Source organism: Ochrobactrum sp. C6C9, from assembly GCF_022627935.1.
In the GTDB taxonomy this organism is placed as follows: domain Bacteria; phylum Pseudomonadota; class Alphaproteobacteria; order Rhizobiales; family Rhizobiaceae; genus Brucella; species Brucella teleogrylli.
Genome location: NZ_JABXGB010000016.1, coordinates 1 through 57,671, shown reverse-complemented (window position 1 = coordinate 57,671; position 57,671 = coordinate 1). Strand labels below are relative to the sequence as shown.

Genomic DNA, 57,671 nt, shown 5'->3' with positions numbered 1-57,671 from the left:
GCGCATGCATTGGCGACAATGGGCGCGCGAAACGTGCAGGTTTTCGATTTGGATGCCGCCCGAACCGAAGCGCTGATTGCGCAACTGGCGCCGAGGCATGAGGCTTGCCGGTTTGTATCAGGCGGGGATATCGCCGCCGCGCTGGAAGTTACCGATGGGCTGGCCCATGCCACGCCGACCGGAATGGCCAAGCACCCCGGCGTGCCTTTGGATACGGGTCTGCTGACGCCACGGCATTGGGTGGCGGATATTGTTTATTTCCCGCTTCAGACGCAGCTTCTGGTCGAAGCGGCAAAGCGCGGATGCAGCATCGTCAACGGCGGCGGCATGGCCGTTTTTCAGGCGGTCGGCGCGTTTGAATTGTTCACGGGTCTGACACCCAATGTCGATCGCATGATCGAGCATTTCGGCACTCTCGGCGAGGGCGGCGGTATCTAACGAAACGGCCCGCATGAAGCGGGCCGTTTTTGTTTGCGTAGCGCTTACTCCGCTGGCTCCAGCTGCGGCATCGCATCGGTGATGGCGGGGGTGCCAGCCAATGCGGCGGCAAGCTTGTCCTGATCCAGCTCGTTTTCCCAGCGCGCAACAACGATGGTGGCGACTGCATTGCCAACGAGATTGGTCAGGGCGCGGCATTCCGACATGAAACGGTCGATGCCGAGGATGAGCGCCATACCGGCCACAGGCACAGCCGGGACGACCGACAAGGTCGCGGCCAGCGTGATGAAGCCCGCGCCGGTTATGCCAGCGGCACCCTTGGAGCTGAGCATGGCCACCAGCAGGAGCAGAATCTGGTCGCTCAACGACAGCGGAATATCTGTCGCCTGCGCGATGAAGAGGGCAGCAAGCGTCATATAGATATTGGTGCCATCGAGATTGAACGAATAGCCGGTGGGAATGACGAGGCCGACAACCGAGCGTTTGCAACCTGCCTTTTCCATCTTGTTCATCAGGGCAGGCAGAGCCGCTTCCGATGAGGAGGTGCCCAGCACGAGCAGCAACTCTTCCTTGATGTAACGGATCAGAGCGAGAATGGAGAAGCCGTTATAGCGCGCCACCGCACCCAGAACGACGAGCACAAAAAGCAGCGAGGTGAGGTAGAAGGTGCCGATCAGCATGGCGAGATTGGCGATGGAACCAATGCCATATTTGCCGATGGTGAAGGCCATCGCGCCGAAAGCGCCGATGGGTGCGGCTTTCATTAGGATCGACACCAGCTTGAAAACCGGTGCGGTCAGCACATGCAGGAAGTCGGTGACCGGCTTGCCGCGGTCGCCCACAAGCGCAAGCGAAATACCGAACAGGACCGAGAAGAACAGCACCTGCAGAATGTCACCTTCCGCAAAAGCTCCGACAATCGTCGTCGGGATGATGTTGCTGAGGAAGCCAGTAATGCTCTGCTCATGCGCCTTGGTGGCGTAGTCGGCCACGGCCTTTGGGTCGAGAGAGGCTGGGTCGATATGCATGCCAGCGCCCGGCTGCACGACATTGGCCACGACGAGACCGATAATCAGCGCCAGCGTGGAGAAGGTGAGGAAGTAGATCATCGCCTTGCCAGCAACGCGCCCCACCTTCTTCATGTCGGTCATGCCAGCAATGCCGGTCGCGACCGTCAGGAAGATGACGGGCGCGATGATCATCTTCACCAGCTTGATGAAGGCGTCGCCCAGCGGCTTCAGCTGCGTGCCAAGTTCGGGATAGAAATGGCCGAGCGTGATACCGGCGGCAATCGCCACCAGTACCTGAAAATAGAGATGCTTATAAAGCGGGATGCGGCCGCGCGGCTCATCCGCCGTGCCAGTCGGAACTGCAATCATTGTGTCCTCCATTTGGCTCAGTCTGGATCGCGTCCAGCCTCCCGAGCCTTTCAGTCCTGGATTTCAGCGGCGCTCAACCGCTGTTGGAGGTTCTAATTGCAATGTCCGTGCCAAGTTTGTGAGCGCGTACTTATCCGATTGAAAACTATGGATATTATACCATGGGCAGGGGTAGCGTTACTCAGTATTGTGCGAATTTTTACACATTCTTCTTTTCAATTTGTGCGAAATATCGCACATTGATTTGATGAACAAGTTGGTGTCCCCAATCATTGATGAAGCGGATCTGCGAGCCGCCAATCGCCGGGCCTGGGCTCTGTTTGCGCTCATCTGCGCCGTGTTCTTCGCGCTGGCATTCTGGCTGGTTGGCAACACGGCGCATGAGCGCGCCGTCGAGGACTTGAGCGAGCAGACGCGCATTGATGCCAATCTGAATACAGCGCTGCTGCGCGCTGTTCTCGACAAGCAACGCGCCTTGTCGCTTGTGCTTTCAAAGGATCGGGAGCTGGCGTCGGCACTTCTGGACAAGACGGTGGCGACGATAGACCCCGCAAACCGAAAGCTGGAGACGCTCGCGGATGGCACGCAGGCGGCGGTGATCTATCTGGTGGGGATGGACGGGATCGCGATTGCGGCCAGCAACTGGCGCGAGCGGGACAGCTTTGTCGGCAATGATTACAAGTTCCGGCCCTATTTTCGGGATGCCCTGACCAATGGCGGCGACGAATATTTTGCGCTCGGCAATGTGAGTTTCCGCCCCGGCCTTTATATCTCGCGGCGCGTCGATGGGTCTTCGGGCCCGCTCGGCGTCATCGTCGTCAAACTGGAATTCGACGATCTGGAGCAGGACTGGCGCAATGCGGGCCGTCCGACTTTCGTGACCGACGAACGCAACATCGCGCTGATAACCAGCCTTCCGTCCTGGCGCTTCATGACCATAGGCCGCATCGGTTTGGAACAGTCTCAATCTATTCGTGACAGTCTGCAATTCGGCGATGTGCCGCTGCAACCCTTGCCGCTGTCTATGAAGGCGGTGGGCGAGGGCGATGTGCTTTTGATGAATGCGCAAATGCCCGGCGAGGGGCGCAGCACGCAGTTTCTGGCTATTCATTCCACGGTGCCGTCCACGCCCTGGCAGATGTACAGCATGGCGCCGACAAAGCCGCAGATTCCAGGCGCGGTGCGCGAGGCGCGGCTGATTGCCTTCATCATTCTGGCGGCCATTGCGACCATCGCCGGGATGTTGTTGCGCAGGCGGCAGAAGGTGGTGGCGCGCATCGCAGCGGCAGCGCGCACGCAACAGGAACTGGAGCAACGCGTAGAAGAACGCACCCGCGATCTCAGTCTTGCGCGAGACCGGCTGGAAGCTGAAATCAGCGACCACCATCGCACGGAATCCATGTTGCAGGGCGTGCAGCAGGATCTCGTCCACGCTAACCGTCTCGCCATTATGGGGCAAGTGGCGGCGGGTGTTGCGCATGAGATCAATCAGCCGGTCGCGACGATAAGGGCCTATGCGGACAATGCGAAGACGTTCATCGAACGAAAGCGGCTGGAGGCCGCAACCGAGAATCTCGATGAAATCGCCGCGCTGACCGATCGTATCGGCACTATCACCGGCGACCTGAAGGCCCTTGCCCGCAAGGGACGTTCACCTTCGGAGCCGACACCGCTCAGTCAGGTCATATCGGGCGCGCTTGTGCTGCTGCGCAGCCGTTTTTCCGGTCGGATGGATCAACTGGATATCGAATTGCCGCCGCCCGATCTGCGCGTTGTCGGACATTCGCTTCGGCTGGAACAGGTGCTCATCAATCTGTTCCAGAACGCGCTGGAGGCGGTGGAACTCAAAGGCAATGACGGACGCATCGAAGTGCGCGCAACAGAACAGCGCGAGACGGTGCTGGTCACCGTGTCCGATAACGGACCGGGCATGCCGCAGCATATTCGCGACAACCTGTTTTCGCCCTTCAATACATCGAAGGAAAAGGGCCTCGGCCTTGGTCTGGTGATCGTCAAGGAAATCGTCACCGATTATGGCGGAACCATATCTGCGGAAAGCAGTGCCGACGGCACAGTCTTCCGCGTCGAATTGAGAAAAGCATGATGAACCCTCCTCACTCCGTTATCCTGGTCGATGATGACAGGGCATTGCGCCGCGCCACCCGGCAGACACTGGAGCTTGCCGGTTTTTCCGTCGCCGATTATGGCAGTGCCGTGGACGCGCTGGCCGATGTGACGGCGGATTTTGACGGCGTGATCGTATCCGACGTGCGGATGCCGCAGATTGATGGGCTGCAATTTTTTACGCGGATCAAGGGCATCGATCCCGATCTGCCGGTGATCCTCATCACCGGTCATGGTGATATTCCGATGGCGGTTCAGGCCATTCAGGATGGCGCCTATGATTTTATAGCCAAGCCTTTTGCTGCGGACCGGCTGGTGCACAGCATTCGACGCGCCGGTGAAAAGCGCCAGCTTGTGCTTGAAAACCGCGCCTTGCGCGCCGCTGCAATCGACGCCGAAGGCGATCTGCCGCTGATCGGCCAGACGTCCGTGATGGAAAACCTGCGCCGCACACTGCGCGATATTGCGGATACAGACGTGGATGTGCTGGTGGCGGGCGAAACCGGCAGCGGCAAGGAGGTCGTGGCACAACTGCTGCACAATTGGAGCCGCCGTCGCAAAGGCAATTTCGTTGCGCTCAATTGCGGCGCGCTGCCGGAAACTGTGATTGAAAGCGAATTGTTCGGCCATGAGGCGGGTGCCTTCACCGGCGCGCAGAAAAAGCGGCTGGGACGCATCGAACATGCAAGCGGCGGCACGCTGTTTCTCGACGAGATTGAAAGCATGCCAGCCGCAACGCAGGTAAAACTGCTGCGCGTGCTGGAAATGCGGGAGATTACCCCGCTCGGTACCAATGAAATCCGCCCGGTCGATTTGCGCGTGGTGGCTGCCGCGAAGATCGATCTCGGCGATCCGGCGCAGCGCGGCGATTTTCGTGAAGACCTTTACTATCGGCTCAATGTTGTGACGCTATCGATACCGCCGCTGCGGGAGCGCCGCGAGGACATTCCGCTGCTTTTTGCGCATTTTTTGACGCGCGCGGCAAAGCGCTTCAATCGCGATGTACCGGTGGTTGACGCCGCCACGCATCGCCATCTGATGAGCCATGTCTGGCCGGGCAATGTGCGTGAACTGGCGCATTTTGCTGACCGGGTGGCGCTTGGCGTCTCATCTTCCAATGGCGTGGGCCGTTCCGTGGCGGATGATCAGGAACCTTTGCCGAAACGTCTGGAGCGTTATGAAGAAACGCTGATCCGCGAAACGCTTGCCGCTCATAGCGGCAATGTGCAGGAAACGATCAAGGCGCTCGGCATTCCGCGCAAGACCTTTTACGACAAGATGCAACGTCACGGCATTACCCGCGCTGATTATCGAGCCAATGACTGACGTCAGAGCGCGTTTCGATCCGATTGTATCAGATCGGCACTCTAACTGTTTGTTTTAACACACATCTTATCCGAAAACCGTTTCACACTTTTCGGGATGTGCTCTAAAATGAAGGAGAGCGGGTTCCTCCCCAAGAACCCGCTCTCCAGATGCATCGCCCCCCGCTTCGGTGCGATGCTTGTTTTGTCGGCCTAACTATTAGCTGTCTATATTTTTCTTGCAAGCAAAACGTTACACAGTTTTGCGGGAATTGCCGCCGGTCAATTCTTGCCGGACAAGGCGCTTTCCAGAAGCTTCAGCGCGCCTTCCTTGGTAAGCTCAATCGGGTTGCCGCCAGCCGTCGGATCAACGATTGCCATCTCTGCAATCAGGTCCTTGCGAGCGCTGTCCATCTCCAGCCCTTTGATGAATTCCGGCAATGTGTCCGGCACGCCGAGGTCCTTGCGCAGTTTCATGATGGCAGCGACGAAGCCGTCGAAACCGCCCTTGATACCGAGATAATCCGCAAGGCGTTCAATCCGCTTTTCGATAGCGGCGCGGTTATGATGCAGCACATAGGGCATGAAAACGGCGTTGGTCATGCCGTGATGGGTGTCGTAGAGCGCGCCAATCGGGTGCGACAGCGAATGGATCGCGCCGAGCCCTTTCTGAAAAGCGGTTGCGCCCATCGCGGCTGCGGCCATCATATTGGCGCGGGCTTCAATGTCGTTGCCGTTGGCATAGGCCCGGGGCAGATTTTCGAACACAAGGCGGATACCTTCGAGAGCGATGCCATCCGCCATCGGGTGAAAGCCCGGCGCGCAATAAGCTTCAAGACAATGTGCCAGTGCATCCATGCCGGTGCCGGCAGTGATGAAAGGCGGCATGCCGGTGGAAAGTTCGGGATCAGCAATGACCGTGACCGGGAGCATTTTCGGGTGGAAAATGACCTTTTTCGTGTGCGTCGCTTCATTAGTCAACACGCCCGCGCGGCCCACTTCCGAGCCGGTTCCAGCGGTGGTTGGCACGGCAATCACCGGCGCGATGGCGTTGCTGTCGGCGCGGGTCCACCAGTCGCCAATATCCTCAAAATCCCAGACCGGGCGCGTCTGGCCCGCCTGAAAGGCGATCAGCTTGCCAAGGTCGAGCGCAGAACCGCCACCAAAGGCGATGACGCCATCATGTTTGCCGTCCTGAAAAACCTTGACGCCCGCATAGAGATTGCTTTCGACCGGGTTAGGCTTCACATCGGAAAAGACGCCATATTGCACACCTGCCGCATCGAGAACGGCCAGCGTGGAAGCAACCACGGGAAGTTTCGCGAGACCCGGATCTGTGACGAAAAGCGGGCGCGCGATACCTGCCGCCTTCAGAACAGCAGGCAGTTCCTTGATGCGCCCCGGCCCGAAAAGAACGGTGGTCGGGAAGTTCCATTTAGCGGTCAGTGTCGTCATATCGATTGCTTTCAAAGTAGGGCAGAACAGGGATCAGATCAGATTTTTTCACGTAGGTGGAAGGATTTAGGCCGGGTCAGATTGCCGTATCCGATGGGCGAAAGGGAAGCGCCTTTGCCGGTATCCTTAACGCCGGTCCAGACAAGGCCCGGATCGAGATAGTCGCAGCGATTCATGAAAACAGTGCCGGTTTCGATGCGGTCGCCGAGCGTTGCCGCGCGGTCAGTGTCCGTCGTCCATAGCGAAGCGGTGAGGCCATAAATGCTGTCATTCATCAAAGCGAGCGCTTCCTGATCGTTGCGTACCTTCATGATGCCGACGATGGGGCCGAAACTTTCCTCGCGCATGACGCTCATCTGGTGATCGACATGGGTGAGTACTTCCGGCGCGATATAGGGTGGGCCGGCGACGTCATTTTCAACTTTCATGTTCACATGCGCCTTGGCACCCTTGCGCAGCGCTTCGGCCTTCTGCTCGCGGATAAGATCGGCAAAACGCGCCTGCGCCATGGGGCCGAGCGTTGTACCAGCGTCCAGCGGGTTGCCGACGACATATTGGCGGGTCAGATCGATGAAACCGTCCACGAAACGATCATAGACATCTTCATGCACATAGATGCGCTCGATGCCGCAGCAGCACTGGCCCGAATTGAAGAAGGCACCGTCCACCAGATTGGCGACCGCATGATCGAGATTGACGTCCGGCAGGACATAGGCCGGGTCTTTGCCGCCAAGCTCCAGCCCCATGGTCATGAAGGTGCCTGCGGCAGCCTTTTCAATCGCCCGTCCGCCGCCGACCGACCCCGTGAAATTCACATGATCGACCGTGCCGGAAGCCAGCAGTTTTTCGGTGGAGGCATGATCCAGAACCACATTCTGGAAAACACCCTTGGGAAGCCCCGCCTTCTCAAAGGCTTGGGCGAAGCGCTCGCCCGCCAGAAGCGTCTGCGTCGCATGTTTCAGGATGACGCTATTGCCCGCCATCAGGGCTGGGATGATGGTGTTGACGGCAGTAAGATACGGATAGTTCCACGGCGCGATCACCAGCACGACGCCAAGCGGCACATGTTTGACATAGCGGCGGAAACCGTCCTTTGGCGCGGGGAGATAAGGTTCCAGCGCTTCCGCGGCAATATCGATCATATACTGACCGCGCTCCTGCACGCCGCCATTTTCGCCGCCATAGCGAGTCGGGCGACCCATCTGCCAGGCAATCTCCGGCACGATTTCGTCCTGCATGGCGGCAAGCGCTGCAAGCGCGGCACGGCAATAGCGCGCCCGCTCCGCAATGCTCAGTTCAGCCCAGGCGGCTTGTGCCGTTCGCGCCGCCGCAACGGTGGACTGAATGGCGGCTTCGCTCAAAAAAGGGCGCTCGGCATAGACCGAACCGTCGATAGGCGAGATGATTTTCGCAGTGCCGCTCATTGGGCAGGTCCTTCATAGCTCATTCTGGATATCCATGGACGGTCAGTAGCGCTCGAAACCGCGATGCAATTCCCAATCGGTGACGCGGCGGTCATATTCGATCTGCTCCCAATGGGCGGTGTGGACATAATGGCTGACCACCTCCTCACCGAGTGCTTCCTTCAGGAAAGACGAGTTCTTAAGCGCAAGCGCTGCTTCGCGCAGCGTGTAGGGAATTTCCTTCAGCTTCACCGCGCCATAGGCATCGCCGACAAAAGGTTCTTCCAGTTCAAGCTTCTCATCGATCCCTTGAAGACCAGCAGCGATCAATGCCGCAAAGGCGAGATAAGGATTGAGATCGGCCCCGCCGATGCGGCACTCGATGCGAATGCCCTTGGTGCCTGCACCACAAAGCCGGAAACCTGCGGTGCGGTTGTCCTCGCTCCACATGATCTTGGTGGGCGCGAATGTGCCCGCCTGAAAGCGCTTATAGGAATTGATGTAGGGCGCGAGGAAATAGGTGTAGTCGGTTGCATATTTCAGCTGTCCGGCCACCCATGACCGCATCAGCGGAGTCATCGTATGTGGCGCCTTCGGGTCAAAGAACAGCGATTCCTTGCCGTCAGCGCTCCAGATCGAATTGTGCACATGGCTGGAACTGCCAGCCTTGCTGTAATCATACTTCGCCATGAAGGTGATGCATTTGCCATGCTGCTCGGCAATGTCCTTCATCGCCGTTTTCATGATCACATGCCGGTCAGCCATTTCCAGCGCTTCGGCATAGCGCACATTCAGCTCTTCCTGACCCGGACCCCATTCGCCTTTCGAATTCTCAACCGGAATTCCGGCTGCGGCCAGTTGATTGCGCATGGCGCGCAGGACCGGTTCTTCCTTGGTGGTGAGGTGGATCACATAGTCCTGCACATAGGGCGAGGCCGTTTCCATGGCCTGCCAGTGCTTGTTGCGGGCGGTCTTGTAGGTCTCGTCGAAGAGATAGAATTCCAGCTCGGAGGCAAAATAAGCGCGATAGCCGCGCTCTTGCAGGCGGGTGAGCTGCTTCTTCAAAATAGCGCGCGGCGAATGGGCGAGATCGTCATGGTGATGGTCCTGCACGTCGCAAAGAACGAGGGCGGTCTTTTCCAGCCATGGCGCAAGCCGGATGGTGGAAAGATCGGGTTTCATGACGAAGTCGCCATAACCCTTGTCCCAACCGGCGGCTTCATAGCCGGGCACCGGTTCCATGTCGATATCGTCGGCGAGGAGATAGTTGCAGCCATGCGTTTCGTCATAGGCGGATTCCACGAAGAACGGCGCATAGAAACGCTTGCCGATCAGGCGTCCCTGCATATCCACGATGCAGGCCAGAATGGTGTCGATCTCTCCGGCGGAAACGGCTGTTTTCAGCGCGTCGAAAGTCAATTGTCCGGCCATTTATATGCCTGCTCCTCAAAGCATGAAAGGATAGACCGGGATCGGAGACTTTCCCGTAAGCCTCCGATCCCTCGCTGGTTCGTTATGTTCACCGTCAGCTGTAGCGATACGGCGCTCCGGCATTGCGCATGGTTTCCTGATATTTCTTCAGAATGGCCACGACCTTGGCGTTGCGCTCGCTCTGCTTGGAAATGTCGTCCCAGAACTCCTGTGCCGCATCTTCGATCTGCTTCCATTCCGATTCCGGAATGGTGGTCAGTTCCAGCTTGCCGCCGGTAGTGCGGTAATGCGCTTCGCCCCACCAGTACCAATGCTGACGGTAGTAGTGCGAGGAATCCATCGCCAGCTTGAAGAGCGCTTTCAGGTGTTCCGGTACGGCATCCCACTTTTCGGTGTTGGCGAAATAGGAACCGGCCCATGCGCCGTTGATATTGTTGGTGAGGTAGTACTTGTTGATATCCGCCCAGCCAACGGTATAGGCCTCGGTCGCGCCGCACCAGGCCACGCCGTCGAGTTCGCCGGTCTGGATGGCGACTTCAATATCTTCCCAGGGCAGCGTGACAGGCACCACGCCGAACTTGGTCAGGAAACGACCGCCTGTCGGGAAGGTGAAGACGCGAAGGCCCTGCAAATCGGCAACGCTGCGGATCGGTTTTGTGGTGACGAAGTTGCACGGGTCCCACGAACCGGCGCTGAGCCAGGTGACGCCGGGAATTTCCTTATAGGCTTCCTCCCAGATTTCGTTCAGCCCGTACCAGTTGAAGAGTGTCGGCACGTCGAGGCTATAGCGCGAAGCGAAGGGGAAATAAGCGCCGAACACCGCGACATCGACGGGCGATGCCATGGAATCGTCATCGCTTTGCGCGGCATCGATGGTGCCCGACTGCACGGCGCGGAAGAGTTCGCCCTGCGGCACCAGCTGGTCAGCGGTGTAAAGTTCAATTGTCATTTCGCCGTTCGCCGCCTTGTTGAAGGCGTCAATCGACGGCTTAATGACATGTTCGGCCAGTGCCGGGCCTGCATAGGTCTGCAATCGCCACTTGATCGGGCTTTGTGCTTTGACATAGGGCGTCGCAAGTGTGCTGGCACCCAATGCTCCAACCGTCGTCAGCCCGGCCTTCTTGAGAAAGTCACGTTTATTAAGCTTGTTATTCTCGCTCATGCCCATTCTCCCGTTTGTTTGAAGTTCACCCTTTCACATGAGCCGGGCCGGTCCATTCGGACTCTTGTCACCGGATTATTCGTATTTCCTCCATCGTTTCTCATCGCCCGGTATACCAGTTCGGCAGCCACAGCGCGATTTGCGGGAAAATCATCAAGATGATGATCGTCAGCACCATAAGGAAGAAGAACGGCACGATGGATTTGTAGATGTCGATCAGCGTGATTTCCTTGGGTGCCAGCGCTCGCATCATGAAGAGATTGTACCCGAAAGGCGGCGTGATATACGCAATCTGGCAGGTGATCGTGTACAGAATGCCAAACCAGATCGCATTGAAGCCGAGGCTCTTGACCAGCGGAATATAGAGCGGCGCCACGATCACCAGCATGGCCGTATCATCCAGAAACATGCCGAGCAGAATGAACGACAGCAGCATCAGGATGAGAATGGTCCACGGCGACAGATCGAATGTGCCAAGAAGGATCTTCTCGATTGCCTTGACGGCGCCCAAACCGTCATAAACCGACGAAAAGCACAGCGCGCCGAGAATGATCCAGAGGAACATGCAGGTGACGGTCAGGCTGTTGCGGGACGTCGTTTCCCACACCTGCTTGTTAAGACGCCCGGTGAACAGCGCCGCCAATGTGGCGAGCAAAGCGCCGACCGCCGCACTTTCCACCAGGCTGGTAATGCCCGTCAGGAACAGGCCCATCATCGCGCCGAAGACGACGAGTGGCAGCAGACCGGCGCGCAACACGGAAAAGCGTTCGCTCCAGCTGAATTTCTCCAGCTCTTCTTTTGGCAGGGCTGGTCCAAGTTCCGGGTTCAGGCGGCAGCGTATATAGATATAGATCGCGAAAAGTGCCGCCATCAACAGGCCGGGGCCGATGCCAGCCAGCCAGAGTTGCAGCACCGGCTGGCGAGCGATCATCGCATAAAGCACCAGCACGACGCTCGGCGGAATGAGAATGCCGAGCGAACTGCCCGCCTGTATGACGCCGGTGACCATGACCTTGTTGTAGCCACGCTTGAGAAGCTCCGGCAGCGCCACGGTCGCCCCAATGGCCATGCCTGCAACGCTGAGGCCGTTCATGCAGGAGATGATGACCATCAATCCGATGGTGCCGAGCGCCAGACCGCCGCGTATGCCGCCGAACCAGACATGGAACATGCGATAAAGATTGCTGGCAATGCCGGATTCCGACAGCATATAGCCCATGAACACGAAGAACGGCACGGTGATCAGCGGATACCAGTTCAGGACCGCGAAGGTCGCGTTGAACGGCATTTCAAACGAGCCTTTGCCCCAAAGGAGCAGGGCCGCCAGCGATCCGACAAAGCCGATGACGCCGAAAACCCGCTGACCGGTCATCAGCAGCGCCATCATTGTGGCGAACATGAAAAGTGTTATGAGTTCAGAGCTCATATATGATGGCCCTCCTCAATGGCCGGACCGGCAAGCGTGTCGATGGGCTGGCCGCGCAGCGATGCCCAGTCCTTGAAAAAGTTGGAAAGGCATTGCAGCAGCAGGAGCAAAATGCCGGTCGTCATGATGAGCTTGATCGGCCAGAGCGGAGGCGCCCAGGCGGTATAATTCTTCTGCCCATAGACGATGGCGTAATTCGTGGAAGAAATGCCGCCCATCACCATGACGCCGAGATAAAACACGATGAACAGAATGGTGATCAGGTCGGTCAGCGTCTTTTTGCGCGGGGGCAGACGGTCGAAAAAGAGGTCCATGCGGACATGCGCGCCCTGTTGCATCGCATAGGCGCCGCCGAGCAGATAATAGGCCGACAGCAGAAACTGCGACATTTCAAGGACCCAGTTGACGGGCACGCCGAAAGCAACCCGCGAGAAGGTGGAATAGAGAAGGCAAGCCGCCAGCACGAAAAGCAGATACATCGAAAAGCGCCCGACACGATAATTCAGCGCATCCACATATTTGACGAAAAGCCTGATCGGCTTGGGCATTTCCCTCTCCTTCAGTTCTTCGTTCCGTTCGGTTGCGCTGCGGGGCAAAGCGTCTCGCCAATCCGGCTAAATATCGGCGCCAGCCGCTCGGCCCATGCTCTTTGAGCCTTTGCATCGGCGATTTCGTTATTGCGGATTTCGATCATGGCGCAGGGCGCATTGCGCGGGCGCGCATGGCGCTCCAGCGTGTAATAGACGCGGTCGGACGGCGCATAAGGCTCGTTGACGCCGACATTGAGCGTTTGGTCCTGCTTGAGTGCGGCAATCAGCGGCGCTGCAACCCGGTCATCCGCATCGTGGATGATGCCGACATGCCATGGGCGCGATATGGCGCGATAGACCGGCGTGAACGAATGGATCGTGACCATCCATGACGGAAAGCCGCGTGCGGCGCGCGCCGCAATAAGCTGTTCGATCCGGGCATGAAACGGGCGATGCGACAGGTCGATGCGCGCGGTGCGCTCCAGCGAGTTCAGCTCGTGATTGCCGGGAATGACCGTCATTTCGCTGATTTCGGGGATCAGGTCCGGCGCATCAAGCGGGCGATTGCAATCGATCAGCAGGCGCGACAGACACGACTCTACGAGCGGCGCATCAAGCGCGGCGCTGAGATGTCGGGCAACCTCCACCGCTCCGGGATCCCAGGCGATGTGGGCACGAAGGGCATCCTCCCCCAGCCCCAGGCCGTCGAAACCGTCCGGCACATGGTTGGAGGCGTGTTCGCAAACGAAAAGCCAGGGACTTGACCCTGTTTCGTTGACGACAAAAACCGGCTCATGCGAAGCCGGGCGTTTCTTTCGCTCGTCCGCCATTTGGTTTGTTCCCCGCGCTGTAACTTATGTTACGTTTTTTAAAATTATGCGCTATTGCGGATTATTTGATACGTCGTATGATAATTTGTCAAACACAATTTTGCCCGAATTGAATTGGGCATCGGGATGGAAAATATCGTGCCGGAAAGCGCCCCGGAAAACACCAGCGTTGCCGAACGCATCAATGAACGGATCGATACGATGCCTGCCGGCGAACGGGCCGCAGCGCAGACTTTGATCGCCAATTATCCGATACTCGGATTGAAGACGGTGGCGGAATTTTCAGCGCAGGCGGGCGTCAGCTCGCCGACGATCCTGCGCTTTGTAAATCGGCTCGGTTTCCAGAATTATCCCGAGTTTCAGGCGCATCTGCAAAACGAACTTGCGGCGCAATTACAATCGCCGCACCACCGCAATGAAAATCCGGACAAAGCCCCCGATACGGCCTATCCGGCGGTAGAGCACACACAGGAAAATATCCGCGAGACATTCCGGCATCTTGGCGCCAGACAGTTGCAGCAGGCGGTGGCCGCACTGTCGAATGCCAAGGGCAATATTTATCTGATCGGGGGCCGGTTCACCGATCCCATCGCGCAATATATGACGGCGCATATGACGATCATCCGCCCGCAAGTGTTTCATCTCGGCGGTCAGGAAAGTGTCTGGCGCGACCGGTTGCTGGATATGGGAAAACGCGATGTGCTCGTCGTTTTCGACATTCGCCGCTATCAGGACAGCCTGTTGGGGCTGGCGGAAAAAGCACGGGCGCGGGGTGTCGAGGTTATTCTTGTCACCGACCAGTGGTTGTCGCCGATTGCCCGCGTTGCGCGCCATGTTCTGGCGGGTCGCACGGCGGTGCCCTCTGCCTGGGATTCGTCGGCGGCCCTGTTTGTACTGGCCGAAACGCTTATCCGCGAAATGACGCGCATGCTGGAAAAGGATAGCGCCGCGCGCATCGCAGAACTCGAAGGGCTGCGATAATTACTCCAGCCCGCATGCCCGCAGAAACAGCGCCGAGACTTCCTTTTCGATGCGCTCGAAATCCAGCGGAACGTCCTCGCCCACTTCCATCATGCTGCGCACCTGCGTTTCAAAATCGGCATAATGCTGCGTCACGGCCCAGATATGCATCTGGAACAACAGCGGATCGACCGGTTTGATGCGCCCGTCATCCACCCATGACTGGATCAGTTTGACCGCGCTGTGGGTGGCTGCGACATGCTTGTTCCAGTGGCGGCTGAGATAGGGCGCACCATTGGCGATTTCGGTGGTGAAAAGCCTCGATGCCTTGGGGTTCTTCTGGCTATAAGCGAGCTTGGCCCGGATATATTGGCGGATCACCTTGGCCGGGTCATCCTCGGCGCTGGCATCGAGGAAAATATCTTCCCACTGGTCGAGGATGAAGACGATGATGTCTTCGTAGAGCTCTTCCTTGCTGGAAATATAATAATGCAGCTGAGGCTTGGTCAGTCCGGCACGGTGCGCAATGCCTTGGGTCGATGCGCCGACCAGACCCTTTTCCGCGAATTCGTCAATCGCGGCAGTGCGGATCGCGCCGAGAATGCGCCGCCGGCGGTCGAGAACCTTGTCTCGCCCGGTCGGCTCGATATCGTCATTCTCGTCGTCGATAGCCATGTCTCTAACCGTGGTCGGGAGGGAAAGCCGCCGGGCATTCAAACAGGCGGGCGACTTTCCGTTTTCGTCGGGGGCTTACTGGCCCAGCTGCTTCTTGATGTCGAGGCCTGCGCCCTTGTTGACGAAGGCGTCGGTTGCAACCTTGCTCATGTCGAGTTCTTCGCCGCTGACGATGCCGGACTTGCGCGCCAGCTCGTAGAACGACTTGACGCGGTTCATGTCGATGGCGCCAATGCCCTTGGTCAGCGTGTCGCCGCTGTCGATGAGCTGCAGTTCCTTGAGATTGGCCAGTTCTGCGTCGAGCGTTTCCTTGCTCATATCCGCATTGTCCTTGAGGATCATCTCATAGGCCTTGCTGTGGTCGCCATACATGAAGTTGACCCAGCCTTCGATCGAAGCCGTCACAAAACGCTGCACGAGGTCGGGGTTCTTGTCGACCAGTTCCTGACGCGTCTCAATGGTGTTTGCGTAGGTATTGTAGCCCTGATCAGCGAGCAGGAACGTCTTGACCTTTGCGCCTTCCTTGGCCGCGTAAAGCGGTTCGGCGGTCGCATAGGCCTGCTGCACGGTCTTCTTGTCGCCGAGGAACTGGGCGAGGCTATAGCCATAGGGACGCAGCTGTTCGTCCTTGAAACCAAATTCCTTCACCAGCCAGGGCCAGAACGAGAACTGGCCGTCCTTGGAGATAAGGATCGTCGGTGCGTTCACCAGATCCTTGAAATCCTTGTATTCGCCGTCATGCGCCATCAGGGCCTGCGGGTCCTTCTGATAGAAGGCAGCCACAACCGTGGTCGGCACGCCATTGGCGACATTGTTGAAGGACAAAAGCAGATTGCCGGTGAGCAGGAAGTCGAGGCGGCCTGCGGCCAGCATCGGGCGGTTGTTGACCTGCGGCCCGCCCATCTCGATCTTCACGTCGAGGCCGTATTTTTCATAGGTGCCATCGGCGAGCGCCTGATAGAATCCGCCATGACCGGCCTGCGCCAGCCAGTTGGTGCCAAGCGTCACCTTGTCGAGCGCAAAGGCCATCTGCGCCGAAAGGCCAAGCGAGAAAGCGGCGACTGCCACAAAGAGTGCTTTTTTCATTGGTTTCGTTCCCCTATTATCAGTTCGAAAGTGCCATGTCGGCGGTCCAGCCGCGTGTTTTACCGGGATTGAGCAGACCATAAGGGTCGGCCAGTTTCTTGAATTCGATCTGCACACTGTCGATCTCCTTCATGCCGCCATCCTCGATGGTATAGGCATGGGGATCGTAGATGTCGCAGCCGTCAACCTGTTCCAGCTCGCCGATGAGCTTATACATCGCGTCGCGGTCCTCGAAGCGCACCAGTGGCAGGCCGAAAATCTGCACTTCGCCTTCAAGGCGCGCCATTTCATGGTGCATATATTGCGTGTCGCCATAACGCTCGATCTGGCGATTGACCAATGCCGGGTCGAAGGGGCGCGGATAGGCGACCTGAAGATAGGTCCAGCCCGGTTCCGCCTTCAGCGCCTGAAGCGTGGTGTGGTTCCAGCCGCATTCATAGGCAGGCTGAAGGCCGGCCTTGTGCAGCTCGTCCAGCGTCATGGAGAACGACACCTGACCGTTGAACTCTGTGGCGAGCTCTGCGAACCGCTCGCGTTCTTCCGGCGCGATCATGGCGAAAACGGCATCCTTGTCGGATGGGAAAAGGTCGCCGAACTTGGTGTAGAAGCGCGCGAAGCGGCGATCCACGGTGGTCAGGAGATAGCAATCCAGGTTTTCTTCCAGCGCCTTGAGGCAGAAGTTCAGCGTTGCTTCATAGCTGTCGAAGAGCGCTGCGGTATGGATCCAGTCGGTCGCCTTGGTCAGCCCGATTTCCAGCTCCAGAATTATGCCGTTGGTGCCATAGGCATGCTGGACCTTGTGGATGTCGCGGCCCGTCAGCTCGATGATTTTCGGCTCCGGCTCGACGGTCAGAACCTTGACCGAATAGACATTGCCGTCATCGCGCAACATGCCATGTCGCAGTGATCCGATACCGCCCGAACCGCCTGAGAAGAAGCCGCCAATGGTGGCGATGCGACGGGTGGAAGGATACATCAACAGTTCTTGTCCGGTTTCGCGCACGGCGTCGTCAAGACGCGAAATGCGCGCGCCGCCTTCGACGCGCACCTTGCCCGGCTCGACGGCTATGATGCGGTCGATCTTGGTCATGTCGAGGATGATGCCGCCTTCAAGCGGAACGCACTGGCCGTAATTGCCCGTACCGCCGCCGCGAACCGTGATTGGTATGCGCAGTTTCGCGGCTGCCGCCGCCACACGGCGCACTTCGTCCTGATCCTTCGGAATGACGACGAGGTCGCCGACATAATGGCCGATATCTTCGGTCAGGATCGGGCTGTACCAGAAGTAATCGCGGGAACGCAGTTCGACCTGCTTGGGGTCGTCATAGATGCGGATGCCGTCGATTTCGGCGCGGAATGCGGCCCAGTCATAGATGCGCTGCGGGGCGACAGAATTCATGGGTTTCTCCCGTAAACATGGTCCGAGGCAACGCCGTCGCGCCAGACACGGCGGAGGGCTTGCGGACGGCTGATGAGATCATTGAGGTCTTCGGCATCGTGCCAGATGAAATTGGCGGCACCGCCTGCGGACAGCGCCTGCACGCGCTCGCTCCTGATCAGGCGCGCGGGCAGGGTGGTGATGCTGTCGAGCCATTCTTCCGGCTCCAGATGGCAGACAGGTGCCGCAAGGCGCAGGATCGCGAGCGGATCATAGTCGCCATAGGGGTAAAAGGCATCGCGTACATTGTCGGAGCCAAGCATGGTTTCCACACCGGCCAGACGCGCTTCTTTCAGCGGGGCCACACCACGAAGACGCGGCGATTTTCCGCCGATCCGGTCTTGCAGATAGAGATTGGTGGTGGGTAGCGAGACAAGCGCGACACCTGCTTGCGCGGCGGCATCCAGAATACGCGTGAGTTCATCCACTGTTCGCAGCGAAAGCGAGCAGGCATGGCCGCACAAAACGCGGCCCGCCATATGATGCCGTGCGCTCGCATTGACAATCAGCGAAAATCCGTCCGCTTCAACATCCAGACCTTCATCAACATGAAAGTCGAGATCGAGATCGTTTTCGACAGCGAGACGGAACATTTCCTCTATCTTGGCTGCAAGATCGGCATTGCGATAGAAAAACGCGCCAAACACACCGCCATCGGCCTTCACGTGGGTCGCAATGTCACTGCCTGCTTCCAGAACCAGATCGCCGTGAACAAGGGCCGCAAGTTGAAGATCAATGCGGTCTTTCCATTCCTGTCGCAATTCGTTGAGAACAGGCCAGGCGGTCGGAACTTCCGGGCTGGTCCAATCCACATGGCTGCGAATAGCGCCGACGCCCTGCGCAAAAGCCGCCTCAAGGCCGCGCGTGGCGCGGGTGCGGATGTCTTCGGCGTTCCAGTTCTGGCGGTCGGTGTTCATCAGGTCGATGGCATCGAACAGGCACTCGACCTTCGTGTCGCCATTCTGCGCGATGCGCTGGATGGTGAACGTCTTGTCGAGATGCACATGCACATCGGCCAAAAGCGGCGTGACGCACCCGCCGCCTGTCGCTTGCGACGACGTGATCGCGGCAATGCGTCCATGCTCGACGGTGATGTCGTGGCGGCCCGGACGGCCCGCGATGGCGACGCCATTCAACATATCAGCGGTCCCGGCGAATTTCGCTTTCGTGCCAGCGTCCTAGGACAAGGCGCGACAGCCAGCTGGTGATCAGGAAGATCACGATACCCAGCAGCGAAACGAGGAAAAGCGCCGCAAACATGCGCGGGATTTCATTACGGAAGCTCGATTCCAGAATACGCGAGGCAAGGCCGGTGCTCTGGCCTGCGGTGCCTGCGACGAATTCAGCCACCACGGCGCCGATCAGCGACAGGCCACCGGCGATTTTCAGGGCCGCCATGAAATAGGGCAGCGCGCTCGGGGCCAGCAGATAGCGCAGGCGCTGCCACGGCGAGGCGCGATAAAGCTTGAACAGATCGCGCAGATTGTGGTCGGCGCTGCGCAGTCCGATCACCGTATTGGACAGAATCGGGAAGAAAGCGACAATCCACGCGCAGATAAGCAGGGCCGAGAAAGTATCGCGCACATAGATCAGGATCAGCGGCGCGATGGCGATGACCGGCGTCACCTGAAGGATGACGGCGAAGGGGAAGAACGCCATTTCGATCGGACGCGAAAGCGCAAACACCATGCCGAGCAAAACGCCGCCAATGATGGCGCAGGCCAGCGAGATGAGCGTCAGCTTGACGGTGAACCACATGGAGGCCATCAGCGACGGGCCGTCCTTGAACAGCGTTTCGGCAATCAGTGACGGGGCCGGGATCAGGTAATGTGGCACTTCATAGAAGCGCACCAGACCTTCCCAGATGCCGAGCGCGATAATGATCGCCAGCGTCGGCATGAGAATGCGCAGCGTGCGTTCGCGTCGTGCGAGACGATCCTGTTCGGAATTGAGGACTGGCAGTTCGTTTTGCATCTGGTTCATTTGCATGTCCTCAGTGATCGATATCTTCAGAGGAAAGCGTCGCGGTCAGCGTATCGGAAACCTTGGCGCAATATTTCGCGTAAGAATCCGTGGTGCGGTAGTTTTCGGCCCGCGGATAAGTGCCGATGATGGGAATGTCCGCGACGACACGACCCGGACGCGCCGCCATCACGATCACGCGGTTGGAGAGATAGACCGACTCATAGACGCTGTGGGTGACGAAGATCACGGTCAGTCCGTGTTCCTGCCACAGCCGCAACACGTCATTATTGAGCTTGAAGCGCGTCATCTCGTCGAGCGCTGCAAAAGGCTCGTCCATCAAAAGCAGGCGCGGGCGAGTCACCAATGCGCGCGCAATGGAAACGCGCATTTTCATGCCTCCCGAAAGCTCCCGCGGAAAGGCATTGGCAAAACGCGACAGGCCAACCTGCGTCAGCACTTCTTCAATGCGGGGCTTGGCTTCCTTGCGCGAAACGCCGGAAAGCCGCAGCGGCAGATAGACATTGTCATAGACGCTGGCCCAGGGCATCAGCGTCGGCTCCTGAAACACAAAGCCGATAGCCTGTGCGCCGGAAGGACCCTTGCCGGGCGCATGACCATTGACGCGAATTTCGCCAGCCGAGACCGATTCCAGTCCGGCGATCATGCGCAGCGCCGTGCTCTTGCCGCAGCCCGAAGGCCCAAGAAAGCTGACGAACTGGCCTTGCTCGATCTTGAGCGACATGTCGTTCACGGCCATGACGCCGGTGCCGTACTGCTTGTAGACGCCGTTGATGTCGATCAGTGGTGACTGGTTCTGCGAGTTGGGGGCCACGCTCATCGTCCTTACCAAGCGGGATTTTTGTCGAGCCAGGAGAGCGGCGCGCGCTCAATCTCGCCCAGCGCTTCAATCAGCCGGTCGGCAGCAAAATCGATGGTCTTGCGACCCTTTTCAGCGGTGGCAATCGATGCGTTGCCGGCTGCGCCATAGGCATTGATATCCTGCATCTGCCATGCGGGCTTGGCGCCGCCGCCAAGGCTGATGTGCTTGTATTCGTCGGCGAAAACTTCGGTCAGCGTGCGGAAATCCTGCGCCTTTTCCATCACCACCAGATCGGGATGCATTTCCAGCATCACCGATGTTTCCATGTCGCCAGCATGAATGCCATGCTTCAGGTCATGCTCGCTGTAAACGCCATCGGGCATGCCCAGGCCGAACCAGTTGAGGCAGAAGACCATCATATTGTGCTGCACGCGCAATTCGCGGGCGACAATGTCCATCACCGGAATATTGCCGCCATGGCTGTTGAACAGCACCATCTTGCGCACGCCGCTTGCCGCCACGCAGGTGCCTATCTCGCACCACATGCGGATGACAGTTTCGACTGAAAAGGTCAGCGTGCCGGGATAGCGCTTGTGTTCATTGCTCTTGGCAATGGCCTGTGTCGGCAGGAACAGAACCTTACTCGTGTCCGGCAAGCGTTTGATCAGTTCCGCCACCATGCCATCCGCGACGGCGGCATCCACGCACATCGGTAGATGCGGTCCGTGCTGCTCGATTGCGCCAACAGGCAACACCGCCACGAGCTTGTCGCGCTCAAGGCGCGAAAACGCCTCGCTCGTGTAATCGGACCAATATCGTTTCAAGGTGGCGCTCCAAATTTTGTCTTGAAGCAGCAACCTTACTAAACAATCTGACCGATTGGTCAAACTAAATGTTTAAAAATTGCGAGCCGCGTGCAATTAAGATGTGAATCCGTGGTAGATGCGCCACGCGACAGACCAGCACATGACTATGATGCGCGGAAATTTCCGGAGGTCCTATGGACGAGAGATGCATTATTATTGGCGCGGGCCATGCGGGCTCGCAGGCCGCAATCAGCCTTCGTCAGGAAGGCTATGCCGGAGACATCGTGCTCATCAACGATGAGACGGATATTCCCTATCATAAGCCGCCGCTTTCCAAATCCTATCTCAAGGCACCGGAGCATGGCGGCCTGGTGCTGCGTCCGGAAAGCGCCTATCGCGACAATAATATCGAGATGTTGTTCGGGCATCGGGTCGAAGGCGTATCGCTGACCGACCGCACGGTGACCCTTGATGACGGTCGCGTGCTGCACTGGTCTGATCTGGTCTTTGCAACCGGTGCCCGCGCGCGCGTTCCCGACATGCCGGGCGTCGATCTTGACGGTGTCGTCACGCTGCGCCGGATGGAAGATGCGCGCCGCATTGCTGGCCTCATGCCCACCATCAGCAATGTCGTGATCATCGGCGGCGGCTTCATCGGGCTTGAAATGGCACATAGCGCGATGGCGCTCGGCAAGAATACCGTGCTGATCGAGGCCGCGCCGCGTGTTCTTGGCCGCTCGGTCGCGACACAAATCTCTGCACATGTCGAAACGCGCAGCCGCGCCGCGGGAATTACGCTGCACACCGGGCTTGGTGTGATGGCAATCGAAGGCGAAAACGGTCGCGTGACCGGTGTAAAGGCAGCAGATGGGGCCGTGTTCCCGGCGGATATGGTTGTTATCGGCACCGGCGCGCTGCCCAATGTCGAACTCGCTGCCGCAGCCGGACTCGTCACCGACAATGGCATTGTCGTGGATGAAAAGATGCGCACATCAGCGGATCATGTCTACGCCATCGGCGATTGCGTGAGCTACGACCATTTTCATGCCGGTCGCCGCGTGCGGCTGGAATCGGTGCAGAACGCGACCGATCAGGCCAAGCATGTGGCCCGCAGCATTGTCGGGCGCGCCACGCCGTTCCGCGAAGTGGCGTGGTTCTGGTCTGATCAGGGCGACATGAAGCTCCAGACGGCAGGCCTGTCATTTGAAGCAGATCGTCATATTCTGTCAGGCAATCCCGATGATAATGCCTTTTCGATCTTCCATTTTGCCGGTGACAGGCTGGTGGCGGTTGATTCCATCAATCGCCCGGCCGACCACATGATCGCCCGCCGCCTGCTGGCGGCCGGGATCACCCCCACGGAAGCCGACATTGCCGCGGGTGCGCCGCGCCTGAAGGAACTTCTGGCCAGCGCCCCCAAATCATAAGGATCGTTCGATGAGCACTTTGCAACATTTGCTGCCTGCCGACATGGCGGCACCCTTCGCCGCCTATAGTCATGGCGTGAAGGTGCAAGCCGGTGCCGAACTGGTGTTCTGCTCCGGCCAGCTCGGTATCGCGCCGGATGGAAGCGTGCCCGAAGATGCGGCCGCGCAAGCCGAGCTTTGCTTCGAGAATATCCGTCGCATTTTGCGCGATGGCGGCATGGATCTTTCCAATGTCGTGCGCATCAACGCCTATGTGACGGATCGCGCCTATATGCGCCCCTATATGGACGTGCGCGACAGGCTGTTTCCGCAGCCAGCGCCCGCCTCGACGCTGATGATCGTTTCCGGCTTTACCCGCGAGGAATTCAAGGTCGAAATCGAAGTCGTCGCCGCAAGTTGATCTCTCGCGCGCATCTTATCCGAAAACCGCTTCGCGCTTTTCGGGATGCGCTTTCGAACTTTACGCGTGACAAGAAGGCGTATCGCCTTTGCATGAAATGGGTGGTAGGTGTGCGAGACTCCTACACTCCCTTCAGGCCTATTCATGTCACAATTTCAGTCTTCCGCTGCGATGCGGAAATCTTCGCCACGCTCGTCCCAACGCATGGCGGAAATCGCGCTTGCCATTGGTGGCTTCGGCATCGGCACCGGCGAGTTCGCCATCATGGCACTGCTCCCGGATATTGCCCGCGACCTCAACGTCACGATCCCGCAGGGCGGACATCTCATCAGTTCTTATGCACTGGGCGTGCTGATCGGCGCGCCGGTGCTGGCCGTCATCGGCGCGAAGCTCGACCGCCGCAAGCTCCTGTTCCTGCTGATGGGCCTGTTTGCCTTTGGCAATCTCGCCAGCGCTTTCATGCAGGATTATTCCAGCCTTTATATAATGCGTTTTATCGCAGGCTTCCCACATGGCGCTTATTTCGGCGTCGCATCGCTGGTTGCCGCATCGCTGGCCGAGCCGGGCAAGCGCGCGCAGGCGGTTGGGCGTGTCATGATGGGCCTGACGATTGCCACGCTGTGCGGCACGCCGCTGGCCACATGGCTGGGGCAGGTGGCGGGTTGGCGCGCCATGTTCGGCGCGGTCGGCCTGATCGCCATTCTGACCATGGTGATGGTGACGCTTTATGTGCCAAAGCTGCCCGCCGCAGAAGGCGCATCGCCGCTGCGTGAGCTGGGTGCGCTGCGCCGCAAACAGGTGCTGCTAACGCTTGCCATTGGCGCCATCGGCACGGGCGGGCTGTTTTCCGTCTTTTCCTATGTCGCCGCCACCGTGACGGAAGTTTCACATATCGATATGAAATGGATGCCGCTGGTCTTTGTCATGTTCGGTCTCGGCATGGTGCTGGGCAACATCGTCGGCTCCCGGCTGACTGACCGTTCCGTCATGGGAACCGTTGGGATCGTGCTGCTTTATGACATGGCGGTGATGCTGGCATTCCCGCTGCTGATGCAGCATCCGCTCACCGCTTTCCTCAATGTGCTTCTGGTCGGCGGCGGTTTTGCGCTGGTGCCTGCACTGCAAACCCGCCTGATGGATGTCGCAGCCGATGCCCAGACGCTCGCTGCGGCGCTCAACCATTCAGCGCTCAATCTCGCCAATGCACTCGGTGCATGGCTCGGCGGACTGGCAATTGCATGGGGCTATGGCTGGACATCGACCGGTACGGTCGGCGCGCTTTTGGCTCTGGCCGGTCTGGTTGTGTTCGGAATTTCGATGCTGCTGGATCGGGGAACTGCGACGACGCCTGCCTCACAGGAAAGCTGAACAGGTCGGCGCAAACGAAAACACCCGTCGCGGGAGGAGCGACGGGTGCTTATGGGGAAGACCGGACAATGGGGGGAGGAGGATGTCCGGTCTTTGGATCGCCAGGGAAAAATGGGAGGAGGAAACCCCGGCGATAACTCGTTTGAGCCATTGAATGCTCTGGAAACTATAAGGACCGCGCGGTTTGGAGGACGCGATCCTGAAAGAAGGCTGATGCCTTCGGATGGCGCTTTTCCCGCTGATTAGCGAGCAGCAGCCTTGCGTGCGACGAACGGAATTTCCGAAGGCAGGATGCCGAGGTCGTTCAGTTCACGTGGGCTCAGGCGGCTCAGTTCGTTTACGGTTGTACGGTAACGGCGCCAGTTGTTGTACGAGCGGATCAGGTTCATTTCTCTCACCTAGTAAAATCTATCTCTCTGTGTTGCAGACAGCATATAGGCTGGTGCGATCTGAAAAAGGAGAGCCAGATTTGCATAGCTGATGTGCAATTAAGCTTGGAGATTGCATGTTTTTTACGCAGATCGGTCATTATGTTATCACAATTGCCGTTCTCCATGGCCAAATCACCAAATTTGAGGCCGTAAAGAGCCTCCATCGCTATCATTTTCCGCATAGCTAGTGAAAATCTCCGATTTATACATGCATGTCGGCTGATCCTTGGGCGGCGGGCGCAATGGCTCAAGTTTTGTCGCAAAACTTCTGGAAATTGTCGGTTGAAGACTACAATTCTACATGACTCCCAAAGCGGATTAAGCTAAGGGATTTGTGTCGGGTGCCGAAGCATGCGTTTTACAAATGCTTTTTCACTGTCTGTCTGCGGGAGAGCGCCAATTGGCCGCCGAAGGGGAAATCGCCCGAAATCTCTCAGGTACAAGGAACCGCAGACGGGTAAGACAACTCTGGAAAGTCGGGGGAAACTCCGCGCCGAAGGTGTAAGTATAGCGCTTTGCTATGCGAGTCTCTCAGGCCTGAGACAGAGGGGCACGAAGCTACCGCATTTTGCGGAAGGCACACGTGCGACTCTGGAGTTGTTATGGGCGATACCGCACATTTGAATATCCTGCCTTTGCAGGACTTGCATGAACAGGCTGGCGCGCGCTTTGGCGGCTTTGCCGGCTGGAACATGCCGATCACCTATCCGCTGGGCGTCATGAAGGAACATCTCCATACGCGTGACCATGCGGGCCTTTTCGACATTTCTCATATGAAGCTGGTCGAAGTTTCCGGCAGCGATGCCGCAGCGCTTCTGGCGGAAACCTGCCCGCTCGACCCGACCGTGCTGAAGCCTGGCCAGTCGAAATACACTTTCTTCCTTAATGACAAGGGCGGCATTCTGGACGATCTCATCGTCACGCGTCTTGGCGACGACCGCTTCATGGTCGTCGCCAATGCGGGTAATGCCGAGGCCGATATCGAGCATTTGAACGAAGCCGCTTCCGGCAAACAGGTTACGGTCAATCCGCTCGACCGCGTATTCCTCGCCATTCAAGGGCCGGAAGCCGAAAGCGTTATTAACGATGCCGGTCTTACCGGTGCTGCCGATCTCGCCTTCATGAGCGGCTTTGAGCCGAAGCCGGGCTGGTTCATGACCCGCTCGGGCTATACCGGCGAAGACGGTTTTGAAATCGGCCTGCCTGCCGATGAGGCGCGCGCGCTGGCGACCAAGCTTCTCGCCGACGAACGCGTTGCGTGGATCGGCCTTGCCGCTCGCGACAGCCTGCGCCTCGAAGCCGGGCTTTGCCTGCACGGACAGGACATCACGCCGGAAACCGATCCGGTCTCCGCCGGTCTCACCTGGGCGATCACCAAGGCCGTGCGCGAGAAAGCCGCCTTCAACGGTGCCAAGCCAGTGCTCGACACTATTGCCAAGGGCGCTGCCGCCAAGCGCGTCGGCCTCAAGCCGGAAGGCCGGCAGCCGGTACGCGGCGGCGCAGACCTGTTCGATGAAAGCGGCCGCCAGATCGGCACGGTCACATCGGGCGGCTTTGGTCCCTCCGCCGGTTTCCCGGTCGCCATGGGCTATGTCGAGGCCAGCCTCGCCACGCCCGGCACACGTATTTTCGCTGAAGTTCGCGGCAACAAGGTTCCCGTTGACGTTTCGGCGCTTCCCTTCACACCGCATCGCTATCGCAAAGGATAATTTCCATGGCCAAAATCCTGTTCACCGAAGATCACGAGTGGATCAGCGTCGAAAACGGCGTCGCCACTGTCGGCATAACGATCCACGCACAGGAACAGCTGGGCGACCTCGTTTTCGTCGAGCTGCCGGAAGTCGGTCGCACCGTTTCCAAGGGCGAGGGCGTCGTGGTTGTGGAATCGGTCAAGGCCGCTTCCGACGTTTATGCGCCGGTTGACGGCGAAGTGGTGGAAGTCAACGAAGCCGTGTCGTCCGATCCGGCTCTGATCAATCAGGCTGCCGAAGGCGATGGCTGGCTGTTCAAGCTGAAGCTTTCGGATGAAGGCCAGCTTTCCGGTCTGCTCGACAAGGCCGGTTACGACGCTCTGGTAGGATAAAGCGATGACCCAGCAGGTTCTTCCCTTTGTTGCCCGTCATATCGGGCCGAGAATTGAAGACGAGCGCGCCATGCTGGCCGCGCTCGGCCTTCCTTCCATGGAAACCCTCATCACGCAGGCCGTTCCGGCGTCCATCCGTCTCAACCGCGCTCTGGATTTGCCAGCGCCGTTGAGCGAACATGCGGCGCTGGCCGAATTGAATGAAATCATGGGCCGCAACGTGGTGAAGAAGAGCTTCATCGGTGCGGGCTATCATGGCGTGCATACGCCGCCGGTGATCCAGCGCAATCTGTTTGAAAATCCAGCCTGGTACACGGCTTATACGCCTTACCAGTCGGAAATCAGCCAGGGCCGTCTGGAGCTGCTGTTCCACTTCCAGACGCTGGTTGCCGAGCTGACCGGCCTGCCGGTTGCCTGCGCCTCGCTGCTCGATGAAGCAACCGCCGTTGCGGAAGCTGTCGGCGTTGCCTGCCGTCATCATCGCGACAAGCGCAGCCGCGTGCTTCTGGCGGGCGATCTGCATCCGCAGACCGTCGATGTCGTCAACACGCGCGCCGAGCCGCTCGGCTGGCTGGTTGAAGCTGGCAGCACTGTCGATGACAACACCGCTGCGGTCATCGTGCCGTGGCCGGATACCAAGGGCGTTTATGGCAACTTCACCGGCGTTATCGCCGATGCAAAAGCCAAGGGTGCGCTGGTTATCGCCGTTGCCGATCCGCTGGCGCTGACCATCATGGAAGCTCCTGTCAAATGGGGTGCCGACATGGCTGTCGGTTCCATGCAGCGTTACGGCGTGCCGATGGGCTTTGGCGGCCCGCATGCCGCTTATCTCGCCGTGTCCGAGCCGCTCACCCGCATCATTCCGGGCCGCATTGTCGGCCAGTCGGTCGATGCGCATGGCCGCGCGGCCTATCGGCTGGCGCTCCAGACCCGCGAACAGCACATCCGTCGCGATAAGGCGACCTCGAACATCTGCACTGCGCAGGCGCTGCTCGCCAATATGGCTGCATCCTATGCCATCTGGCACGGTCCGGCTGGTTTGCAGGCGATTGCCACACGCATTGCCGCTCTTGCTGCCCGTTTTGCTGCCGGTCTCAAGGCCGCTGGTGTCGAAATCGCAGGCGAAAGCCTGTTCGATACGGTTTCGGTCAAGGTCGCCGGCAAGGCTGCGAAAATCGCTGACGAGGCCGACAAGGGCGGTCGTCTGCTGCGCATCATCGATGCCGACACGGTTGGCGTGACCTTCGACGAAACCTCGACCGAAGACGATCTTGCGGCACTCGCCGTTCTGTTCGGCGCGAAGGTAGTCGAAGGCGACGCGGTTCTCGTTCCGGGCAAGGGACGCGGTGAGGGCTTCCTGACGCAGGATGTGTTCCATTCGCACCGTTCGGAAACCGAGATGATGCGCTTCCTGCGTCGTCTGGCCGACAAGGATCTGGCGCTTGACCGCGCGATGATCCCGCTTGGTTCCTGCACCATGAAGCTCAATGCGGCGGCAGAAATGATGCCGGTGAGCTGGAACACGGTTGCGAACCTGCATCCCTTCGCACCTGCGGCACAGACCGAAGGCTATGCGAAGATGACGGCTGACGTCGAAGCATGGCTTTGCGAAATCACCGGCTTTGCAGGTGTTTCGCTGCAGCCGAATGCGGGCAGCCAGGGCGAATATGCCGGTCTCTTGGCCATCCGCCACTATCACCAGTCGCGTGGTGAAGGTCATCGCAACATTTGCCTGATCCCGTCGTCTGCGCATGGCACCAATCCGGCCAGCGCCTCGATGGCAGGCATGAGCGTTGTCGTGGTCAATTGCCGCCCGGATGGCGACATCGATATCGATGACCTCAAGGCCAAGGCCGAGAAGCATCGCGATAATCTTGCCGCCTTCATGATCACCTATCCGTCGACCTATGGCGTGTTCGAAGAAGGCATCAAGGCTTTCTGCGAAATCGTCCATGACAATGGCGGTCAGGTCTATTTCGACGGCGCAAACCTCAATGCACTCGTTGGCCTTGCGCGTCCATGCGATATCGGCGCCGATGTCTGCCATATGAACCTGCACAAGACCTTCTGCATTCCGCATGGCGGCGGCGGTCCGGGTGTCGGTCCGATCGGCGTTGCCAAACATCTGGTGCCTTATCTGCCAGGCCACGTTGATCTTGGTTCCAAGCACGCCGTTTCGGCAGCTCCCTTCGGCAGCGCGTCTATTCTGGTCATTACGTGGATGTATATCCGCATGATGGGCGGTGCAGGTCTTAAAAAGGCGACCGAAGCTGCGATCCTCAATGCCAACTACATCGCGCATCGCTTGAAGGACGCTTATCCGATCCTTTATACGGGCGCGCATGACCGCGTGGCGCATGAGTGCATCGTGGATACGCGTGTTCTCAAGGATAGCGCGGGCGTAACCGTGGAAGATGTGGCCAAGCGCCTCATCGACTATGGTTTCCATGCGCCGACCATGTCGTGGCCGGTTGCGGGTACGCTGATGATCGAGCCGACAGAATCCGAGCCGAAGTCGGAAATCGACCGTCTCTGCGACGCTATGATTGCCATTGCTGGTGAGGCGAAGAAGATCGCCGAGGGTGTCTGGCCGCAGGATGACAATCCTCTTGCCAACGCACCGCACACGGCAGGCGATACGCTGGCCAGCGAATGGACGCATCCTTACACCCGTGAGGAAGCGGTGTTCCCGGCCATTGCCTTGGGCGGCGAATTCGACGCCACGGCAAAATACTGGCCGCCGGTCAGCCGCGTGGACAATGTCGGCGGCGACAGAAACCTCATCTGCTCGTGCCCGCCGGTTGCAGCCTACGGTTGATTGCCAGTTGGATGACTGAAAACACGAAGGCGCCGCAGAAATGCGGCGCTTTTTTCTGTCCGGTTTGTTGGGGTTTTCAGAAAACGCCGCTTTTGCAATTATCTGCTGATCGCAAATAGAAGAAAACATATCGGACGGATTTATCATGAAGATAATAGTTTTAGTCTTGTCTCTCTTTCCGATCTTTATCGGCTTTTCTTCCAGAGCGGCGTTCGCGAAGGATAATGCTGCCAGATTAGAATCCACATTACAGTGCTGGCGCTACGGCGAGAAATTGTGTTGTTTTGATCATTACGGTGAGAATGTATGCTTCCCGAGAATGTGAAGCATTTATTATAATTCAAATATTGAAGCTCTACTGCGGTGGAGCTTCTTTTATTTGGCGCTACAGGAATTCAGGCAAAAAAAGAGCCGGACTAGGAAGTCCGGCTTAGTTATGAAGGTGCCACTTGGGCAAACCTCCAGAGGGGAACACTTACCGCGCGCAATGGGAGGAGGCACAGCGGTAAGTAACCCCGATATGGATCAGTCAGCCGCATTGTTCAACCCCTTAGTCGACTTTTTTTGTCGATTTCGGAAGATTATGAACTTTTTCACGGGTTTATGATCGCGCTACCGCAATGCAAACGGGGGTTGTGTTTCATTTCGGTTCAGGTTGCGGCACAGAAAAATTCAAAATCTTTTCCGTGGGATAGGGCGTGAGTCGCCCCGGCCTGTCTGCCGCGGTTCGTCAGCCGTGCCTTAATTGCTCCCATAAACGCATGAAATCGTTAGAATAATTCTAAAACATTCCTAGCGTGGTCATGTTCATTTGTCTTGCAGTGGGTGTAAGCTAATTATAAAAGGTGACCAATTGACGAAGGCTTAGGCTGATCGAGAACTGGTCAAAAGGGGCGGGCCGGTTTCTCTGTCTGTTTGGATAGAACGAAATGCTCGTACCGTTTCTCATCATGTTCCGCGAAGGCGTGGAGGCAGCGCTGATCGTTGGTATCATCGCGAGCTATCTGCATCAGACGGGACGCAGCGCCTGGATGCCCGTTGTCTGGATCGGCATTCTTCTGGCGCTTGCCATGTCGCTGACCGTTGGCGCGATCCTGCAAATTCTGAGCGCAGAGTTTCCGCAAAAGGCGCAGGAACTGTTCGAAGCCATCATTGGATTGATCGCCGTTTTCGTGCTGACTTCCATGGTGTTCTGGATGCGCAAGGCAGCGCGCTCGATCAAGGCCGAGCTGCATCATTCCATCGACGCTGCTTTTGAAACGCCGACGCATAAGGGCGTCGGCCTTATCCTGATGGTGTTTTTCGCTGTTGCCCGCGAGGGGCTGGAGTCGGTCTTCTTCCTGCTGGCCGCATTCCAGCAAAGCGAAGGCGCTGCCGCCCCGCTCGGTGCGCTTCTGGGTGTGCTGCTTGCCGCTGTCGTCGGCTATGCCATCTTCAAGGGTGGTTTGAAGCTCAATCTGCGCCGTTTCTTCCGCTGGACTGGCGTTTTCATCCTGATTATCGCCGCCGGTATTCTGGCCAATTCGGTGATGGCGTTGCACGAAGCCGGTCTCTGGAACCATTTCCAGACGGTGGTTTTCGACGCAAGCGACATTCTACCGCTGGACAGCACGCTCGGTTCGGTTCTGGCCGGTATCTTCGGCTATATCGCAACGCCGACGGTTAGCGAAGTCGTGGCCTATGTCGCCTTCCTTGTTCCAGCACTCGTTCTTTTCCTGATGCCATCCTCCGCGCCTGTTCAGGGCGCTGAGGCCAAGCATAGCGCTTAGTCGAAGAGATTTTTCATGACGAACCCTAAAGCCACCGAACCTTTCTCCCGCAATCTGGTTCGCATCGGGCTGGTGCTGGCCGTGCTGCTGCTCGTGGCGGCGGGGGCGGCCTTCTATTACGCCTCCCGCGTTTCGGACAAGGCGCGCCATGCCGATGCAGAAGGCAAAATTCAGGTGGCGATCAATGCCAAAAGCTGCGAGCCGAACGAGTTGTCCGTTCCGGCGGGCCGCTCGGTGTTCGAGATCGTCAACAAGTCCGACCGCACCGTCGAGTGGGAAATTCTGGATGGCGTCATGGTGCTGGAAGAGCGCGAAAATATCGCGCCCGGTTTCAAGCAGACAATCACGGCAAAGCTTGCGCCCGGCGAATATCAGATCACCTGCGGCCTGCTGTCCAACCCGCGTGGCAAGCTGACGGTGACGCCGTCCGCTGCCAGCGATGCCGAGAAGGGCAAGAAGCTGCCACTGACCGCCTTCATCGGCGCGCTGGCGGAATACCAGATTTATCTTGCAGCAGAAGTGGCTGAATTCCAGAAGGAGACAGGCGATCTGTCGGCTGCTGTCACCAGCGGCAATCTGGAAGCAGCGCAGGCAGCCTATGGTCCGGCCCGCGCCGCCTATGCCCGCATTGCGCCGGTTTCCGAAGCCTTCTCCGATCTCGATACGGCCATCAATGCGCGCGCTGATTATTTTGAAAAGCGTGAGCAGGATGCTGCTTTTGGCGGCCTGCATCGTATCGAATACGGGCTGTTCGAGCAGAAATCGGCAGACGGTCTGGCTCCGGTCGCGACTAAGCTGGCGCAGGATGCCGGTGCCTTGAAGGAGCGTATTCGCGCCCTGCGCATTTCGCCGGATCGCATGCTGGCAGGCACTGCATCGGCGCTTAATCGCTTTGCTTCGACGGCGGGCGATACGGGTGAAGACCGCTATGCCCACACCGATCTGCACGCATTCGCCGGTCTCGTTGAAGGCGCGGCCAAGACGGTGGATGTGTTGCGTCCCATCGTGGACAAGGTCGATGCGAAGGCATTTGAAGGCATCGACAAGGAACTGGCTGCGGTGAACGCTCTTTTGAGCGCCAATGCCGAAGGCAATGGTTTCAAGACCTATGACAATCTTTCGTCTGATGAAAAGGCGAAGATCAAGGACGGTGCCGCTTCGCTCGCCGCCCAATTCTCTAAACTCCGCGATCAATTGGGAGTGGATTAATGACCAAGAAATTTTTGAAAACCGATAATCCTGTTTCACCTTCACGCCGCGCATTGCTGCTGGGCGCTGGGGCAACCGGCGTTGCCGGCGCGGTGGCGGGCGTGTTGAACCCGCAACCGGCCCATGCACTGTCTTCCGACAGCGTGACCAACGCGCCGGAAAGCGACAAAATTCACGAAAGCCAGCCGTTCCATGGCGTTCACCAGCCGGGCATTGTCAATGCGCGTCCGGCGGCTGGCCTGGTTGCCGCCTTCGATGTTCTGGCGCGGGATCGCGGTGAACTTGAGCGCATGTTCAAACTCCTGACCGAGCGCGCTGCCTTTCTCATGAAGGGCGGCGAGCCGCCGGTGCTCGACGCAAAATTTCCGCCGTCTGATTCAGGCATTCTCGGCCCGACGGTGACGCCGGACAATTTGACGATAACGGTCGCGCTCGGCAATTCGCTGTTCGATGACCGTTTCGGCCTGAAGCCGATGAGACCGAAGCGCCTTCAGCGCATGACCGGCTTCCCCAACGATGCCTTGCAGAAGGACATCTGCCATGGCGATCTGATGATCCAGTTCTGCTCCAACACGCCGGACACCAATATTCACGCGCTTCGCGATATTATGAAGAATATGCCGGACTTGCTGATGGTGCGCTGGAAGCAGGAAGGCACTGTGCCGGTGCAGCCGCCGCATTCGCCGAAAGCCAAGGAAAGCGCGCGTAACTTCCTCGGTTTCCGCGATGGGTCGGCCAATCCGGATGCATCCGACAAGAAACTGATGCAGCAGGTTGTCTGGGTGCAGAAGGAAAGCGACGAGCCGGATTGGGCCGCCAATGGCAGCTATGTCGCGGTGCGCATCATCCGCAATATGGTGGAGCGCTGGGACCGCACGCCATTGCAGGAGCAGGAGACGATTTTCGGTCGTCGCAAGGATAGCGGTGCGCCGTTCGACGGTAAGACAGAAGCCGATGTGCCGGATTTTGCCAAGGATCACGATGGCAAGGTCACGCCGATGGATTCGCATATCCGTTTGGCCAATCCGCGTGATGCCAAGGCGCATGAGAACCTGATCCTGCGCCGTCCGTTCAACTATTCGAACGGTGTCACCAAGTCGGGCCAGCTCGATATGGGGCTGCTGTTCATTGCCTATCAGGCCAACCTCGAAAAAGGTTTCATCACGGTCCAGAACCGCCTCAATGGCGAGCCGCTGGAAGAATATATCAAGCCCATCGGCGGCGGATATTTCTTCGCGCTGCCGGGCGTGACGGACGATCAGGACTATTACGCGCGTGGATTGCTTGCGGCGAGCGGGCCGCAAAACGCCCGCGGGTGAGGTGGAGGCATTTCCCCCACAACTGCCCAAGCTGTTTGGAGAAATGCACAAACAAGATGACAGAGCGTTTTGACGGTTGAGGCCGGAGCGCTCTGTCCATCATCATGGAGAGGCTAAACATGAAGTATCGTCTGCCCCTGTATGTTTCTGGGCTTGCTTCGGCTTGCGCCGTCGCGCTCTCGCTCAGCTTCGGCGCTGCCAAGGCCGAGGTTTCGCCGCTGGATCTCGTCCAGCCGATTGCCGACTACAAGGTCTATGTGCAGGAGCACCTCGACATTCTGGTGAAGGACACCAAGGCTTTCACGGATGCGATCAAGGCTGGCGATCTGGCGAAGGCCAAAGAACTCTATCCGTCCTCGCGCGTCTCCTATGAAAAGATCGAGCCGATTGCCGAACTTTTCGCGGATCTCGATGCATCCATCGATAGCCGCGCCGACGATCATGAGAATGGCGAGAAGTCGGAAGATTTCACCGGCTTCCACCGCCTCGAATATGGCCTGTTCGCACAGAACACGACCGATGGCCTGACGCCTTTTGCGGACAAGCTCTATGCCGATGTTCTGGAACTCCAGAAGCGTGTAAAAGACCTGACTGTTCCGCCCGAAAAGGTCGTGGGCGGTGCAGCCGCACTCATGGAGGAAGTGGCTGCTGGCAAGATTTCCGGCGAAGAAGACCGTTACAGCCACACCGACCTTTGGGATTTCAAGGCCAATGTCGATGGCGCGCAGAAGATTGTCGAGTTGTTCAAGCCGCTGATCGAGAAGGAAAATCCTGACCTGATCAAGAAGGTCGAAGCCAACTTCAAGACCGTTGACGATATTCTTGCCAAGTACAAGAAGGGCGACGGCTACGAAACCTATGACAAGCTGTCGGAAGACGACCGCAAGGCGCTTGCCGGTCCGGTGACGACGCTGGCCGAAGACCTGTCCACGCTGCGCGGCACGCTTGGCCTGAACTAATCCGTTCCAGTAATGGAAAATGAAAATGGCGGGCAATGCCCGCCATTTTCTTTTGGTCAGATCGCGCCCGGATAGACTCTGACGGGGCGATTGTCCTTGACGGATTCCATCACCACGAAGGTCGATGTGCTTGCCACATTGGGCAGGCTGGAAATCTTCTCGCCCAGCACTTCGCGATAGCGACGGATATTTGGTGTACGCACTTTCAAAAGATAATCGAACGAGCTCGCGATCATGTGGCACTCTTCCACCTCGCGTATCTTGCGCACCGCCGTGTTGAAGGCGTTGAGCGCCGCCTCGCGTGTGTCGGACAGTTTGACCGTCGTGAAGGCGATGTGATCGATGCCAAGTTTCTCCGGATCGATAGCCGCGCGAAAGCCCAGAATATAGCCTTCATCGACCAGCCTTTTCAGTCGCGCCTGACATGGCGTCTTGGAAAGACCGACCTTTTTAGACAGCTCGGTTACCGGAATTCTGCCGTCTTCGCTGAGAACTTCCAGAATGCGCCGGTCGAACTGATCCAGATCGTCTATAGACTCTATCTTTCGCATTCATTTTGCCTTTATAGATCGCGATAATAAGATCGTTTTTCCTTTATATGGTTCAAATCAAGGCAGAATGCAATTTGCGCCGATGATAGTGTGCACCCAAATAAAACAGAGGTAAACTGGGCGTTACGCCCGGGCCTGTTCTCTTTTGCGAGCCTTGCACCATGACCGATAAAATTCCAGCTCCCACAAATCCGGTTTTCCAGAATTTTGCGCCGCCGATCCGCGAGCAGAGCGCTCTGCGTCAGATCATCACGAGCGCCTATCGTCGTTCGGAAGCGGAATGCGTGACGGCTCTGGTTGAGCAGGCGACACTGCCGGATGAAACCCGCAAGGCGGTGCGCGCAACGGCGCGCAAGCTGATCGAGGCGCTGCGCGCCAAGCACAAGGGCACCGGCGTTGAAGGTCTGGTGCATGAATATTCGCTGTCGAGCCAGGAAGGCGTGGCGCTGATGTGCCTTGCCGAAGCGCTGCTGCGTATTCCAGACATGGCGACCCGCGACGCGCTTATTCGCGACAAGATTTCCAACGGCGACTGGAAGTCCCATATCGGCGGCGGTCGCTCGCTGTTCGTCAATGCTGCCACCTGGGGCCTCGTCGTCACCGGTAAGCTGACCAACACCGTCAATGATCGCGGCCTTTCGGCTGCGTTGACGCGCCTGATCGCCCGCTGCGGCGAGCCGGTTATCCGCCGTGGCGTCGATATGGCCATGCGCATGATGGGCGAGCAGTTCGTCACCGGCGAAACCATTGATGAAGCGCTGAAGCGCGCCAAGCCGCTCGAAGAACGCGGCTTCCGTTACTCCTACGATATGCTGGGCGAGGCCGCGACCACCGCTGCCGACGCCGAGCGCTACTACAAGGATTACGAAACCGCCATTCATGCCATTGGCCGCGCTTCCGCTGGTCGCGGCATCTATGACGGCCCCGGCATTTCCATCAAGCTTTCGGCGCTGCATCCGCGTTATGTCCGCTCGCAGAGCGAACGCGTCATGGGTGAATTGCTGCCGAAGGTGAAGGCACTCGCGGCCATCGCCAAGTCCTACAATATCGGTCTGAACATTGACGCCGAAGAAGCTGACCGTCTGGAACTGTCTCTCGATCTGTTGCAGAGCCTGATCGAAGATCCGGATCTGGCCGATTGGGAAGGCATCGGCTTCGTGGTGCAGGCCTATGGCAAGCGCTGCCCGTTCGTGCTCGATTTCATCATCGATCTGGCCCGCCAGAACAAGCGCCGTGTCATGGTGCGTCTGGTGAAGGGCGCTTATTGGGACGCCGAAATCAAGCGCGCGCAGGTGGACGGTCTGGAAGACTTCCCGGTCTATACCCGCAAGGTGCACACCGACGTTTCCTACATTGCCTGCGCTCGCAAGCTGCTGGCGGCAACCGATGCCGTCTTCCCGCAGTTCGCGACCCACAATGCGCAGACGCTGGCGACGATCTATCACATCGCCGGCCAGGATTTCAAAACCGGCAAGTTCGAATTCCAGTGCCTGCACGGCATGGGTGAGCCGCTTTATGACGAAGTTGTCGGCCCGTCCAAGCTTGGCCGTCCGGCCCGCATTTATGCGCCGGTTGGCACGCATGAAACACTGCTGGCCTATCTGGTGCGCCGCCTGCTCGAAAACGGCGCGAACTCATCCTTCGTCAATCGCATTGGCGATGAAAATGTGTCCGTTGATGAGCTGGTCGCCGATCCGGTCGAGGTCGTGCGCTCCATGGCCGTCGTCGGTGCGCGCCATGACCAGATTGCGCTGCCGGAAGGTCTCTATGGCGCTCGCCAGAATTCCGCCGGTTTCGACCTGTCCAACGAAGTGACGCTCGATGCGCTGAGCAAGAAGCTTGAAGCGACGGCAGATCGCAGCTGGACGTCCGAGCCGCAGGTTGCAGGCGTCAAGGTAAAGGGCGCAAGCCGCCCGGTTCTCAACCCCGGCGACCACGAAGACGTTGTCGGCACGGTCACGGAAATCGACGCCGCTGATGTTGCCAAGGCGATGGCCATTGCAAAGACGGCGACTGCAAGCTGGTCCGCCGTTGCGCCCACCGAACGCGCCGCTTGCCTTGATCGCGCTGCCGACATCATGCAGCGCGACATGCCGGAACTGCTCGGCCTCGTGATGCGTGAAGCGGGCAAGTCCATGCCGAACGCCATTGCCGAAGTGCGCGAAGCCATCGACTTCCTGCGCTATTATGCCGAACAGACCCGCCGCACATTTGGCGTTGCGCATAAGGCGCTCGGTCCAATCATCTGCATCAGCCCGTGGAACTTCCCGCTCGCTATCTTCACCGGCCAGATTGCAGCCGCGCTTGTCGCTGGCAATCCGGTTCTGGCGAAGCCTGCTGAGGAAACGCCGCTGATCGCAGCGCAGGGCGTGCGTATCCTGCACGAAGCCGGTATTCCCGCTGACGCGCTTCAGCTCCTGCCGGGCGATGGTCGCATCGGTGCGGCACTGGTTGCAGCGTCGGAAACCTGCGGCGTGATGTTCACTGGCTCGACGGAAGTTGCGCGACTCATTCAGGCGCAGCTTGCTTCGCGCCTGCTGCCAAACGGCAAACCGATCCCGCTGATCGCCGAAACCGGCGGCCAGAACGCCATGATCGTCGATTCTTCGGCTCTGGCCGAACAGGTTGTCTTCGACGTGATCGCTTCTGCCTTCGACAGTGCCGGTCAGCGCTGCTCGGCGCTGCGTGTGCTTTGCCTGCAGGAAGATGTGGCCGACCGCATTCTGGTCATGCTCAAGGGCGCGCTGCGCGAATTGTCCATAGGGCGCACCGACAAGCTGAAGGTTGATATCGGCCCGGTCATCACCGATGAAGCCAAGAGCATCATCGAAAAGCACATTCAGGGCATGCGTGAGCTTGGCCGCAAGGTCGAGCAGCTTCCGCTGGGACCGGAAACGGCCAAGGGCACCTATGTTGCGCCGACCATCATCGAAATCGAAACGCTGCGCGATCTGAAGCGTGAAGTGTTCGGCCCGGTTCTGCATGTGGTGCGCTACAAGCGCGACGACATGGAGCGCCTGATCGATGATATCAACGCCACGGGCTATGGTCTGACCTTCGGTCTGCATACGCGCCTTGATGAAACCATCGCCAATGTCGCCGACCGTATCCGCGTCGGTAACATCTATATCAACCGCAACGTCATCGGTGCGATTGTCGGCGTTCAGCCGTTCGGTGGCCGCGGCCTGTCCGGCACCGGCCCGAAGGCGGGTGGTCCGCTCTATCTCGGACGTCTGGTTGATACCGCTCCGATCCCGCCGCGCCATAGCTCGGTACACACCGATGCAGCGCTCAAGGATTTCGCGAAGTGGCTTGGCCAGCGCGGCATGAACGATCTGGCGCAGGCAGCGCGTGAGACGGGCAGCGTTTCGGCGCTCGGTCTCGATATCGAGCTGCCGGGTCCGGTTGGTGAACGCAACCTCTATGCGCTGCATCCGCGTGGTCGCATCCTGCTGGTGCCGCAGACCGAGATAGGTCTCTATCGCCAGCTGACAGCAGCGCTTGCCACCGGCAACACGGCGGCAATCGATGCGGCTTCCGGCTTGCAGGCCAGCCTGAAAGACTTGCCAGCCAGCGTTGCCGCCCGCATCGGCTGGAGCAAGGACTGGCAGGCGGATGCGCCTTTCGCCGGTGCACTTGTCGAAGGTGACAGTGCGCGCATTCTTGAGGTCAACCAGAAGATCGCGGGGCTGCCGGGACCATTGGTTCTGACGCAGGCCGCATCGACGGAAGAACTGGCCGCCAAGGACGATGCTTACTGCCTCAACTGGCTTTTGGAAGAGGTCTCGACCTCGATCAACACGACGGCTGCAGGCGGCAATGCCAGCCTGATGGCAATCGGCTAACCGGTCTCGCTCTTGAAATTGAAAAAGGCGGCTTTCGAGCCGCCATTTTCTTTTTCATAGCTCCGATGCTCAATCCACCACGCACGATATGCAATGCCGTCCCTGGCATTGGTGCAGCGGATGATCAGAAGAGAATTGCGGGACCATAAGAGAGGCTCCGGATTTCCGGGGCTTTCTTTCAGATATATTGGATTTCCCAGGGAGTTGCTACGTCAGGTGTGAAGTAAACAACCTCATCTTTTGCAGCGCTGGAAAGATACAGAGAAGCGCTTCCAGCATTCGTGATGATCGTTTTGTTGTTAGCGTTGTACTTAAGTTCCACAGGTGACGCAAAATCGGGCTTGGCAGCCCTTAGGATGGGGAATTCTTTGGGGTCACTGGAGAATGAAATCAGATGTACCCCAAGAGGCTCCATTCTTAGAATGAAGACATTTTCATCCGGGGTTACTGGAACCAAAGCCCAAGTCTCGTAAATAGTTTGACTCTGGTATCCACCAATATCCAGTGTTACGTCATACGTTCCATCTCCCACTGGCCCGCTCCCGCAGACCAAATAGCTTTCATTTTCATTATCGTATATTTTCACTTTTTTGTACATAATAACTCTATTGATTTTGTTAAATTTTGTCTCTTTATACGGATGTTTTTCATGGAATTATACTGACAGTATTGCCGGTTCTGTTTTCATCATCTGCAAGATTGGGTTATCACGCAGGAAATAGAGTTGTAGCTCGGGATGATTTTTGAAGCAGCCCCTTCGCAAGGGGCGGGGTTGCCATCTCATGGTCGCAATAACGTCTCACGCCGTAGGCAGTTAGGAAGATCGTTGAGAACCTGCTTGTAGCGGGAGACACGTTCATACGCGACCGTTCTGGAGCACTGATGATTGCCTATGTGGCTGCGGCGCGTTTGGTTTTTGTACCCGTTCCCGGTGCAGTAGATGATCCGAAGATGGCTGTTGGACTATAAGAAAATCCAAATATTAAATTGTCTTATTCCAGTCATACTGGATTTCCCAGTATTTCTGCGGTTCTATATCAAAATAAGCGAAAGATTCTTTGAGGTCGCTGGTAAGATACAGAGAGGAGCTTCCAGCATTTGTTTTGATGCTATTTTCTTTCGCGTTATATATAAGTTCTACGGGCGATTTATAGCTGGTTTTGGCGGCCCACGCGGTGTGTGCCGTTGGTATAGGATTAATCGGGCTTTGGGGATCGAACATAAACAGATTCACTTGAATGGGTGCTATCTCGAGAATGAAGACATGCTGATCTTGCCAAGCTAGGGTCCAGGTTTGGTAAAAATCTTCAATTGAGGGGTTTTTATTTAATTCTACTGGGTGAATTCCATCCCATGTTGATCTCCGGCAAACCAAGTATGCTCTATGTTCAGAGTTGTATATCTTAACATGCTGCGACATTTTATTCCCTAAAAAATGATTTTCTTTAGATTTATACCTAAAATATTTTTTTCATTATGGTACTGACAGTACTGCCGTCTTCCGCTCTCATCTTTTACGAGGTTGGATTATCGCGCTGATAAATCCAGTCGTGATCGGGGTGGTTCTTGAAGCGCCATTTGCGCAAAGGTCCGGCCATGACGTTGAGATAATACATCTCATAGCCATAGGGCGAGCCGCAGGGGTGGTGCCCCTTCGGGACCAGCACGACATCACCATCTGAAACAGCCATTGTTTCATCGAGGCTGCCATCTTCGGTGAAGACGCGCTGGATGCCATAGCCCTGCGCCGGATTGAGCCGGTGGTAATAAGTCTCCTCCAGATAGGTCATATCCGGATAATTGTCCTCGTCATGCCGGTGCGGCGGATAGGACGACCAGTTGCCCTGTGGCGTGAAGACTTCCGTCACCAGCAGGCTGTCGGCAACATCGCGGCCTTCCATCGCGATATTGTGAATGTAGCGCGTGTTGGAACCCTTGCCGCGCTGCTCCAGCGTCAGGCCTTCGGGGCCAAGTTTCTGCGCCTTGCGTCCGGGCTTGCCGGGTGCTGTGCAGACGGCGAGGACGCAATCGCTTGTCGCTATGGCGAGCCAATCGCTTTCCGCCGGAACATAGACGCAATGCGGCGGCAGCTTGTCGAACACGCTCATGCGTTCGCCCATTTCGCCAAAATCTTCGCCCGATGCGGTGATTTTGGCCTTGCCTTCCACCAGCACCAGAATGACTTCGTTGACATCGGTCCGCTCGGAGACCGTGTCGCCCGGTTTCAACCGGTAGAGACCGAAACCGACATAACCCCATTCGGCACTTTCCGGCGTGATGTCGTGGACTTTGCCATGCGTGCCTTGCGGCTTGCGTAACAGATTAGCCATGTCTCAGTCTCCCTTGTCGAGCCCTGCGTCCCTGGCGAATGCTTTCAGCGATTTCAGCCCCAGCGTCTGATATTCGAACGGGTTGCGAATATCCGGGTCCTGTTCGGCTTCGATGACGAGCCAGCCCTGATAGCCGTGTTCGGCAGCTTGCTTGAGAACAGGTACGAAATCGACCGCGCCTTCCTTGTCGCCCGGAACCGTGAACACGCCGCGACGCACCCCTTCAAGGAAGGAAAGGCTTTGGTCGCTGACTTCGGTTGCAATAGTCGGGCGAACATTCTTGGCGTGGATATGGCCGACGCGCGCCATATGCTTTTTTGCTGCGCGCTCAGGATCGCCACCGCCAAACAGGCAATGCCCGGTGTCGAGCAGGAGTTTCGTCGCCGGGCCAGTATGGTGCATCAGCAGGTCGATTTCGTCCTCGCTTTGCACGATCGTGCCCATATGGTGATGATAAACGAGCGCAATCCCCTGTTGAGCCGCATGAGCTGCGAGCGCTTCGACGCCAGCGCCGAAAGTTGGCCAGCGCGCTTCTTCCAGCACGGGGCGTTCGGAAAGCGGCTTGTCGTTATCGCCGTGAATGGCGTTGGAGGTTTCGCAGACGATGATGACCTTCGAGCCCATGGCCTTCAGAAGGTCAAGCGCGGGCTGCATCGCGGCTTTCTCGTCTTCGACCGAATTGACGAGCAGGTTGAGCGAGTGCCAGCCGGAAACATAACGCAATCCCCGCAGCTCCAGCACAGCCTTGAGCGCTTGTGGTTCCTGCGGGAATTTATGGCCCTTTTCGATGCCGTCGAAGCCGATTTTCGCCGCTTCATCCAGGCATTGATCCAGCGTGATATGCGCGCCGAGGCTGCGGTCGTCATCATTGGACCAGGCAATGGGATTGGTGCCGTACAAGATCATCGGTCAGTTTCTTTCTTTCAGCTGAGCTTCATAGGCGCGGCGGGCAGCGCGTACCTGTTCGCGCTCCGATACTTCCGGCACGGCAACATCCCACCACCAGCCGCCAGTGTCAGGCGTCGGGTAGGGATCGGTATCGATGACGATCACACTTGTGCGTGGGCTTTCGCGTGTTTCGGCAAGGGCCGCTTCCAGCTCCGTGATCGACGTAACCTTGCGTGTATCCGCACCCATGGCGCGGGCATGCGCGGCGAAGTCGATCTGCGACGGGTTCACATGGGCGGCATGGTCGAGCAGATTGTTGAATTCCGCGCCACCAGTGGCCATTTGCAGCCGGTTGATGCAGCCAAAGCCGTGATTGTCCGTCAGGACAACGGTGATTTTCTGGCCCAGCATCACGGCGGTGGCGAGTTCGGAGTTTGCCATCATGTAGGAGCCATCGCCAACCATGACGATGACGTCGCGGTCCGGCTCAGCCATCTTGATGCCAAGGCCACCCGCAATTTCATAGCCCATGCAGGAGAAGCCATACTCCATGTGATAGGACATGGCGCGCCCGGCCTTCCAGAGCTGGTGCAACTCGCCCGGCATCGTACCGGCTGCGCACATGACAACCGTATTGTCGCGTGACTGGCGTTGTACGGCACCGATGACCTGCATGTCGGTGGGCAGGGCATTGCCCTCCGTTGGTGCAGCGGTGATCCGGTCGGCATCGGCAAACCATTTGTCTTTCAATCCCATGTCAACAGGCAAGCGCTTGTAGCCTGAAAGCGCAGTGTCAAGCGCCTGCAACCCGATCCGCGCATCCGCCACCAAAGGCAGCGCATTGTGCTTCGCCCCGTCATAGGGCTGGACGTTGAGCGACAAGAGCTTGCGGCCCGGATGCTTGAACAGCGCCCATGAGCCGGTGGTGAAATCCTGAAAGCGAGTGCCAACGCCGATCACCAGATCCGCTTCGGCGGCAACAGCATTGGCGCTGTCGGCACCCGTCACACCAACCGGGCCGAAATTGAGCGGATGATCCCATGGCAGTGCGGATTTACCGGCCTGCGTTTCGATGACGGGAATGCCGTGCGTTTCGGCAAATTGCTTCAAAGCCTCATGCGCGCCGGAATAATGCACGCCGCCGCCTGCGACGATCACAGGCTTGGATGCGTTGCGGATTGCGGCGATGGCGGTTGCGAGCTCCAGTTCATCCGGCGGAGGGCGACGCCAATGCCAGACTTTCGGCGCGAAGAATTCCAGCGGCCAGTCATAGGCTTCCGCCTGAACATCCTGACAGAAGGCGAGTGTCACCGGGCCACAATCGGCTGGATCGGTCATGGTGCGGAAGGCGCGGGGCAGGGCGGTGAGAAGCTGTTCCGGTCGGGTGATGCGGTCGAAGTAGCGGCTCACCGGGCGGAAACAGTCGTTGACGGTCATGGTGCCGTCGTCGAAATCCTCGATCTGCTGCAGCACGGGATCGGGGCCGCGATTGGCGAAGACATCGCCGGGAATAAGCAGAACGGGCAGGCGGTTCACATGGGCCAGCGCTGCCGCCGTCACCATATTGGTCGCGCCGGGGCCAATGGAGGATGTGACGGCGCAGGCGCGTTTGCGGCCAAGCTGCTTGGTATAGGCGATGGCCGCATGGGCCATGGTCTGCTCGTTATGGCCGCGCCATGTCGGCAACTGCTCGCGGATGCCGTAAAGCGCCTCGCCCAGCCCCGCCACATTGCCATGACCGAAAATAGCCCATACACCCGCGATGAATGTGTCGCCTTCCGGCGTCATCTGGTTCGCGAGATAACGCACCAGCGCTTGCGCGGCAGTCAGTCGAACGGTTGTCATGTCTCCTCCCGAGATATGAATCAGTGTCTGCGCAGTTTGTCCCAGACATCGCACAGGTTTTTGTAGCGCGCGACCATTTCGGCAACGGCCTCATCATCGCTGATCTTACCATTTAGCCATTTGCGCGCTGCGTCACCGAAGATGGTTCTGCCGACCGCAAAGCCTTTCACAAGATCGAAGCCTGCCGCTATTGCGAGGCTCGATTCCAGCTCCTCGGCTGGCGCATCAAGACCCAGAACCACGATGCCACGCGTGTAAGGATCGTTGCGGGTGATGGCTTCACAGGCATTGGCCCAGGCCGCCTTGGTCTTCATCGGTTCCAGCTTCCACCAGTCAGGATAGACGCCGATATCGTAGAAGCGCTGGATGACGCGCGCGGTGGTCTCGTCATCGACCGGCCCGGCCTTGGACGGAATGATCTCCAGCAGAAACTCCAGCCGGTTGCGGCGCGCCGCCGTGAACAGCCGTTTGACGGTCGCTTCCTGTTCGGCCTTCATATCCGCCGTATCGTCCGGGTGGTAGAAACAGAGAAGCTTCACCACATGTTCCACCGGCCATTCCACGAGTCCGCCGCAATCGGCTCCGAGGTCTGGTTCCAGCTTTAGCGGACGCGAACCCGGCCATTCGGTCGGGCGTCCGATCCATAGGCCGGAGCCAGCCGCCCGGTAGAGCGCGTCACGACCCAGCCTACCATCGCACAGGATGCCATAGCCGCCGCTTCCGCCGGAAACCTGCAAGGCGGCGTCGAGGCAGAGACGTTTGAATTCGCCGATCTTGGTGTTATCCACGCCGGCCTCGGCAGCCATTTCTTCCAGCTGGATGCGATGATCGAAAGCGAAAACCCGCATATGCGGCCAGTCGCCATTGCGGTTGGTGGACCAATGCACCTGTTCCAGTTGCGCATCCTTGCGCAGCGCATGATTTCGAATGCCGTTGCGGAAGAAATATTGCATTTCTTCGAAGCTTGGATAAGCGGGCGTGCAGCCATGCCGGGAGACGGCGAAAGCACCGCAGGCATTGGCGAATTTCAGGCTGGTCGGCCAGTCCTCGCCCTTCAGCCAGCCGCGCAACAGGCCGGACATGAAGCCATCGCCCGCGCCCAGCACATTGAAAACTTCGATGGGAAAGCCTTCTCCGCTCTGCCCCTTGTCGAGATTGTCTGGAATAGCGCCTTCGAAAACCACCGCGCCCATCGGCCCGCGCTTGCAGACAAGAACGGCATCGGTGATCTTGCGCACAGCGGTGAGGGCTGCAAGCGTATCGGTCGAGCCGCCTGCAATGTGAAACTCTTCCTCCGTGCCTACGATGAGGTCAAAAAGCGGCAGGCTCGATTGCAGCTTTGCGGTGACGGCAGCAGATTCGATGAAACGGTTTTCGCCATCGCCATGCCCTGAAAGACCCCAAAGATTGGGGCGATAATCGATATCGAGCGCGGTGCGACTGCCATTCTGGCGCGCAAGGCGCAGCGCCTTGAGGACAGCGGCTTCCGTGCGCGGATGCGACAGATGGGTGCCGGTTGCGAGAACGCATCCAGCTTCAGCGATGAAATACGGGTCGATATCATCTTCGCAAAGCGCCATGTCGGCGCAGTTCTCGCGGTAGAAAATCAGCGGAAAATGCTGCTGGTCGCGGATGCCCAGAATGACCAGTGCGGTCAAACGTTGCGGATCGGTGACGATGCCGCGGGTGTCTACACCTTCCCGTTCCAACTCGCGCAGCAGGAAACGGCCCATATGCTCATCGCCGACGCGCGTGATCAGTGCGGATTTGAGGCCGAGCCGGGCGGTGCCCGTTGCGATATTCGTCGGGGAGCCGCCGACATATTTGTTGAAGGAAGCCATATCTTCGAGAAGGCCGCCGATCTGCGCGCCATAGAGGTCCACCGAAGACCGGCCAATCGTTATCAAGTCGAGCGGCTTCTCCATGAAATGCGCTTCCTCCCTCGGCACTTCTTATGATGACCGCAATGCGATTCTGTGCGCATAGCAGTTATTCCATTTCTGATTAAAATGGATTTATTATTCCATTTCAACCGAAAAATGGAATCAACCCGACTGGCGGGCGGTGCCGACGGCAACCGCAAGCGCGATAGCGAGGCAGAGTGTGGCGGAAAGCGAGCGGAAAGCGCCGAAATCCACTTCGGAGACCAGCAAGGTTTGTTGCGCAAGCTTGCTCAGCGGGCTGACGATGGTATCCGTGATGCCGACGACATTGACGCCGCGCGCGGCAGCGGATTCCGCCATCTCGACGGTTTCAGCGGAGTAGGGCGAAAAGGTGATTGCCAAAAGCACATCGCCTTTGCGGATGGCGTGCATGTTTTCCAGCTTGCCGACGGCGCTGTGCAGCATGGCCGGAACCTGCATCTTTTCCAGCGCATAAGCGAGATAGCTTGCCACAGGAAACGCGCGGCGAATGCCAACGAGGTGGATTGTCTCGGCGCGGGCGAGAATCTCGACGGCTCTTTCCAGCGCTTCCGGTTCTATAGTCTTGAGCAGGCCTTCAAGCGACGTACGCCCCGCTTCGGCAAATTCGGCCAGCAAGGCAGGCGCGCTGTTGGCTGCCGTCTCGCGCAGATGTTCCAGACGGGTCGAATAATCCGGCCAGCCGCCAGCATAGGATTCTCGGAAAAGCTTCTGCATTTCCGAAAAGCCGGAAAAGCCCAGCAATTGGCAAAACCGCATGAAGGCCGAGCTTTGCACGCCTGCGCCATCGGCCATTTCTGCGACTGTGGAAACCGCGATGCGGTCCTGATTGGCCGCGACAAAATCCGCGCATTGTTTCAGGCGCTTCGGCAGGCGGTCGGAAACTTCCAGCAGACGCGCTTCAAATTCCTTGACGGTGGTTGGGGCTGGGGATGAAGCGGAAACTGTATCCATTGCGGACTTTCCAAAAACGGTGTCTTGACAATCTTTATGCCACATTCTAGCAAAATAGAATAAATATTCCAATATGCCTTACGCGCGATCCCCAATAAACGGGACAATTAAGTGGTAAACGCATGAATGGGAATATCAATCAGTTTTGTAACCGTTTCACAGCGGCGGTTTCCTGGGAGGGATAAGGCAATGGTGACACGTCTGGCACTGCTTGGCGCAGGTCGCATCGGCAAGGTTCACGCGGGCGCGATAGCGTCCGACAGGCGCGCCAGACTGGTCGCAGTCGCCGACGCCAATGAGGCGGCGGCGCACGCGATTGCCGACGCTGCCGGTGCGGATGTGCGCACAATCGAAGAGATCGAAAAGTCCGGTGATGTGGATGCGGTGCTGATCTGCACGCCGACCAACACCCATGCCGATCTGATCGAGCGCTTTGCGCGGGCAGGTAAGGCGGTGTTCTGCGAAAAGCCGATTGATCTCGACATTGCGCGGGTGCGCGCTTGCCTGAAAGTCATCAAGGAGACCGGCGCGAAAGTGATGCTCGGTTTCAACCGCCGTTTCGATCCGCATTTTACAGCCGTGCGCAAGGCGATTGACGATGGCCAGATCGGCAAGGTCGAAATGGTGACGATCACCAGCCGCGATCCCGGCGCGCCGCCCGCCGAATATATCAAGGTTTCAGGCGGGATCTTCCGCGACATGACGATCCATGATTTTGACATGGCGCGGTTTCTTCTCGGCGAGGAAATCGACAGTGTTTCGGCCTCGGCCTCGGTGCTGGTGGACCCGAAGATTGGCGAGCTTGGCGATTTTGATAGCGCCAGCGTCATCCTCACCACGGCTTCCGGTCGTCAGTGCGTTATCTCCAATTCGCGCCGCGCCTCCTATGGCTACGATCAGCGCATTGAAGTGCATGGTTCGCTGGGCGCTGTATCGGCGGAAAACCAGCGTCCGGTATCGATAGAAATAGCTTCGAAGGATGGTTACACCCGCCCGCCGCTGCATGATTTCTTCATGACGCGTTATACGCAGGCTTATGCGGCGGAAATTGCGTCGTTCATCGATGCGCTGGATAGCGGCAAAGCGCCGTCGCCTTCCGCCGAGGATGGCTTGCAGGCCTTGGCATTGGCCGAAGCGGCTTTGCGCTCGGTCAAAGAGGGACGCCGTGTGAAAGTTGCGGACGTTCTGGCTTAGGCATTGATTTCCGTTTGCCTTTCCCGCCGCGAGGCTGCGATATGCGGATATGGCTTACAAAATCGATGACCTGCCGCTTGAGGAACTTTTCCTTGCCGTGACCAGCGCGACCGCCGCGCTGACACGACTGGACGAGCGGCTGGCGCGTTCGCCCATCTGTGATGGATTGAAACGGCGCATGCATATGCAGGACGCCGTCTCCTCCATGTGGCTGGAAGGCGAACTGGTGCATCTGGAAGACCTGGTGCTCCATGATGCGCTGATGGACAGCCGCACGCCAAGCCATGCCCTCACGGTCGCTCATGCGGTGCTACGTATGCGCCGCCAGATTGCGGGCCGTGCGGCGGGCTGGGCGTTGAGTCCTGCTGGCATGCGGCAGCTCCTGGGGCTTAATCCTGATGTTGCTGAAACACCCGAGCCAGAGCCGTCCGCCCTGTCCGACGATGACGACAGCGATCCGCTGCTTGATGATATCGACGCGCTTCTGGCACGAACGGATGCCCTGTTAAAAGGCGTGACCAGCGAACCCCGCAAGCCGAAACCTTTGCCACGCGATACGCTGATCTATGAAGACGACTGGGACGAGGCCGAGCGTCTGCAGGAATGGCGCGAAATTTTCGATTCAACCCGGCATTTGCCGCCGCTCTTGCGTGCCGCAATCATGCATGACGCCTGGTTTTCCATGCAGGTGGTGCAGCGCTCGTCCTGGATTGGCCGACTGCTGACGGCGTCTTTCCTGAACCAGTCGGGCATCGCCGCCAATCATCTGCCAGCGATCAGTATCGGTTTGCAGACGAAAAAGCCCAATGAACGCCGTTCGCCGAACCGGCTTATGCGGCTCAAGGTTTTTCTGGCGGCAATCGAAGAGGCTTCGGAAGCGGGCATGAAGGAGCATGACCGCCTGATGCTGGCGCGCGAACAGATGCAGCGCAAGCTGAAGGGGCGCCGATCCAATTCGCGTTTGCCGCAATTGATGGAACTGATCCTGAGCAATCCGCTGGTTTCCAGCCAGATGATCGAGAAGGAATTACAGGTCACGCAGCAAGGTGCGTTGAAGCTGATCGGCGAACTCAATCTGCGCGAAATGACCGGGCGAGGCCGCTTTCGCGCCTGGGGCGTTCTGTAGTTCAGGTCAGGCTGCGTCGCTCATACAGTTGTCGCGCAGATGGCTGGCGAACAGCTGGAACTCGTTGCGCCGCGCCGCATTCGCCCGCCACGCCAGCACCAGCGAACGGAAATTGTTCTTCCCCTCATAGGGCACGATGCTGAGATCGGTGCCGCGCGCCACATTGGCCTTGACAGCCAGCTCCGGCAGCAGCGTGACGCCCATACCAAACTGCACGAGCTGAACCAGCGTCATGATGCTGGTGGCGTGCACATCACCGCCGGTTTGGGCAGGCTTGGAGCCGATGGCCGCCATCACATGTTCGCGCAGGCAATGGCCGCTTTCGAGCAGCAGGAAAGGCTCATCCAGCAGATCGTCGGCATCGACGCGATCCCGATTGGCAAGCGCGTGATCACGGCGCACGGCCAGGAAAAACGGATCATGCCCGATTTCCGCCATTTCGAACTCGTCGAGGTCATAGGGGTGGGCTACAAGCGCGACGTCCAGCGTGCCAGAGCGCAGGCTTTCCAGCAGGCTGCGGGTCAGCCCTTCACGCACGGTCAGTTGCAACTCGGGAAACGCCTTGGCCGTCGCGGGCAGGACTTTCGGCAGGAAGAACGGCGCGATGGACGGAATGACGCCAAGCCGCAGGCGCGTGGTCAACGGTCGTTCGGCCTGCCGGGCATGTTCGGGCAGCTCTTCGATCCGCGCAACGATATCACGGGCGCGGGCCAGAAAATCCTCGCCAGCGGGCAAGAGTTGCATGCGTCGGCCCGTCCGGTCGATCAATGTGACGCCCAGTTCCGCTTCCAACGCCTGAATGGCAGCACTTAATGTGGACTGGGTGACGCCCACGGCTTCAGCGGCGCGCGAAAACGAACCTGCCTGTACAAGCGAGAGAAAATAGTGGAGCTGGCGAACGCTGATATTGAGCATGAAATGAAGGGCTTATCGTTATAATCGATATGAACAATCGCTTTAATCGCTTTGACCGATAGTGGTAGGTCGACTATAGATGACTCGCAAGCAGAAAATTCAGAAAATTCTGAATTTTCTGAATAACTATAGAATTTACAGGCAGGTTTTAAGATGCTCGGTATCGGCGATAAGCTCCCCTCTTTCAAGGTCACCGGTGTAAAGCCCGGTTTCAACCATCATGAAGAAAACGGTGTTTCGGCATTCGAAGAGCTGACGGAAACGAGCTTCGAAGGCAAGTGGAAGGTCATCTTCTTCTACCCGAAGGATTTCACCTTCGTCTGCCCGACTGAAATTGCAGAATTCGCTCGTCTGGCTTCGGATTTTGAAGACCGCGACGCTGTTGTTCTCGGCGGTTCCACCGACAATGAGTTCGTGAAGCTCGCATGGCGCCGCGACCACAAGGATCTCGACAAGCTGCCGATCTGGTCGTTTGCCGACACCAATGGCTCGCTGGTTGACGGCCTCGGTGTTCGTTCGCCGGATGGCGTTGCCTATCGCTACACCTTCGTTGTCGATCCGGACAACACGATCCAGCACGTTTACGCTACCAACCTCAATGTTGGCCGCGCTCCGAAGGATACGCTGCGCGTTCTCGACGCTTTGCAGACCGATGAACTGTGCCCTTGCAACCGCGAAGTCGGTGGCGAGACGTTGAAGGCAGCTTAAGCTGTCGCGCACGACCAATCAAAAGGCGGGTTCAGGCCCGCCTTTCTTTTATCCAGCAATAAGCAATAAGAGGGTTCCATGTCGATTGACGACCTGAAGTCAAAAATCCCGGATTTCGCCAAGGATGTCCGCCTCAACCTGTCGTCCATGGCCAGCGACGAAACGCTGACCCCGCAGCAGAAATACGGTCTGTTCGTGGCTTGCGGCATTGCCTCGCGCAATGCGGATGTGCGCAAGGCGCTAACCGCCGAAGCCGCAGGCAAGGTCGACGCATCGGTGGTGCAGGCTGCAAAATCGGCTGCATCCGTCATGGGCATGAACAATGTCTATTATCGCTTCGTGCATCTGGCCTCGAACAAGGACTACCGCACATTGCCAGCCAAGCTGCGCATGAATGTGATCGGCAATCCGGGCGTGGACAAGGTCGATTTCGAACTCTGGTCGCTCGCGGTTTCGGCGATCAATGGTTGCGGCATGTGCATCGACGCGCATGAAGATGTGCTGCGCAAAGCTAACGTGACGACGGAAGTCATCCAGACGGCAGCGCGTTTTGCCGCGATCATCAAGTCGGTCGCGATTGCACTCGAAGCTGCCGACGTCGAATAGGCTTTCGGCAACGGAAACGAAAAAGCCCGCGTGGATTGCTCCACGCGGGCTTTTGTTTGGCTTTCAAACTTGGCTTTATTTGCCGCGATTGAACGAGATGAAGGCAAAGCCGACCAGCGAGATCAGGGCTGCGACCACCATGTAATAGCCGACATAGTCGAAGCTGTAATGGGTGGCGAGCCACGTCGCGATATAAGGCGCGACCGAAGCGCCGAGAATTCCGGCCAGATTGAAGGTCAGCGATGCGCCGGTGTAGCGTACCGAGGTCGGGAACGGTTCGGCCAGCGCCGCGCCGATCGGACCATAGGTCATGCCCATCAGGCCGAAACCGATGATGAGGAAGGCCAGAACGCCAGCCGTACCGCCCAGGAAAAGCGGTGCCATGATCAGGCCGTAGAGACCAATCAGGATCGTGACGACGATCATCACCGGGCGCATGCCATAGCGGTCGGACAGAATAGCCGACAGCGGAATGGTCAGGCCGAAGAACACGACGCCGATCATCTGCAGGACGAGGAATTCTTCACGGCTATAGCCCAGCGCACGCGTGCCCCAGCCGAGCGAAAACACGGTCATGAGGTAGAAAAGCACGAAGGTTGCAACGGCGGCGATGGTGCCGAGGAACAGGTTCAGCTTGTGCTGCTTGAACAGCGTGGCAACCGGCACTTCAACGCGTTCGGCCTTGTCGATGGCCTTCTGGAATTCCGGCGTTTCAGCGATCTTCAGGCGGATGAAGAGGCCGACCGCGACGAGAATTGCACTGGCGATGAACGGAACGCGCCAGCCAAAGGCGAAGAACTGTTCTTCGGTGAGAACTTCGGCCAGAAACAGGAAAATGCCCGTTGCCAGAATGAAACCGACCGGCGCGCCGAGCTGCGGGAACATGCCGTACCAGGTGCGCTTGCCTTCTGGCGCGTTTTCGGTGGCGAGCAGCACGGCGCCGCCCCATTCACCGCCGAGACCGAGACCCTGGCCGAGACGGCACAGCGCCAGCAGGAGAGCGGCCCAGACGCCGATGGATTCATAGGTCGGCAGGAAGCCGATGGCGACTGTGGAAATGCCCATGGTCATGAGCGCAGCCACGAGCGTTGCCTTGCGGCCGATCCTGTCACCGAAGTGACCGAACAGCGCGCCACCAATCGGGCGGGCAAAGAACGCGATAGCAAATGTGGCAAGCGATTGAAGCAGTGCCGAATTACCATCGCTAGCAGGGAAGAACAGATGCGGGAATACAATCACCGCTGCCGTTGCATAAATGTAAAAGTCGAAGAATTCGATCGTAGTGCCGATCATGCTTGCGGCCAGAACACGGCGCGCGGAATTTTGCTGCGGAACAACCGCTTGAGCGACAGTCATTTTCTTATCCGTTTTTGTGGGCTGTTATAATTGGGAGCAGCCTCGATGCGGTTCTTTAAAACCGTGTGATACGGAATCGCAAGCAGAAAAGGGGTTTTGCGTAATTTTATGAACGCGCAACTCTTCTTTTCGAAAGAAAAGTGAAAGTGCGAGCAAAATCATGGGATGTAAGAATAGGCCTTTCAATTGTCACATCGTGTCCCTAGATTCGGGTCGGATCAATAACCGGGCATCAATTCGGATGCGGAGATGCAGTTCGTGAAACAGAACATTGGCGGCAGACGCAATATGTGGGGTCTTTCCTTCCTGCATATGCCGTCGCGCGTGTTGCTGACGGTTTTGTCAGTGCTGTTTCTCGTTTCCACACAGCTTTGTTATGCCATGGCGCATGATACGCCGACAGCAGGCGTTTCTGTCGGCTGTCGTATGAGCAAACAACAATCCGCAGACAGCGCGATGCCCGTCTCCCACCATGGGGGACAACAGGCACCCATGGATCACGGAGCAAAGGCTCCGGTCGCTTGTGTGATGATGAGTTGCGGCTGTATTGTGCAGTTGAGCGCCGATATTGGCGCATTCGCGCCGTCACAGGATTTTGGTCATCCGCCACTCGTTGCCGCACTGAGCAGCAATGCCCGCCATGACCTTCTGCGACCTCCAATAACACTTCCGCTTTAATCGCTCAAAACGCTGTCGATCCATCGGCGGCGACAGGATTATTGTCTGGAATTCTATTTGGAGACTTCACTATGCGTGGATTAACTCGCCGCCGCCTGCTCGCGCTCGGCGCGGGCGCGGCAAGCTTCGCCGCTGTTCGCCCTTTGACCGGCTTTGCGCAGGATGCGCATCAGAATATGGGCCACGGCGCCATGGAAATGGCCCCATCGGGCAAGGCGCAGAGCCTGCCCGTTCCGCCTTTGCTGGAACCCGATGCTTCCGGCGTCGTCCGGCTCAAGATCGGCAAGGGTCGTCATTCCTTCGCGCCGGGCAGCGATGCGGCTTCTGCCGGTATCAACGGAACCTATCTCGGCCCCGTCGTCCGGCTCAAGAATGGCGAAAACGTAACGCTTGCCGTCGAAAACGACATGGACGAGGAGACGACCCTGCATTGGCACGGGCTGTTCGTTCCGTCGAACCTTGACGGTGGGCCGCACAATCTTGTTCCGGCGGGAGGCCGCTGGGAACCAAGGGTAACGGTCAACCAACCGGCTTCGTTCAACTGGTTTCACCCGCATCTGCACGGCGGCACCGCCCGTCAGGCGCATATGGGCATTGCCGGGTTGATGATCGTCAGCGACGGCAAGGATGCCGAGCGAGGCCTGCCGGAAACCTATGGTGTGGACGATATTCCGCTGGTACTTCAGGACCGCCGTGTCATCGAAGGCGACAAGGTCTATCAGCCCGATATCATGGATCTGATGCACGGTTTTCGCGGGAACCGGCTGATCGTCAATAGCGTCATCTCGCCGGAAGCGAAGGTGCCCGCGGCAGTGGTGCGCCTGCGCATTCTCAACGGTGCCAATGCGCGCAATTTCCATGTGCGTTTCAGCGATAATCGTCCGCTGCATGTGTTTGCTTCCGATGGTGGCTTTACCGGCAAGCCGGAAGCCGTCGAACGGCTAACGATCAGCCCCGGCGAGCGTTATGAGGCGCTCGTCGATTTTTCGACGGGAGGCAATAGTGTCGAACTTCTGACCGCAAGCGATGACAGCGGCGGCGACGACCAGATGCTGATGCGGTTCAGCGTCGATAGCGCGCTTAAGGGAGGGGTCAAGGACATTCCGGCAAGTCTTGAAGCACCGGAAGCGCCAGACCCCGACAAATCGGTGCGCAGGCGTTCATTCTTCTTTGATGAGCGCATGGCTGAAAACATGAAGCTGATGATGCAAAAGCCTGCCGCAGACCCCCATGCTGGCCACAGGATGGGCCCGATGGATATGGGCGCCATGCAGGGCGGGGAGATGGACCACGACATGATGCATGGTAGCCGTTCATCCGCAGATACCGGTCCGGCGCTGGATGCGATGACGTCCGGTGTGCGCATGGCGATTGCGGGCGAACCTTTCGACATGAAGCGTATCGATGTGGAGGCCAGGCTGGGCTCATGGGAAATATGGGAACTGACCACGAAGGAAATGGCGCATCCGTTCCATATCCACGGTGCCTCTTTCCGTATCCTGACGTTGAACGGCAAGGCTCCGCCCGCCCATCAGTCGGGTTGGAAAGACACAGCGCTGATTGATGGCAAGGCCGAGCTTCTGGTACACTTCGACCGTGAAGCGGTGCGCAGTCATCCATTCATGTTCCATTGTCATGTGCTGGAGCATGAAGATGTCGGCATGATGGGGCAGTTCGTAACTGTCTGATCCAATATCGGATTGCGCGGCGGAACACTGCCGCGCAATCTTTTGCAAACTTTATAAACCGAACAATTTGTCGATCCATACGTTAGTTTTTATCCCGAAACTAATTTGAGGATGGAGGAGACGATGCGCAGCTTGATATTAGGTTCGTTACTGGCGCTTGCGACTGTGCCCGCCTTTGCGGACGACGTCAGCGTGAAAATGTTTGAGGCGCTGCCCGCAGGGCAGGGCAAGGAACTCGGCACGATTACGATTTCGCAAACCGCTGATGGCCTGCAGTTTACACCCAATTTGCAGGGCATAGCAGCGGGGGAACATGGTTTCCATGTCCACGAAAAGGGAAGCTGCGCACCGGCGGAAAAGGACGGCAAGACCGCTCCCGCAGAGGCGGCTGGCGGCCATTATGACCCCGGCCATACCAAGCATCACATGGGGCCTGAGGGCGAGGGCCATATGGGCGACCTGCCGCTGTTGAAGGCCGATGCGGACGGCAAGGTTACGGGTAGCGTGGTTTCGCCGCGTCTCAAATCGTTGGATGAAATCAAGGGTCGCGCCCTGATGGTCCATGTTGGCGGCGATAATTATGCGGATAAACCGAAGCCGCTTGGCGGTGGCGGCGCGCGCTTCGCCTGCGGCGTGATTGAATAACTCGCGCCGAATTCCCCGGAGCTGTCAGCTCCGGGGAAAGCATATTGGGCTTAGCCCCAGGTTTCGATGCGCAGTTTTGACCCATCGGAAAAGCGGGAAATATGGAACGGCGATGGATCGACCACAGGCGTTTCACCGCTCACCATATCCGCAACCAGACGGCCAGCGCCGGGGCCGATGCCGAAGCCGTGGCCGGAGAAGCCGGTCGCAACGATAAGGCCCTCAACGCCCGGAATCGGGGAAATGGTCGGAATGATATCCGGCATGGTGTCGATCAAGCCCGCCCATTCCTGTGCAATCGAGACGGAAGCAAAGGCGGGGATCGCCTGTTTCAGCTTCGACAGAATTGCTGCATTGGCGGCCCGGTGCGGTTCGGGGTCGAGCGTGCGGATTCTCTCGAAGACCGAGACCTGATCGGCGGGGCGCAGCTTCCACTGGAAGGCTTCTTCGAAGAAGCGCTTTCCGAAACGGAAACGCACATTGAACCACTCTCCACTGGATAGCGAAGGGATAAAATCTTTCAGATAGCGGAAGCTGTCGGGAACGATATCGGCAATCGAGCCGCCGAGGCTGGCGACCGTATAGCCGCCGTCCATCCGCTTGCGCAGCGCGAAATCCGAATAGGCAATGGCGGGTTCCACACCGGCATCAATCGGCGTGGTGCGGAAAACCGACGAGCGAACCTTGAGTTGCGGCAGGCGGGCATTGAACTCCGAGATAATCAGGCGCGACCATGCGCCACCAGCCACAACGACCGCCTCACAACGCACGCGGCCCTTTTCCGTCAGAACGGCAGTCACGCGGCCATTGGTCGTTTCGATGCCGCGTACCGCGCAATTCTGCATAATGACGGCACCGTCTTCCTGCGCCTTGGCGGCAAAGGCGGGCACAGCCTTTTGCGGCTCTGCGCGACCGTCAAGCGGCGTGATCATGCCGCCAGCAAGGCGACGCGTCAGGCCCGGAGCCAGCGCTTCGGCCTGCTGGCTGTTCAGAATGTCGGTTTCAATGCCATGCTCGCGCGCAGCGGCAATCCATTGTTCGTAGAGCGCCATCTGTTCGGCTTTTTCAGCCGCATAGGCAATACCGGTCACACGGAAGCCGGTTTCGCGGCCCGTGCGCTCGTTCATTCCGTCCCAAAGCCGCATGCTTTCGACGATCAGCGGCATTTCACGGGTATCGCGGCCCGTGCGGCGGCACCAGCCCCAGTTGCGGCTGGACTGTTCGCCTGCGATTTCACCCTTTTCGAACAGGGCGACCGGGATGCCACGTTCGGCCAGAAACAGGGCGGTGGAAACACCGATGACGCCGCCGCCGATAATGGCGATTTTCGTTTCTTGCGGCAGGCGTTCGGCTGTCGCGACCTTGTCCGTGACGGGCCCCATGGTCATTCTCCTAAGGTATGATA

General features: G+C 58.2%; 49 protein-coding genes, 1 pseudogene and 1 riboswitch (1 of these 51 running past the window's edge). Of the genes and pseudogenes, 23 read left to right on the top strand and 27 right to left on the bottom strand.

The window, feature by feature from the left end; translation table 11 throughout:
• Positions 1 to 438, top strand: partial view of a shikimate dehydrogenase gene (locus HWD97_RS14215; protein ID WP_109367166.1) — the 3' portion only. 435 nt of this gene lie to the left of the window's left edge; only the last 438 of its 873 coding nucleotides appear in the window; its start codon lies off the left edge, out of view; it ends in the stop codon at positions 436 to 438.
• A gap of 44 nt (positions 439 to 482) precedes the next feature.
• On the opposite strand, the gene HWD97_RS14210 is transcribed toward HWD97_RS14215, so the two are convergent.
• Positions 483 to 1,817: a dicarboxylate/amino acid:cation symporter gene (locus HWD97_RS14210; protein ID WP_109367167.1), complete on the bottom strand. Its 1,335-nt coding sequence runs from the start codon at positions 1,815 to 1,817 to the stop codon at positions 483 to 485.
• Positions 1,818 to 2,064: 247 nt separating this feature from the next.
• Here HWD97_RS14210 and HWD97_RS14205 point away from each other — a divergent pair, with 247 nt between their 5' ends.
• Both HWD97_RS14205 and HWD97_RS14200 read left to right on the top strand, forming a co-directional pair.
• Positions 2,065 to 3,921, top strand: coding sequence for an ATP-binding protein (locus HWD97_RS14205; protein ID WP_109367168.1), 1,857 nt, complete (start codon positions 2,065 to 2,067; stop codon positions 3,919 to 3,921).
• Positions 3,921 to 5,267, top strand: a complete 1,347-nt coding sequence (locus HWD97_RS14200; RefSeq protein ID WP_109367967.1) for a sigma-54 dependent transcriptional regulator — start codon at positions 3,921 to 3,923, stop codon at positions 5,265 to 5,267. Before HWD97_RS14205 ends, HWD97_RS14200 begins: the two co-directional genes overlap by 1 nt.
• A 260-nt stretch (positions 5,268 to 5,527) precedes the next feature.
• On the opposite strand, the gene HWD97_RS14195 is transcribed toward HWD97_RS14200, so the two are convergent.
• The 7 genes from HWD97_RS14195 to HWD97_RS14165 all read right to left on the bottom strand — a co-directional run bounded on the left by HWD97_RS14195 (position 5,528) and on the right by HWD97_RS14165 (position 13,482).
• A complete protein-coding gene (locus HWD97_RS14195; protein WP_109367968.1) occupies positions 5,528 to 6,700 on the bottom strand; it encodes an iron-containing alcohol dehydrogenase in 1,173 nt (390 codons plus the stop codon).
• A gap of 38 nt (positions 6,701 to 6,738) precedes the next feature.
• Positions 6,739 to 8,124 (bottom strand): aldehyde dehydrogenase family protein, encoded by a 1,386-nt coding sequence (locus HWD97_RS14190; RefSeq protein WP_371835159.1) that lies wholly within the window; start codon positions 8,122 to 8,124, stop codon positions 6,739 to 6,741.
• A gap of 42 nt (positions 8,125 to 8,166) precedes the next feature.
• Positions 8,167 to 9,534: a glutamine synthetase family protein gene (locus HWD97_RS14185; RefSeq protein ID WP_109367170.1), complete on the bottom strand. Its 1,368-nt coding sequence runs from the start codon at positions 9,532 to 9,534 to the stop codon at positions 8,167 to 8,169.
• 94 nt (positions 9,535 to 9,628) lie between these two features.
• Entirely contained in the window at positions 9,629 to 10,696 is a 1,068-nt protein-coding gene (locus HWD97_RS14180; protein ID WP_109367171.1) for a TRAP transporter substrate-binding protein, read from the bottom strand.
• Positions 10,697 to 10,796: 100 nt separating this feature from the next.
• On the bottom strand, positions 10,797 to 12,122 hold the full coding sequence (locus HWD97_RS14175) for a TRAP transporter large permease subunit (RefSeq protein ID WP_109367172.1): 1,326 nt from the start codon (positions 12,120 to 12,122) through the stop codon (positions 10,797 to 10,799).
• Positions 12,119 to 12,670: a TRAP transporter small permease subunit gene (locus HWD97_RS14170; protein ID WP_109367173.1), complete on the bottom strand. Its 552-nt coding sequence runs from the start codon at positions 12,668 to 12,670 to the stop codon at positions 12,119 to 12,121. The genes HWD97_RS14175 and HWD97_RS14170 overlap by 4 nt, the downstream gene beginning before the upstream one ends.
• A gap of 11 nt (positions 12,671 to 12,681) precedes the next feature.
• On the bottom strand, positions 12,682 to 13,482 hold the full coding sequence (locus HWD97_RS14165) for an N-formylglutamate amidohydrolase (RefSeq protein WP_109367174.1): 801 nt from the start codon (positions 13,480 to 13,482) through the stop codon (positions 12,682 to 12,684).
• Between the two features lie 126 nt (positions 13,483 to 13,608).
• Here HWD97_RS14165 and HWD97_RS14160 point away from each other — a divergent pair, with 126 nt between their 5' ends.
• Entirely contained in the window at positions 13,609 to 14,463 is an 855-nt protein-coding gene (locus HWD97_RS14160; protein ID WP_371835158.1) for a MurR/RpiR family transcriptional regulator, read from the top strand.
• Here HWD97_RS14160 and HWD97_RS14155 read toward each other — a convergent pair whose 3' ends face one another.
• The 7 genes from HWD97_RS14155 to HWD97_RS14125 form a co-directional block, all read right to left on the bottom strand.
• Positions 14,464 to 15,117, bottom strand: coding sequence for a TetR family transcriptional regulator C-terminal domain-containing protein (locus HWD97_RS14155; protein ID WP_121538219.1), 654 nt, complete (start codon positions 15,115 to 15,117; stop codon positions 14,464 to 14,466).
• 75 nt (positions 15,118 to 15,192) lie between these two features.
• Positions 15,193 to 16,203 (bottom strand): ABC transporter substrate-binding protein, encoded by a 1,011-nt coding sequence (locus HWD97_RS14150; RefSeq protein ID WP_109367176.1) that lies wholly within the window; start codon positions 16,201 to 16,203, stop codon positions 15,193 to 15,195.
• Positions 16,204 to 16,222: 19 nt separating this feature from the next.
• Positions 16,223 to 17,602 (bottom strand): FAD-binding oxidoreductase, encoded by a 1,380-nt coding sequence (locus HWD97_RS14145; RefSeq protein WP_109367177.1) that lies wholly within the window; start codon positions 17,600 to 17,602, stop codon positions 16,223 to 16,225.
• Entirely contained in the window at positions 17,599 to 18,780 is a 1,182-nt protein-coding gene (locus HWD97_RS14140) for an amidohydrolase family protein (RefSeq protein ID WP_109367178.1), read from the bottom strand. The genes HWD97_RS14145 and HWD97_RS14140 overlap by 4 nt, the downstream gene beginning before the upstream one ends.
• A gap of 1 nt (position 18,781) precedes the next feature.
• Complete coding sequence (locus HWD97_RS14135) at positions 18,782 to 19,624, bottom strand: ABC transporter permease (RefSeq protein ID WP_171058738.1); 843 nt, start codon at positions 19,622 to 19,624, stop codon at positions 18,782 to 18,784.
• 10 nt (positions 19,625 to 19,634) lie between these two features.
• Complete coding sequence (locus HWD97_RS14130; RefSeq protein WP_121538221.1) at positions 19,635 to 20,444, bottom strand: ABC transporter ATP-binding protein; 810 nt, start codon at positions 20,442 to 20,444, stop codon at positions 19,635 to 19,637.
• A 5-nt stretch (positions 20,445 to 20,449) separates the two neighbouring features.
• Positions 20,450 to 21,250, bottom strand: coding sequence for a creatininase family protein (locus HWD97_RS14125; RefSeq protein WP_109367180.1), 801 nt, complete (start codon positions 21,248 to 21,250; stop codon positions 20,450 to 20,452).
• Between the two features lie 176 nt (positions 21,251 to 21,426).
• On the opposite strand from HWD97_RS14125, the gene HWD97_RS14120 reads away from it, so the two are divergent.
• The 3 genes from HWD97_RS14120 (at position 21,427) to HWD97_RS14110 (ending at position 24,427) form a co-directional block, all read left to right on the top strand.
• Positions 21,427 to 22,659, top strand: coding sequence for an NAD(P)/FAD-dependent oxidoreductase (locus HWD97_RS14120; protein WP_109367181.1), 1,233 nt, complete (start codon positions 21,427 to 21,429; stop codon positions 22,657 to 22,659).
• A gap of 10 nt (positions 22,660 to 22,669) precedes the next feature.
• On the top strand, positions 22,670 to 23,059 hold the full coding sequence (locus tag HWD97_RS14115; protein ID WP_109367182.1) for a RidA family protein: 390 nt from the start codon (positions 22,670 to 22,672) through the stop codon (positions 23,057 to 23,059).
• Between the two features lie 264 nt (positions 23,060 to 23,323).
• Positions 23,324 to 24,427, top strand: a complete 1,104-nt coding sequence (locus HWD97_RS14110) for an MFS transporter (protein WP_244597129.1) — start codon at positions 23,324 to 23,326, stop codon at positions 24,425 to 24,427.
• A gap of 242 nt (positions 24,428 to 24,669) precedes the next feature.
• Here HWD97_RS14110 and HWD97_RS14105 read toward each other — a convergent pair whose 3' ends face one another.
• A complete protein-coding gene (locus tag HWD97_RS14105) occupies positions 24,670 to 24,816 on the bottom strand; it encodes a DUF1127 domain-containing protein (protein WP_078336788.1) in 147 nt (48 codons plus the stop codon).
• 418 nt (positions 24,817 to 25,234) lie between these two features.
• Positions 25,235 to 25,318, top strand: a riboswitch (glycine riboswitch).
• A gap of 142 nt (positions 25,319 to 25,460) precedes the next feature.
• On the opposite strand from HWD97_RS14105, the gene gcvT reads away from it, so the two are divergent.
• From gcvT to efeO (HWD97_RS14070), 7 genes are all read left to right on the top strand, one after another.
• Positions 25,461 to 26,567, top strand: coding sequence for a glycine cleavage system aminomethyltransferase GcvT (gcvT, locus tag HWD97_RS14100; RefSeq protein ID WP_109367185.1), 1,107 nt, complete (start codon positions 25,461 to 25,463; stop codon positions 26,565 to 26,567).
• A gap of 5 nt (positions 26,568 to 26,572) precedes the next feature.
• Positions 26,573 to 26,941: a glycine cleavage system protein GcvH gene (gcvH, locus tag HWD97_RS14095; protein ID WP_109367186.1), complete on the top strand. Its 369-nt coding sequence runs from the start codon at positions 26,573 to 26,575 to the stop codon at positions 26,939 to 26,941.
• A 4-nt stretch (positions 26,942 to 26,945) separates the two neighbouring features.
• Positions 26,946 to 29,759 carry an aminomethyl-transferring glycine dehydrogenase gene (gene gcvP / locus HWD97_RS14090; RefSeq protein ID WP_109367187.1) on the top strand — a complete coding sequence of 938 codons (2,814 nt, stop codon included), beginning with the start codon at positions 26,946 to 26,948 and terminating at the stop codon, positions 29,757 to 29,759.
• Between the two features lie 929 nt (positions 29,760 to 30,688).
• A complete protein-coding gene (gene efeU / locus HWD97_RS14085) occupies positions 30,689 to 31,528 on the top strand; it encodes an iron uptake transporter permease EfeU (protein ID WP_109367188.1) in 840 nt (279 codons plus the stop codon).
• A 15-nt stretch (positions 31,529 to 31,543) separates the two neighbouring features.
• A complete protein-coding gene (efeO, locus tag HWD97_RS14080; protein WP_109367189.1) occupies positions 31,544 to 32,737 on the top strand; it encodes an iron uptake system protein EfeO in 1,194 nt (397 codons plus the stop codon).
• The gene (gene efeB / locus HWD97_RS14075) at positions 32,737 to 34,056 is read left to right on the top strand and encodes an iron uptake transporter deferrochelatase/peroxidase subunit (protein ID WP_109367190.1); all 1,320 of its coding nucleotides are present in this window, start codon (positions 32,737 to 32,739) and stop codon (positions 34,054 to 34,056) included. The genes efeO (HWD97_RS14080) and efeB overlap by 1 nt, the downstream gene beginning before the upstream one ends.
• Positions 34,057 to 34,175: 119 nt before the next feature.
• The gene (efeO, locus tag HWD97_RS14070) at positions 34,176 to 35,015 is read left to right on the top strand and encodes an iron uptake system protein EfeO (RefSeq protein ID WP_109367191.1); all 840 of its coding nucleotides are present in this window, start codon (positions 34,176 to 34,178) and stop codon (positions 35,013 to 35,015) included.
• A 56-nt stretch (positions 35,016 to 35,071) separates the two neighbouring features.
• Here efeO (HWD97_RS14070) and HWD97_RS14065 read toward each other — a convergent pair whose 3' ends face one another.
• Entirely contained in the window at positions 35,072 to 35,566 is a 495-nt protein-coding gene (locus tag HWD97_RS14065) for an Lrp/AsnC family transcriptional regulator (RefSeq protein WP_109367192.1), read from the bottom strand.
• A gap of 161 nt (positions 35,567 to 35,727) precedes the next feature.
• Here HWD97_RS14065 and putA point away from each other — a divergent pair, with 161 nt between their 5' ends.
• Positions 35,728 to 39,411, top strand: a complete 3,684-nt coding sequence (gene putA, locus HWD97_RS14060) for a trifunctional transcriptional regulator/proline dehydrogenase/L-glutamate gamma-semialdehyde dehydrogenase (RefSeq protein WP_109367193.1) — start codon at positions 35,728 to 35,730, stop codon at positions 39,409 to 39,411.
• Positions 39,412 to 39,589: 178 nt separating this feature from the next.
• Here putA and HWD97_RS14055 read toward each other — a convergent pair whose 3' ends face one another.
• Complete coding sequence (locus tag HWD97_RS14055; RefSeq protein ID WP_109367194.1) at positions 39,590 to 40,009, bottom strand: hypothetical protein; 420 nt, start codon at positions 40,007 to 40,009, stop codon at positions 39,590 to 39,592.
• Between the two features lie 215 nt (positions 40,010 to 40,224).
• Between HWD97_RS14055 and HWD97_RS14050 the strand changes: the two are divergent.
• Positions 40,225 to 40,326: pseudogene (locus HWD97_RS14050) on the top strand (inositol monophosphatase); the annotation flags it as partial.
• 67 nt (positions 40,327 to 40,393) lie between these two features.
• On the opposite strand, the gene HWD97_RS14045 reads toward HWD97_RS14050, so the two are convergent.
• The 6 genes from HWD97_RS14045 to HWD97_RS14020 form a co-directional block, all read right to left on the bottom strand.
• Positions 40,394 to 40,831: a hypothetical protein gene (locus tag HWD97_RS14045; protein WP_109367195.1), complete on the bottom strand. Its 438-nt coding sequence runs from the start codon at positions 40,829 to 40,831 to the stop codon at positions 40,394 to 40,396.
• Between the two features lie 94 nt (positions 40,832 to 40,925).
• Positions 40,926 to 41,741: a 5-deoxy-glucuronate isomerase gene (iolB, locus tag HWD97_RS14040; RefSeq protein ID WP_109367196.1), complete on the bottom strand. Its 816-nt coding sequence runs from the start codon at positions 41,739 to 41,741 to the stop codon at positions 40,926 to 40,928.
• Between the two features lie 3 nt (positions 41,742 to 41,744).
• On the bottom strand, positions 41,745 to 42,647 hold the full coding sequence (iolE, locus tag HWD97_RS14035) for a myo-inosose-2 dehydratase (RefSeq protein ID WP_121538225.1): 903 nt from the start codon (positions 42,645 to 42,647) through the stop codon (positions 41,745 to 41,747).
• Positions 42,648 to 42,650: 3 nt separating this feature from the next.
• Entirely contained in the window at positions 42,651 to 44,474 is a 1,824-nt protein-coding gene (gene iolD / locus HWD97_RS14030) for a 3D-(3,5/4)-trihydroxycyclohexane-1,2-dione acylhydrolase (decyclizing) (protein WP_121538227.1), read from the bottom strand.
• Positions 44,475 to 44,494: 20 nt separating this feature from the next.
• Positions 44,495 to 46,399, bottom strand: a complete 1,905-nt coding sequence (gene iolC / locus HWD97_RS14025) for a 5-dehydro-2-deoxygluconokinase (protein WP_109367199.1) — start codon at positions 46,397 to 46,399, stop codon at positions 44,495 to 44,497.
• Between the two features lie 120 nt (positions 46,400 to 46,519).
• Positions 46,520 to 47,350, bottom strand: a complete 831-nt coding sequence (locus HWD97_RS14020; RefSeq protein ID WP_109367200.1) for a MurR/RpiR family transcriptional regulator — start codon at positions 47,348 to 47,350, stop codon at positions 46,520 to 46,522.
• A 189-nt stretch (positions 47,351 to 47,539) separates the two neighbouring features.
• Here HWD97_RS14020 and iolG point away from each other — a divergent pair, with 189 nt between their 5' ends.
• Both iolG and HWD97_RS14010 read left to right on the top strand, forming a co-directional pair.
• Complete coding sequence (gene iolG / locus HWD97_RS14015) at positions 47,540 to 48,544, top strand: inositol 2-dehydrogenase (protein ID WP_109367201.1); 1,005 nt, start codon at positions 47,540 to 47,542, stop codon at positions 48,542 to 48,544.
• 49 nt (positions 48,545 to 48,593) lie between these two features.
• On the top strand, positions 48,594 to 49,670 hold the full coding sequence (locus tag HWD97_RS14010; protein WP_109367202.1) for an RHE_PE00001 family protein: 1,077 nt from the start codon (positions 48,594 to 48,596) through the stop codon (positions 49,668 to 49,670).
• A 6-nt stretch (positions 49,671 to 49,676) separates the two neighbouring features.
• Here HWD97_RS14010 and HWD97_RS14005 read toward each other — a convergent pair whose 3' ends face one another.
• On the bottom strand, positions 49,677 to 50,585 hold the full coding sequence (locus tag HWD97_RS14005) for a hydrogen peroxide-inducible genes activator (protein WP_109367203.1): 909 nt from the start codon (positions 50,583 to 50,585) through the stop codon (positions 49,677 to 49,679).
• Positions 50,586 to 50,738: 153 nt separating this feature from the next.
• Between HWD97_RS14005 and HWD97_RS14000 the strand changes: the two genes are divergently transcribed.
• Positions 50,739 to 51,293, top strand: a complete 555-nt coding sequence (locus HWD97_RS14000; RefSeq protein WP_109367204.1) for a peroxiredoxin — start codon at positions 50,739 to 50,741, stop codon at positions 51,291 to 51,293.
• A 78-nt stretch (positions 51,294 to 51,371) separates the two neighbouring features.
• Positions 51,372 to 51,899 (top strand): carboxymuconolactone decarboxylase family protein, encoded by a 528-nt coding sequence (locus HWD97_RS13995; protein ID WP_371835157.1) that lies wholly within the window; start codon positions 51,372 to 51,374, stop codon positions 51,897 to 51,899.
• Between the two features lie 75 nt (positions 51,900 to 51,974).
• Here HWD97_RS13995 and HWD97_RS13990 read toward each other — a convergent pair whose 3' ends face one another.
• Positions 51,975 to 53,255, bottom strand: a complete 1,281-nt coding sequence (locus tag HWD97_RS13990) for an MFS transporter (protein WP_121538231.1) — start codon at positions 53,253 to 53,255, stop codon at positions 51,975 to 51,977.
• 249 nt (positions 53,256 to 53,504) lie between these two features.
• Between HWD97_RS13990 and HWD97_RS13985 the strand changes: the two genes are divergently transcribed.
• The 3 genes from HWD97_RS13985 (at position 53,505) to sodC (ending at position 56,266) form a co-directional block, all read left to right on the top strand.
• The gene (locus tag HWD97_RS13985) at positions 53,505 to 53,933 is read left to right on the top strand and encodes a hypothetical protein (RefSeq protein WP_121538233.1); all 429 of its coding nucleotides are present in this window, start codon (positions 53,505 to 53,507) and stop codon (positions 53,931 to 53,933) included.
• Between the two features lie 71 nt (positions 53,934 to 54,004).
• A complete protein-coding gene (gene cueO / locus HWD97_RS13980; RefSeq protein ID WP_121538235.1) occupies positions 54,005 to 55,621 on the top strand; it encodes a multicopper oxidase CueO in 1,617 nt (538 codons plus the stop codon).
• A gap of 123 nt (positions 55,622 to 55,744) precedes the next feature.
• The gene (gene sodC / locus HWD97_RS13975) at positions 55,745 to 56,266 is read left to right on the top strand and encodes a superoxide dismutase family protein (RefSeq protein ID WP_121538237.1); all 522 of its coding nucleotides are present in this window, start codon (positions 55,745 to 55,747) and stop codon (positions 56,264 to 56,266) included.
• Positions 56,267 to 56,316: 50 nt separating this feature from the next.
• On the opposite strand, the gene HWD97_RS13970 is transcribed toward sodC, so the two are convergent.
• Complete coding sequence (locus tag HWD97_RS13970; RefSeq protein WP_109367210.1) at positions 56,317 to 57,648, bottom strand: FAD-binding oxidoreductase; 1,332 nt, start codon at positions 57,646 to 57,648, stop codon at positions 56,317 to 56,319.
• Positions 57,649 to 57,671 lie beyond the last annotated feature (23 nt).

Coding starts and splice junctions, on each gene's coding strand:
- HWD97_RS14120 (WP_109367181.1), top strand. CDS start 21,427: ATGGACGAGAGATGCATTATTATTGGCGCGGGCCATGCGGGCTCGCAG.
- HWD97_RS13990 (WP_121538231.1), bottom strand. CDS start 53,255: ATGACTGTCGCTCAAGCGGTTGTTCCGCAGCAAAATTCCGCGCGCCGT.
- HWD97_RS14010 (WP_109367202.1), top strand. CDS start 48,594: ATGGCTTACAAAATCGATGACCTGCCGCTTGAGGAACTTTTCCTTGCC.
- gcvT (WP_109367185.1), top strand. CDS start 25,461: ATGGGCGATACCGCACATTTGAATATCCTGCCTTTGCAGGACTTGCAT.
- HWD97_RS14130 (WP_121538221.1), bottom strand. CDS start 20,444: ATGAGCGTGGCCCCCAACTCGCAGAACCAGTCACCACTGATCGACATC.
- efeB (WP_109367190.1), top strand. CDS start 32,737: ATGACCAAGAAATTTTTGAAAACCGATAATCCTGTTTCACCTTCACGC.
- gcvH (WP_109367186.1), top strand. CDS start 26,573: ATGGCCAAAATCCTGTTCACCGAAGATCACGAGTGGATCAGCGTCGAA.
- HWD97_RS14140 (WP_109367178.1), bottom strand. CDS start 18,780: ATGTTGAATGGCGTCGCCATCGCGGGCCGTCCGGGCCGCCACGACATC.
- HWD97_RS14175 (WP_109367172.1), bottom strand. CDS start 12,122: ATGAGCTCTGAACTCATAACACTTTTCATGTTCGCCACAATGATGGCG.
- HWD97_RS14170 (WP_109367173.1), bottom strand. CDS start 12,670: ATGCCCAAGCCGATCAGGCTTTTCGTCAAATATGTGGATGCGCTGAAT.
- iolB (WP_109367196.1), bottom strand. CDS start 41,741: ATGGCTAATCTGTTACGCAAGCCGCAAGGCACGCATGGCAAAGTCCAC.
- HWD97_RS13985 (WP_121538233.1), top strand. CDS start 53,505: ATGCAGTTCGTGAAACAGAACATTGGCGGCAGACGCAATATGTGGGGT.
- efeO (WP_109367191.1), top strand. CDS start 34,176: ATGAAGTATCGTCTGCCCCTGTATGTTTCTGGGCTTGCTTCGGCTTGC.
- HWD97_RS14205 (WP_109367168.1), top strand. CDS start 2,065: ATGAACAAGTTGGTGTCCCCAATCATTGATGAAGCGGATCTGCGAGCC.
- iolD (WP_121538227.1), bottom strand. CDS start 44,474: ATGACAACCGTTCGACTGACTGCCGCGCAAGCGCTGGTGCGTTATCTC.
- HWD97_RS14155 (WP_121538219.1), bottom strand. CDS start 15,117: ATGGCTATCGACGACGAGAATGACGATATCGAGCCGACCGGGCGAGAC.
- efeU (WP_109367188.1), top strand. CDS start 30,689: ATGCTCGTACCGTTTCTCATCATGTTCCGCGAAGGCGTGGAGGCAGCG.
- HWD97_RS14135 (WP_171058738.1), bottom strand. CDS start 19,624: ATGAACCAGATGCAAAACGAACTGCCAGTCCTCAATTCCGAACAGGAT.
- cueO (WP_121538235.1), top strand. CDS start 54,005: ATGCGTGGATTAACTCGCCGCCGCCTGCTCGCGCTCGGCGCGGGCGCG.
- efeO (WP_109367189.1), top strand. CDS start 31,544: ATGACGAACCCTAAAGCCACCGAACCTTTCTCCCGCAATCTGGTTCGC.
- HWD97_RS14000 (WP_109367204.1), top strand. CDS start 50,739: ATGCTCGGTATCGGCGATAAGCTCCCCTCTTTCAAGGTCACCGGTGTA.
- HWD97_RS14105 (WP_078336788.1), bottom strand. CDS start 24,816: ATGAACCTGATCCGCTCGTACAACAACTGGCGCCGTTACCGTACAACC.
- HWD97_RS14180 (WP_109367171.1), bottom strand. CDS start 10,696: ATGAGCGAGAATAACAAGCTTAATAAACGTGACTTTCTCAAGAAGGCC.
- gcvP (WP_109367187.1), top strand. CDS start 26,946: ATGACCCAGCAGGTTCTTCCCTTTGTTGCCCGTCATATCGGGCCGAGA.
- sodC (WP_121538237.1), top strand. CDS start 55,745: ATGCGCAGCTTGATATTAGGTTCGTTACTGGCGCTTGCGACTGTGCCC.
- HWD97_RS13970 (WP_109367210.1), bottom strand. CDS start 57,648: ATGGGGCCCGTCACGGACAAGGTCGCGACAGCCGAACGCCTGCCGCAA.
- HWD97_RS14065 (WP_109367192.1), bottom strand. CDS start 35,566: ATGCGAAAGATAGAGTCTATAGACGATCTGGATCAGTTCGACCGGCGC.
- HWD97_RS14200 (WP_109367967.1), top strand. CDS start 3,921: ATGAACCCTCCTCACTCCGTTATCCTGGTCGATGATGACAGGGCATTG.
- HWD97_RS14145 (WP_109367177.1), bottom strand. CDS start 17,602: ATGAATTCTGTCGCCCCGCAGCGCATCTATGACTGGGCCGCATTCCGC.
- iolC (WP_109367199.1), bottom strand. CDS start 46,399: ATGGAGAAGCCGCTCGACTTGATAACGATTGGCCGGTCTTCGGTGGAC.
- HWD97_RS14110 (WP_244597129.1), top strand. CDS start 23,324: ATGGCACTGCTCCCGGATATTGCCCGCGACCTCAACGTCACGATCCCG.
- HWD97_RS14055 (WP_109367194.1), bottom strand. CDS start 40,009: ATGTACAAAAAAGTGAAAATATACGATAATGAAAATGAAAGCTATTTG.
- iolE (WP_121538225.1), bottom strand. CDS start 42,647: ATGATCTTGTACGGCACCAATCCCATTGCCTGGTCCAATGATGACGAC.
- HWD97_RS14020 (WP_109367200.1), bottom strand. CDS start 47,350: ATGGATACAGTTTCCGCTTCATCCCCAGCCCCAACCACCGTCAAGGAA.
- HWD97_RS14185 (WP_109367170.1), bottom strand. CDS start 9,534: ATGGCCGGACAATTGACTTTCGACGCGCTGAAAACAGCCGTTTCCGCC.
- HWD97_RS14195 (WP_109367968.1), bottom strand. CDS start 6,700: ATGACGACACTGACCGCTAAATGGAACTTCCCGACCACCGTTCTTTTC.
- HWD97_RS14115 (WP_109367182.1), top strand. CDS start 22,670: ATGAGCACTTTGCAACATTTGCTGCCTGCCGACATGGCGGCACCCTTC.
- HWD97_RS14045 (WP_109367195.1), bottom strand. CDS start 40,831: ATGTCGCAGCATGTTAAGATATACAACTCTGAACATAGAGCATACTTG.
- HWD97_RS14005 (WP_109367203.1), bottom strand. CDS start 50,585: ATGCTCAATATCAGCGTTCGCCAGCTCCACTATTTTCTCTCGCTTGTA.
- HWD97_RS14160 (WP_371835158.1), top strand. CDS start 13,609: ATGGAAAATATCGTGCCGGAAAGCGCCCCGGAAAACACCAGCGTTGCC.
- putA (WP_109367193.1), top strand. CDS start 35,728: ATGACCGATAAAATTCCAGCTCCCACAAATCCGGTTTTCCAGAATTTT.
- iolG (WP_109367201.1), top strand. CDS start 47,540: ATGGTGACACGTCTGGCACTGCTTGGCGCAGGTCGCATCGGCAAGGTT.
- HWD97_RS14150 (WP_109367176.1), bottom strand. CDS start 16,203: ATGAAAAAAGCACTCTTTGTGGCAGTCGCCGCTTTCTCGCTTGGCCTT.
- HWD97_RS14165 (WP_109367174.1), bottom strand. CDS start 13,482: ATGGCGGACGAGCGAAAGAAACGCCCGGCTTCGCATGAGCCGGTTTTT.
- HWD97_RS13995 (WP_371835157.1), top strand. CDS start 51,372: ATGTCGATTGACGACCTGAAGTCAAAAATCCCGGATTTCGCCAAGGAT.
- HWD97_RS14190 (WP_371835159.1), bottom strand. CDS start 8,124: ATGAGCGGCACTGCGAAAATCATCTCGCCTATCGACGGTTCGGTCTAT.
- HWD97_RS14210 (WP_109367167.1), bottom strand. CDS start 1,817: ATGATTGCAGTTCCGACTGGCACGGCGGATGAGCCGCGCGGCCGCATC.